This window comes from Streptomyces sp. NPDC054047 (assembly GCF_055585065.1).
Genome location: NZ_JBVJKV010000003.1, coordinates 1,070,505 through 1,122,196 on the forward strand (window position 1 = coordinate 1,070,505; position 51,692 = coordinate 1,122,196).

45 protein-coding genes, 1 tRNA gene and 2 pseudogenes (1 of these 48 only partly in view) are annotated in these 51,692 nt (G+C 69.7%); 25 read left to right on the plus strand and 23 right to left on the minus strand.

From position 1 onward, the window contains the following. Positions 1-223: the 3' end of an XdhC family protein gene (locus tag ACZ6ZP_RS16390; protein ID WP_351155846.1), read on the plus strand. It extends 926 nt beyond the left edge of the window; only the last 223 of its 1,149 coding nucleotides appear in the window; the start codon falls outside the window, past its left edge; the stop codon is at positions 221-223. A 55-nt stretch (positions 224-278) separates the two neighbouring features. Here ACZ6ZP_RS16390 and ACZ6ZP_RS16395 read toward each other — a convergent pair whose 3' ends face one another. Further along, a complete protein-coding gene (locus tag ACZ6ZP_RS16395; RefSeq protein WP_469407198.1) occupies positions 279-3,248 on the minus strand; it encodes an FAD-binding and (Fe-S)-binding domain-containing protein in 2,970 nt (989 codons plus the stop codon). A gap of 49 nt (positions 3,249-3,297) precedes the next feature. Further along, the gene (locus tag ACZ6ZP_RS16400; protein ID WP_383824354.1) at positions 3,298-4,464 is read right to left on the minus strand and encodes a pyridoxal-phosphate-dependent aminotransferase family protein; all 1,167 of its coding nucleotides are present in this window, start codon (positions 4,462-4,464) and stop codon (positions 3,298-3,300) included. A 96-nt stretch (positions 4,465-4,560) separates the two neighbouring features. On the opposite strand from ACZ6ZP_RS16400, the gene ACZ6ZP_RS16405 reads away from it, so the two are divergent. Together ACZ6ZP_RS16405 and ACZ6ZP_RS16410 are read left to right on the plus strand one after the other, a co-directional pair. Further along, entirely contained in the window at positions 4,561-5,340 is a 780-nt protein-coding gene (locus tag ACZ6ZP_RS16405; RefSeq protein WP_351155838.1) for an IclR family transcriptional regulator, read from the plus strand. A gap of 269 nt (positions 5,341-5,609) precedes the next feature. Continuing rightward, positions 5,610-7,007 (plus strand): SLC13 family permease, encoded by a 1,398-nt coding sequence (locus ACZ6ZP_RS16410; RefSeq protein WP_469407200.1) that lies wholly within the window; start codon positions 5,610-5,612, stop codon positions 7,005-7,007. 53 nt (positions 7,008-7,060) lie between these two features. Here ACZ6ZP_RS16410 and ACZ6ZP_RS16415 read toward each other — a convergent pair whose 3' ends face one another. Further along, positions 7,061-7,825: a YqjF family protein gene (locus ACZ6ZP_RS16415; RefSeq protein ID WP_469407202.1), complete on the minus strand. Its 765-nt coding sequence runs from the start codon at positions 7,823-7,825 to the stop codon at positions 7,061-7,063. A 151-nt stretch (positions 7,826-7,976) separates the two neighbouring features. Further along, on the minus strand, positions 7,977-8,381 hold the full coding sequence (locus ACZ6ZP_RS16420) for a DUF5997 family protein (protein WP_351155831.1): 405 nt from the start codon (positions 8,379-8,381) through the stop codon (positions 7,977-7,979). Between the two features lie 58 nt (positions 8,382-8,439). Here ACZ6ZP_RS16420 and ACZ6ZP_RS16425 point away from each other — a divergent pair, with 58 nt between their 5' ends. Beyond that, positions 8,440-9,240 carry a LysR family substrate-binding domain-containing protein gene (locus ACZ6ZP_RS16425; protein WP_469407204.1) on the plus strand — a complete coding sequence of 267 codons (801 nt, stop codon included), beginning with the start codon at positions 8,440-8,442 and terminating at the stop codon, positions 9,238-9,240. 119 nt (positions 9,241-9,359) lie between these two features. Here ACZ6ZP_RS16425 and ACZ6ZP_RS16430 read toward each other — a convergent pair whose 3' ends face one another. Next, entirely contained in the window at positions 9,360-10,376 is a 1,017-nt protein-coding gene (locus tag ACZ6ZP_RS16430) for a YdcF family protein (RefSeq protein WP_469407205.1), read from the minus strand. A 125-nt stretch (positions 10,377-10,501) separates the two neighbouring features. Between ACZ6ZP_RS16430 and ACZ6ZP_RS16435 the strand changes: the two genes are divergently transcribed. The 7 genes from ACZ6ZP_RS16435 to ACZ6ZP_RS16465 all read left to right on the plus strand — a co-directional run bounded on the left by ACZ6ZP_RS16435 (position 10,502) and on the right by ACZ6ZP_RS16465 (position 18,738). Beyond that, on the plus strand, positions 10,502-10,732 hold the full coding sequence (locus ACZ6ZP_RS16435; protein ID WP_383824366.1) for a hypothetical protein: 231 nt from the start codon (positions 10,502-10,504) through the stop codon (positions 10,730-10,732). Positions 10,733-10,760: 28 nt separating this feature from the next. Beyond that, complete coding sequence (locus ACZ6ZP_RS16440; RefSeq protein ID WP_361472994.1) at positions 10,761-11,069, plus strand: hypothetical protein; 309 nt, start codon at positions 10,761-10,763, stop codon at positions 11,067-11,069. 782 nt (positions 11,070-11,851) lie between these two features. Further along, on the plus strand, positions 11,852-12,940 hold the full coding sequence (locus ACZ6ZP_RS16445) for a DUF1996 domain-containing protein (protein WP_469407208.1): 1,089 nt from the start codon (positions 11,852-11,854) through the stop codon (positions 12,938-12,940). Positions 12,941-13,043: 103 nt separating this feature from the next. Continuing rightward, a complete protein-coding gene (locus tag ACZ6ZP_RS16450) occupies positions 13,044-14,798 on the plus strand; it encodes a discoidin domain-containing protein (protein ID WP_469407209.1) in 1,755 nt (584 codons plus the stop codon). A gap of 55 nt (positions 14,799-14,853) precedes the next feature. Next, a complete protein-coding gene (locus ACZ6ZP_RS16455; RefSeq protein ID WP_469407211.1) occupies positions 14,854-17,295 on the plus strand; it encodes a glycoside hydrolase family 3 C-terminal domain-containing protein in 2,442 nt (813 codons plus the stop codon). A gap of 63 nt (positions 17,296-17,358) precedes the next feature. Then, positions 17,359-18,399 (plus strand): LacI family DNA-binding transcriptional regulator, encoded by a 1,041-nt coding sequence (locus ACZ6ZP_RS16460; RefSeq protein ID WP_351155811.1) that lies wholly within the window; start codon positions 17,359-17,361, stop codon positions 18,397-18,399. 150 nt (positions 18,400-18,549) lie between these two features. Then, entirely contained in the window at positions 18,550-18,738 is a 189-nt protein-coding gene (locus tag ACZ6ZP_RS16465; protein ID WP_351155809.1) for an antitoxin, read from the plus strand. 118 nt (positions 18,739-18,856) lie between these two features. Here the strand turns inward: ACZ6ZP_RS16465 and ACZ6ZP_RS16470 are convergent, their stop codons facing one another. Continuing rightward, on the minus strand, positions 18,857-19,600 hold the full coding sequence (locus ACZ6ZP_RS16470; protein ID WP_469407214.1) for a metallophosphoesterase: 744 nt from the start codon (positions 19,598-19,600) through the stop codon (positions 18,857-18,859). A gap of 152 nt (positions 19,601-19,752) precedes the next feature. On the opposite strand from ACZ6ZP_RS16470, the gene ACZ6ZP_RS16475 reads away from it, so the two are divergent. Next, a complete protein-coding gene (locus ACZ6ZP_RS16475) occupies positions 19,753-20,355 on the plus strand; it encodes a CGNR zinc finger domain-containing protein (protein WP_469407215.1) in 603 nt (200 codons plus the stop codon). Here ACZ6ZP_RS16475 and thpR read toward each other — a convergent pair. The 5 genes from thpR to ACZ6ZP_RS16500 form a co-directional block, all read right to left on the minus strand. After that, entirely contained in the window at positions 20,334-20,930 is a 597-nt protein-coding gene (gene thpR / locus ACZ6ZP_RS16480) for an RNA 2',3'-cyclic phosphodiesterase (RefSeq protein ID WP_469407216.1), read from the minus strand. The genes ACZ6ZP_RS16475 and thpR overlap by 22 nt on opposite strands. Positions 20,931-21,043: 113 nt before the next feature. Next, complete coding sequence (locus tag ACZ6ZP_RS16485; protein ID WP_399972698.1) at positions 21,044-23,236, minus strand: hypothetical protein; 2,193 nt, start codon at positions 23,234-23,236, stop codon at positions 21,044-21,046. Between the two features lie 88 nt (positions 23,237-23,324). Next, positions 23,325-24,170, minus strand: a complete 846-nt coding sequence (locus ACZ6ZP_RS16490; RefSeq protein WP_469407219.1) for a hypothetical protein — start codon at positions 24,168-24,170, stop codon at positions 23,325-23,327. 394 nt (positions 24,171-24,564) lie between these two features. Then, complete coding sequence (locus ACZ6ZP_RS16495; protein WP_399972704.1) at positions 24,565-25,029, minus strand: SRPBCC family protein; 465 nt, start codon at positions 25,027-25,029, stop codon at positions 24,565-24,567. Continuing rightward, entirely contained in the window at positions 25,017-25,916 is a 900-nt protein-coding gene (locus ACZ6ZP_RS16500; protein WP_366463945.1) for an RNA polymerase sigma-70 factor, read from the minus strand. The genes ACZ6ZP_RS16495 and ACZ6ZP_RS16500 overlap by 13 nt, the downstream gene beginning before the upstream one ends. Positions 25,917-26,316: 400 nt before the next feature. Between ACZ6ZP_RS16500 and ACZ6ZP_RS16505 the strand changes: the two genes are divergently transcribed. After that, on the plus strand, positions 26,317-27,807 hold the full coding sequence (locus ACZ6ZP_RS16505) for a hypothetical protein (RefSeq protein WP_383824398.1): 1,491 nt from the start codon (positions 26,317-26,319) through the stop codon (positions 27,805-27,807). Position 27,808: 1 nt separating this feature from the next. On the opposite strand, the gene ACZ6ZP_RS16510 is transcribed toward ACZ6ZP_RS16505, so the two are convergent. After that, positions 27,809-28,642: a helix-turn-helix transcriptional regulator gene (locus ACZ6ZP_RS16510; protein WP_383824401.1), complete on the minus strand. Its 834-nt coding sequence runs from the start codon at positions 28,640-28,642 to the stop codon at positions 27,809-27,811. A 131-nt stretch (positions 28,643-28,773) separates the two neighbouring features. On the opposite strand from ACZ6ZP_RS16510, the gene ACZ6ZP_RS16515 reads away from it, so the two are divergent. Next, on the plus strand, positions 28,774-29,847 hold the full coding sequence (locus tag ACZ6ZP_RS16515; RefSeq protein ID WP_469407221.1) for an aldo/keto reductase: 1,074 nt from the start codon (positions 28,774-28,776) through the stop codon (positions 29,845-29,847). Positions 29,848-29,879: 32 nt separating this feature from the next. Here the strand turns inward: ACZ6ZP_RS16515 and ACZ6ZP_RS16520 are convergent, their stop codons facing one another. Continuing rightward, on the minus strand, positions 29,880-30,767 hold the full coding sequence (locus tag ACZ6ZP_RS16520; protein ID WP_351155782.1) for an MBL fold metallo-hydrolase: 888 nt from the start codon (positions 30,765-30,767) through the stop codon (positions 29,880-29,882). Between the two features lie 437 nt (positions 30,768-31,204). Between ACZ6ZP_RS16520 and ACZ6ZP_RS16525 the strand changes: the two genes are divergently transcribed. Further along, positions 31,205-32,377 (plus strand): serine hydrolase domain-containing protein, encoded by a 1,173-nt coding sequence (locus ACZ6ZP_RS16525; protein ID WP_351155779.1) that lies wholly within the window; start codon positions 31,205-31,207, stop codon positions 32,375-32,377. A gap of 65 nt (positions 32,378-32,442) precedes the next feature. Here ACZ6ZP_RS16525 and ACZ6ZP_RS16530 read toward each other — a convergent pair whose 3' ends face one another. Continuing rightward, a complete protein-coding gene (locus tag ACZ6ZP_RS16530; RefSeq protein ID WP_383824412.1) occupies positions 32,443-32,982 on the minus strand; it encodes a CGNR zinc finger domain-containing protein in 540 nt (179 codons plus the stop codon). A gap of 135 nt (positions 32,983-33,117) precedes the next feature. Between ACZ6ZP_RS16530 and ACZ6ZP_RS16535 the strand changes: the two genes are divergently transcribed. The 3 genes from ACZ6ZP_RS16535 to ACZ6ZP_RS16545 all read left to right on the plus strand — a co-directional run bounded on the left by ACZ6ZP_RS16535 (position 33,118) and on the right by ACZ6ZP_RS16545 (position 34,447). Next, on the plus strand, positions 33,118-33,819 hold the full coding sequence (locus tag ACZ6ZP_RS16535) for a haloacid dehalogenase type II (protein ID WP_469407223.1): 702 nt from the start codon (positions 33,118-33,120) through the stop codon (positions 33,817-33,819). A 208-nt stretch (positions 33,820-34,027) separates the two neighbouring features. Next, positions 34,028-34,279: a DUF3253 domain-containing protein gene (locus ACZ6ZP_RS16540; protein WP_383824469.1), complete on the plus strand. Its 252-nt coding sequence runs from the start codon at positions 34,028-34,030 to the stop codon at positions 34,277-34,279. Between the two features lie 94 nt (positions 34,280-34,373). After that, positions 34,374-34,447, plus strand: a tRNA-Met gene (locus tag ACZ6ZP_RS16545). A gap of 238 nt (positions 34,448-34,685) precedes the next feature. Here ACZ6ZP_RS16545 and ACZ6ZP_RS16550 read toward each other — a convergent pair. After that, entirely contained in the window at positions 34,686-35,744 is a 1,059-nt protein-coding gene (locus ACZ6ZP_RS16550; protein WP_469407225.1) for a vWA domain-containing protein, read from the minus strand. A gap of 351 nt (positions 35,745-36,095) precedes the next feature. Here ACZ6ZP_RS16550 and ACZ6ZP_RS16555 point away from each other — a divergent pair. Then, positions 36,096-36,389 (plus strand): annotated as a pseudogene (locus ACZ6ZP_RS16555) (sigma-70 family RNA polymerase sigma factor); the annotation flags it as partial. 246 nt (positions 36,390-36,635) lie between these two features. On the opposite strand, the gene ACZ6ZP_RS16560 reads toward ACZ6ZP_RS16555, so the two are convergent. Continuing rightward, on the minus strand, positions 36,636-37,181 hold the full coding sequence (locus ACZ6ZP_RS16560) for a GNAT family N-acetyltransferase (protein ID WP_383824419.1): 546 nt from the start codon (positions 37,179-37,181) through the stop codon (positions 36,636-36,638). A gap of 346 nt (positions 37,182-37,527) precedes the next feature. On the opposite strand from ACZ6ZP_RS16560, the gene ACZ6ZP_RS16565 reads away from it, so the two are divergent. After that, a complete protein-coding gene (locus ACZ6ZP_RS16565) occupies positions 37,528-38,199 on the plus strand; it encodes an HNH endonuclease family protein (RefSeq protein WP_399972844.1) in 672 nt (223 codons plus the stop codon). A gap of 157 nt (positions 38,200-38,356) precedes the next feature. Beyond that, positions 38,357-38,980 carry a hypothetical protein gene (locus tag ACZ6ZP_RS16570; protein ID WP_351155763.1) on the plus strand — a complete coding sequence of 208 codons (624 nt, stop codon included), beginning with the start codon at positions 38,357-38,359 and terminating at the stop codon, positions 38,978-38,980. A gap of 164 nt (positions 38,981-39,144) precedes the next feature. Here the strand turns inward: ACZ6ZP_RS16570 and ACZ6ZP_RS16575 are convergent, their stop codons facing one another. Beyond that, positions 39,145-40,236: a hypothetical protein gene (locus ACZ6ZP_RS16575; RefSeq protein WP_399972719.1), complete on the minus strand. Its 1,092-nt coding sequence runs from the start codon at positions 40,234-40,236 to the stop codon at positions 39,145-39,147. Between the two features lie 333 nt (positions 40,237-40,569). Further along, positions 40,570-41,346 (minus strand): type I methionyl aminopeptidase, encoded by a 777-nt coding sequence (gene map, locus ACZ6ZP_RS16580; protein ID WP_351155757.1) that lies wholly within the window; start codon positions 41,344-41,346, stop codon positions 40,570-40,572. A 64-nt stretch (positions 41,347-41,410) separates the two neighbouring features. On the opposite strand from map, the gene ACZ6ZP_RS16585 reads away from it, so the two are divergent. After that, on the plus strand, positions 41,411-41,716 hold the full coding sequence (locus ACZ6ZP_RS16585; protein ID WP_361472929.1) for a helix-turn-helix domain-containing protein: 306 nt from the start codon (positions 41,411-41,413) through the stop codon (positions 41,714-41,716). A 50-nt stretch (positions 41,717-41,766) separates the two neighbouring features. Here ACZ6ZP_RS16585 and ACZ6ZP_RS16590 read toward each other — a convergent pair whose 3' ends face one another. Further along, the gene (locus tag ACZ6ZP_RS16590) at positions 41,767-42,792 is read right to left on the minus strand and encodes a GlxA family transcriptional regulator (protein WP_469407228.1); all 1,026 of its coding nucleotides are present in this window, start codon (positions 42,790-42,792) and stop codon (positions 41,767-41,769) included. Between the two features lie 18 nt (positions 42,793-42,810). Here ACZ6ZP_RS16590 and ACZ6ZP_RS16595 point away from each other — a divergent pair, with 18 nt between their 5' ends. Continuing rightward, entirely contained in the window at positions 42,811-43,716 is a 906-nt protein-coding gene (locus tag ACZ6ZP_RS16595) for a dienelactone hydrolase family protein (RefSeq protein WP_351155752.1), read from the plus strand. 329 nt (positions 43,717-44,045) lie between these two features. On the opposite strand, the gene ACZ6ZP_RS16600 is transcribed toward ACZ6ZP_RS16595, so the two are convergent. The 4 genes from ACZ6ZP_RS16600 to ACZ6ZP_RS16615 form a co-directional block, all read right to left on the minus strand. Then, complete coding sequence (locus tag ACZ6ZP_RS16600; protein ID WP_469407229.1) at positions 44,046-46,076, minus strand: hypothetical protein; 2,031 nt, start codon at positions 46,074-46,076, stop codon at positions 44,046-44,048. Between the two features lie 40 nt (positions 46,077-46,116). Beyond that, complete coding sequence (locus ACZ6ZP_RS16605) at positions 46,117-47,358, minus strand: ATP-grasp domain-containing protein (protein WP_366463960.1); 1,242 nt, start codon at positions 47,356-47,358, stop codon at positions 46,117-46,119. A 276-nt stretch (positions 47,359-47,634) separates the two neighbouring features. Next, on the minus strand, positions 47,635-48,429 hold the full coding sequence (locus ACZ6ZP_RS16610) for a phosphotransferase family protein (RefSeq protein ID WP_469407231.1): 795 nt from the start codon (positions 48,427-48,429) through the stop codon (positions 47,635-47,637). 356 nt (positions 48,430-48,785) lie between these two features. After that, entirely contained in the window at positions 48,786-49,430 is a 645-nt protein-coding gene (locus ACZ6ZP_RS16615; protein WP_469407232.1) for a TetR/AcrR family transcriptional regulator, read from the minus strand. Between the two features lie 165 nt (positions 49,431-49,595). On the opposite strand from ACZ6ZP_RS16615, the pseudogene ACZ6ZP_RS16620 reads away from it, so the two are divergent. Next, positions 49,596-49,887 (plus strand): annotated as a pseudogene (locus tag ACZ6ZP_RS16620) (ATP-binding cassette domain-containing protein); the annotation flags it as partial. Positions 49,888-50,473: 586 nt separating this feature from the next. After that, positions 50,474-51,124, plus strand: coding sequence for a CatB-related O-acetyltransferase (locus ACZ6ZP_RS16625; protein WP_383824476.1), 651 nt, complete (start codon positions 50,474-50,476; stop codon positions 51,122-51,124). Positions 51,125-51,692: the final 568 nt, after the last annotated feature.

Genomic DNA, 51,692 nt, shown 5'->3' on the forward strand with positions numbered 1-51,692 from the left:
GCGGCTGCTCGACGTCGGCGTCAGCGACGAGGAGCTGGCGCGGCTGCACTCCCCGATAGGGCTCGACCTCGGGGCCCGTACGCCGGAGGAGACCGCCCTGTCCATCGCGGCGGAGATCGTCGCGGCGCGGCGGGGCGGGTCGGGCGTTCCGCTGACCGACTCCGGGATGCCGATCCATCACGAGGCGGGCGGTGCGGCGGGCGGTACCCACGTGGCCGCCTGACCCGACCGGGCGAGGGGCGTCCGCGGTGCTCGGTCACCGCGGCCGCCCCTCGCGCTCACGCCGCTTCCACCGCCTCCCGCAGCAGCTGCACCGGATGCCAGGCGTTGCGCTCGGTGCCGTGGAAGATCTGCTGGCGGCAGGAGACACCCGTGGCCACCACGACCGTGTCGGCGTCCTCCGCCTCGATCGCGGGGAACAGCCGGTCCTCGCCGACCGTCATCGACACTTCGTAGTGCTCGGACTCGAAGCCGAAGGACCCCGCCATCCCGCAGCATCCGGCGTCGAGTTCGGACACCGTCGCCCCCGGGACGCGGTTCAGGAGCGCGACGGTCGCGGCCGTGCCCACCTCCGCCTTCTGGTGGCAGTGACCGTGGTAGAGCAGTTTGCGTCCGGCGAGCCAGGAATCGGCGCGCAGCCGCAGCCGCCCCTCGTCGATGGCCTCCACCAGCAGCTCCTCGACCTGACGCACCCGCCCGGCGATGTCCCTGACGGCGGTGTCGTCCGGCAGCAGGGCCCGGTGCTCGTCGCGCAGGGTCATCAGGCACGAGGGCTCGCACCCCACGATCGGTGAACCGTCCTCGGTCGACTCCCGCAAACGGTGGGCGAGTCGGCGTGCCTTGTTCTTCGCGTCGTCGACCAGGCCCTTGGAGAGACTGGACCTGCCGCAACAGCCCCCGCTCTCCAACCGCACCCGCCATCCCGCCCGTTCGAGCAGTTCGATGGCCGCACGGCCGATGCCCGGCTCGGTGAACGTGGTGAAGGAGTCCGCGAGATAGGTGACCGTGCCCTGGGTGACCGGACGCGCGGCAGGCGTGCGCCGCCGGAACCAGCGCAGCAGATTCCGGCGCACGAACACCGGCAGCGGCCGCTCAGGAGCGATGCCGACCAGGCGGTCCAGCAGCCGGCGCACCGGGGCGATGCGCCCCGGCAGGTTGGACAGCGGGGCCGTCGCCGACCCCAGACGGTTCAGGAGCCGGATCGCGCCGAACAGACGGGTGCGCGCGGGCACCCCGTGAGTGTCGTGGTAGTGCGAGAGGGTCTCGCTCTTGAGGGTGGCCATGTCGACGCCCAGGGGGCATTCGCTCTTGCACGCCTTGCACATCAGGCACAGATCGAGGATCTCGTGCAGCCGCTCGTCCCCCAGCGCGGCCTTCGGGTCCGGCTCGGACAGCGCCTTGACCAGGGCTCCTGCCCGGCCGCGGGTGGAGTCCTCCTCCTTGCGGGTGGCCATGTACGAGGGGCACATGGCGCCGCTGCCGGACTTGCGGCACAGGCCGATGTTCATGCACCGGTCGGCCGCCGCCCGCATGCCGCCACCGCCCACGACCTCGAAGGACAGCCGGGTGCGCAGCGGCTCGGCGGGCGCGAGCGCCGCGTCGCGCAGGTTGTCCGTCATCGGCGCCGCGTCCACGATCTTTCCGGGGTTCAGGATGCCGTCGGGGTCGAAGAGCCGCTTGACCTGGCGCATCGCCTCGTACAGCTTCTCGCCGAATATCTCCCGGTTGAACTCGCTGCGTGCCAGACCGTCGCCGTGCTCGCTGGAGTTCACCCCGCCGTACTCGGCGACCAGGTCCTTGACCTCCTCCGCGACGGCACGCATCCGGCCGACGTCCGCCGGGTCCGCGAGGTCGAGATAGGGCCGGATGTGCAGACAGCCCACCGAGCAGTGGCCGTAGAACCCGGCGGTCATGCCGTGCCGGTCCAGGACGTCCTTGAACCTGCGGGTGTAGTCGGCGAGATGGACGGGGTCGACCGCGGTGTCCTCGACGAAGGCGAGCGGTCGCCGGGTGCCCTCGCTGGCGGCCATCAGCAGGCCGAGGCCCGCCTTGCGGACCTTCAGGAGGGACGACTGCTGGGCCGGGGTGATCGCCTGGAGGGTGTGGTAGCCGTGCCCGTGGCGGGACCACAGCCGCGTGAGCTGCCGCATCCGGTCCAGGAGCTCGCCCTCCTCGTCGCCGGTGAAGGAGACGAAGAGCAGGGCTTCGGGTCGTCCTTCTAGGATCTCGCCGAGCGCCGCGTACTCGATCTTGCGCCGGGACAGATCGAGGATCGTACGGTCCATCAGCTCCACGGCGGCCGGATCGCAGGCCAGCGCGTCCTCCGTGCCCGCGATGGCTCCCGCCACCGAGGTGAAGTGCCCGACGGCGATCACCGTGCGGCGCGGCTTGGGCACCAGGTCGACGAGCGCCGTCGTCGCGACGGCGAGCGTCCCCTCCGAGCCGACGACGAACTTGGCGAGGTCGAAGGGGGCGTTCTCGCGGGCGAGACGGTCCAGGCGGTAGCCGCAGGCGCGGCGCCAGTGCTCGGGGAACCCCTCGGAGATGGCCGCCGCATTGGCCCGTACGATCTCGGGCAGCTCCCGGTAGAGGGCGCCTTCGAGCGTCGGCTGCGCGGCGCGGTGGGCGCGTTCGGCCTCGTCGACCCGGCCCAGGGGCACCCGGCTCGCGTCCGAGAGCACCACGTCCAGTTCGCGGACGTGGTCGATGGTCATGCCGTAGCGCACCGACCCGCTGCCGGCCGAGTTGTTGCCGATCATGCCGCCGATGGTGGCGCGGTTGCTGGTCGAGGTGTCCGGGCCGAACATCAGCGCCCACGGGCTCGCGGCGCGATTGAGCTGGTCCTGTACGACACCGGCCTCGACCAGAGCCGTGCCGCTGCTGGGATCGAGCTCCACGATGCGGTTCATGTGCCGGGACAGGTCCAGGACCAGACCGGGCCCGACGGTCTGGCCCGCCAGGCTGGTCCCGGCCCCGCGCGGCACGACGGGCACCCGGTGGGCCGCGGCGGCCGCGACCGCCGCGGCGACGTCGTCGGCGTGCCGGGGGAAGACCACACCCATCGGCGTGATGGCGTACATGCTCGCGTCCCGGGCGAACAAGTGCCGGGTGTAGTCGTCGAACTGGACCTCTCCGTCGAGATCCCTGACCAGGTCCCTTTGGAGACCACGGGCCCGGTCCCGGCTCTCGGCGCTCTCGATGCTCTCGGCGCTGTCGTGCGTGGGGCTCTCGCCCCCGGTGACGGTCATGCTCGGCAACCTCCTCGGCGGGACGGTGAGTTGGGCGGGGCGGTTGCCGTCACTGGGCGCGCAGGACGTCCAGGGCGTCGGTGAGCCCGCGGGGATCGACGCGCACACCGGCCAGCTGAAGGCCCATCTGCACCCCGGCGAGGGTGCCCGCGAGCGTCAGATCGTTGAAGTGGCCGAGATGACCGATGCGGAAGATCCGCCCGGCGAGCTTGCCCAGGCCCGCCCCCAAGGACATGTCGAACCGCTCAAGGACGATCTTCCGCACCTTGTCGGCGTCCTGGTCCTCGGGCATGAGCACCGCGGTGAGCGAGGACGAGTACTCGCGTTCGTCGGCGCACAGCACCTCAAGACCCCATCCGCGCACGGCGGTTCGGGTCGCCTCCGCGTGGCGGTCGTGCCGGGCGAAGACCGCGGGCAGCCCTTCGGCCTGGAGCATCCGCAGCGCCTCGGCGAGGCCGTAGAGGAGGTTGGTGGCGGGCGTGTACGGGAAGAACCCGCGCCGGTTCGCCTCGATGATCGGCTGCCAGTCCCAGTAGGACCTGCGCAGCCGCGCCGTGCGGGATGCGGCGAGGGCCTTCTCGCTCACCGCGTTGAAGCCGAGTCCCGGCGGGAGCATCAGCCCCTTCTGGGACCCGGCGACGGTGACGTCGACGCCCCACTCGTCGTGCCGGTAGTCGATCGAGCCCAGCGAGGAGATGGTGTCGACGAGCAGCAGCGCGGGGTGTCCCGTCGTGTCCATCGCCTGCCGGATCGCGGACACCCTGCTGGTCACGCCGGTCGACGTCTCGTTGTGCACCACGCAGACGGCCTTGATCGTACGAGCGCTGTCGGCCGTGAGGCGTTCGGCGACGGCCTCCGGTGAGGCGCCGTGGCGCCAGTCGCCGGGCACGAAGTCGACGTAGAGGCCGAGCCCGGCGGCCATCTGCTGCCAGAGCGTGGCGAAGTGGCCGGTCTCCACGTGCAGCACCCGGTCCCCGGTGCTGAGCGTGTTGACGAGGGCCGCCTCCCAGGCTCCGGTGCCGGAGCCGGGGAAGACCACGACGTCTCCCGCGGTGCCGAAGACCGGCTTCAGCGAGGCGAGCAACTCCGTGGTCAGCGCGGCGAAGTCGGGTCCCCGGTGGTCGATCGTCGGCGCAGACATGGCGCGGAGCACCTGGTCGGGGACGTTGGTGGGCCCCGGTATCTGCAGGAAGTGCCGCCCGGATCGAGAGGTCAATGTGGCCAACTCCCTTGAGAAGCGTGCCGCATTGTGGCACGGTGTGTCGTAAGGTGGCACGGGGAGCGTAGGGCCGACCCGGTGGGGAGTCAACGGATGCAGAGCGTTCTCAACGCACTTCGCGTACTGGAAGAGGTCGCCGCACGGCAGCCGATCGGCGTCGCGGACCTGGCCCGCGGCCTCGATCTGCCCAAGAGCTCGGCGCAGCGCGCCCTGCTCACGCTGCACACGGCGGGCTGGATCCGACCGGCCGGCGGCGAGGTCACCCGCTGGGTCGTGACCACCAAGGCGCTCCAGGTCGGGCGGCGCGCCACGGGGGAGTTGAGCCTGCGCGACGTCGCCCTGCCGCTCATGGAGGAGCTGCGGCGGCGCATCGACGAGACGGTCCATCTGACCGTCCCGGACGGCGACAAGGTGGTGCTGATCGAGCGCCTGGAGACCTCCAAGCCGGTCCGGATCATCCTGGCCCTCGGAACCCAGCTGCCCATCCACGCCTCCGCGAACGGCAAGGCGGTCCTCGCGGCGAGCCCCCAGGACGTGATCAACCGTCAACTGGCGTCCGGACTAGAAGAGTTCACGGGATCGACCATCACGGACGGGGAAGACCTGCTCGCCGAGCTCGCACGCATCAGGGAGCGGGGGTACGCCACCAACGGCGGGGAGTGGCGCGACGACGTGTCCGCGGTCGCGGCCGCCGTCCGGGACGAGTCGGGGACGCCGGTCGCGAGCATCAGCGTCAACATGCCGACGAGCCGGATGACACAGGAGGCCAGCGCCGCGTACGGCGCGCTGGTGAGCGAGACCGCGCGGCAGGTCAGCGCTGCCCTCGGGCATCCATGGCAGGGCGTCGCGGGCGGCTCCGAGGCCGGGCGCTAGCGGGCGGCGCCCCGCGCAACGCATTCGGGCGTTCCCCTTGACGCCCCGGGAAGCGCGCTCCAATACTCCCCATTGCGAAAGCTCAATTCCGTCAGGCGGAATTAGTCATCCCCTCTGGGCTCCTTCGGTCCCGGGGTGGACGTCCGTGCGCGCCCCCATCGACCGCGCACTCCTCGGTGCCGCGCGCACTTCTTGACGCCGTGCGCACCCCTCGCCACGCGCCCCGGCGCACCGCGACATGACCATCGGCCGACGGCAAGGGAGCCCTCGTGTCAGATCAAGTCATCTCCATCATCGCCCTGGTCCTTGTCTTCGCCATCGCGACCTTCTCCGCCGTCCACCTCGGCGCGCTCGCCCTCGTGGCCGCGTTCATCGTCGGCTCCACCGTGGCGGACGAGTCGACGGACGACCTCTTCTCCGGCTTCCCCGGCGACCTGTTCGTCGTGCTCGTCGGCGTCACGCTTCTGTTCGCCATAGCGAAGAACAACGGCACAGTGGACTGGCTCGTCGACGCGGCCGTGAAGGCGGTGCGGGGCCGGATCGCCCTCATCCCCTGGGTCATGTTCCTCGTCACCGCCGTCCTCACGGCGGTCGGCGCGGTCACCCCGGCCGCCGTCGGCATCGTCGCGCCCATCGGCCTCGGCTTCGCCGCCGCCTACGGCATCAACCCCGTACTTATGGGGCTGCTCATCGCCAACGGAGCCAGCGCGGGAGGCTTCTCGCCGATCGGCGTGTTCGGCAGCATCACCAACAACGTGGTCGAGCGCAACGACCTGCCGGGCAACCCCGCCCTGCTGTTCACCGCCTCGTTCCTGTTCAACGTGGCGCTGTGCGTCATCGTCTTCTTCGCCTTCGGTGGACGACGATTGCTCGGGCAACGAGCACAGACGTACAAAGGCGGTGGCGACGGCAACGGAGGCAGCGAGCGGCACGACGACGCAGCGCCACCGGGCGGACCGGGCGGACCCGACGGACCGGGCGGTCAATTGGTCGAGGCGGGCGGGACACCCCGACGCACCCTCGCCGTCGCCACCACCACCGCCCCCACGCCACCGGACGAGCCCCTCAGGCTCGACGGCCCGCGCACGCTCACCCTCATCGGGCTGCTCAGCCTCGTCGCCGGCGCGCTCTTCTTCGACCTCGACGTCGGCCTGATGGCGCTCACCATCACCGTCGTCCTCTCGCTGGTCTCCCCGAAGTCGGTCAAGGGCGCCGTGGACCGGTGCGCGTGGTCGACCGTGCTCCTGGTCTGCGGAATCGTCACCTACGTCAGCCAGATGGAGCGCATGGGCACCATCGACTACCTCGGCAAGCAGGTCGCCTCCATCCAGGCCCCTCTCGTGGGCGCCCTGCTGATCTGCCTCATCGGCGCCCTGGTCTCCGCCTTCGCCTCGACCACCGGCATGCTCGGCGCGCTGATCCCGCTGGCCGTGCCCTTCCTGCTCGCCGGCGAGGTGGGAGCCGTCGGACTCATCACGGCCCTGGCCATCTCCGCGTCCGTGGTGGACGCCTCGCCGTTCTCCACCAGCGGAGCCCTGATAACCGCCAACACCCCCGCGGACCAACGCGACTTCGTCTTCCGCCGCCTCATGGCCTGGGGGCTCGGCATCAGCGTCGTCGGCCCCCTCGTCACCTGGGGCCTGTTCGTCGTCCCAAGCTCGCTGTGAGGGCGTACGAAGTGGTGTCGTACGCAGGGACGTCGTACGCCGTCGGGGCGCCCTCAGGGGGTCGGGATGCCGCCGGGCCGGGCAGGCCGCCCGAACCGGACCGGAACGCCCGGCGAGTACAGCACGCTCACCGGGTCCCCGACCGGCCGCGGCAGCCCTGCCGCCGCGACCAGGTCCTCGTCGCACTCGATCAGCTCGGCCCGGTGCAGCGGCCAGCGCGGATGCACGTTCGGCAGGAACATCTGCCGACCGAAGAACGTGTTGTGCATGCCCCACCGGGCGGTCAGGAAGTGCTCGAAAGCGGTGGGATCCTCGACCCGCTCGCCCACCCGCACGGAGATACGGCTGCGCGCCCCGCGCGGGCCCGGCCAGCGCCTGGCACTCGTGTACGTGACGGTGTCGCCGCGGTGCCGGATGCTCATCCGCGACCACTGGTACGGCAGCCGGAACGCGGCGCGCGCGACCGCCACCGGGATCAGGCGCGAGGCGTCAAGGGACCGGAAGACGACACCCCGGCGGCCCTGGGCGTCCACCGAGTACAGGCGGACGTTGGTCTCGGGAAACGTGCCCAGATAGGGGATGCCCGGCAGCCGGAACCAGCCGACCCGGTGCATGCGGAACGCGACCAGGCCCACATAGGTGACCCCGTCGTGCAGATCGGGGACCGTCCCGGCCGGAAGGAGCGGCGCCACGTCAGCGGGTTCCACGGCCCAGTGCACGAAAGCCAGATCCAGCCACGACTGCGTGAGCAGCGGATTCTCGGCGGAGGCGGGCGGATCGGCGGTAATCGGTTCCGGGGAATCGGGGGAGAGGACCACACCACCAGCATCGCAGGACCCGGGCCCCCCGTCGCAGGAGCCGATCTCCGGGCGGGCGCGGGGCCGCGGTGCCGCCGCCCCAGGGCGTCCGGGCATGACTGAGCCCCCGGCTGACCGTGTCAGTGTCCGGGGGCCCCGTGTCCGAGCGAGGTCAGGAACGCGACTGGCGGTCCTGCTCGGCCCGCTCCGCGTTCTTCTCCTTGATGCGTACCGCTTCCTTGCGGACCTCGGCCTGGGTGGCGCGCTCCTTCTGGAGCCACTCCGGGTTGTCGGTCTTCAGCGCGTCGATCTGCTCCGTGGTGAGGGCCTCCGTGACCCCGCCACGGGCGAGACCGGCGATGGACACGCCGAGCTTCGACGCGACGACCGGCCGCGGATGCGGGCCGTTGCGGCGCAGCTCCTGGAGCCACTCGGGCGGCTCGGTCTGCAGGGCGTTGAGCTCGGTGCGCGAGACGACACCCTCCTGGAATTCGGCGGGGGTGGCCTCGAGGTACACACCCAGCTTCTTCGCCGCGGTCGCGGGCTTCATGGTCTGGGTGGTCTGGTGCGACGTCATGGTCCCCAGGGTATCGAGCATGTGAGCTACCGCCGACCACGACCGGTAACCTGGCGGGGTGACAGACTCGCAAGTGACCCCTTCGTTCAGGCTCGCGTACGTCCCGGGGGTGACACCCACCAAATGGGTGCGGATCTGGAACGAGCGGCGGCCCGACATGCCGCTGACCCTCGTCGCGGTCTCCCCGGGCGATGCGTTCGAGCTTCTGCGCGGCGGCGGCGCCGACGCGGGATTCGTCCGGCTGCCGGTCGACCGCACGGACCTGAGCGCGATCCCCCTCTACACCGAGACGACCGTCGTGGTGATCCCCAAGGACCACGTCGTGTCGGCGGTCGAGGAAGTGTCCCTGGAGGACCTGGCCGACGAGATCGTGCTGCACCCCCTGGACGACACCCTCCACTGGGAGAACCTGCCGGGAAAGGCAGCGAACGAGCGCCCCGCCACCACGGCGGACGCCATCGAACTGGTCGCGGCGGGCGTGGGCGTCCTCGCCGTTCCCCAGTCGCTCGCCCGCCTGCACCACCGCAAGGACCTCACCTACCGGCCCCTCTCGGAAGCCCCCGAGTCGCGGGTCGCACTCTCGTGGCCGGAGGACGCGACCACGGACCTGGTGGAGGACTTCATCGGGATCGTCCGTGGGCGCACCGTCAACAGCTCACGCGGCCGCACCCAGACTCCCGCCGCCGCGTCGTCACCGGCGGGGGCGAAGGGCAAGAGCCCCGACAAGGGCGGCGCCCGGCGCAAGCCGACGGCCGGAAAACCGACCGGAAAGACCGGCAAGCCGACCGGCAAGAACGCACGGAGCGGTTCAGCCGCCTCCAAGGGCGGCAAGCGGGGCAAGCCCCGCGGTCGTTCTTAGCCCGCTTCACCGTCCCCGGGGCGGCAGGAGCAGGCGCCGGGCAGCAGGCAGCAGGCAGCAGGCGGCAGGCAGCAGGCGGCAGGCAGCAGGCGGCAGGCCGGGGCGGCAGCAGCCTCACCTCACCCGGAGACGCTCCGCTGCCACCAGGCGAGCACCCCGCCGAGGACGAGCAGCAGGCAGATGGCGGCATTGGTCCGCTTGTAGGCCACGAGGACCGCGGTGAACTCGCGGATCGTCGCGGTGGGCCAGAAGTACGCGGCGGTGGGCGAGCCCACCACCTGGCCCCTGATCCCGGTCCGCCGAGCCGTGAGGGCGGCACGGAAGGCGTGGTAGTTATTCGTGACGATCACGCACCGGTAGTCCGGCTTCGTCCTCTCCATGATCGCCTTGCTGAACCGCAGATTCTCGTCGGTCGTCGTCGAGCGGTCCTCCCGCTCGATCAGATCGGCGGGAAAGCCACGGGCGATCAGATGGTCGGCCATCGCGTGGGACTCCGGCAGGTCCTCGTCAGGCCCCTGGCCCCCCGAGGTGATGAGCACGGGAGAACTGCCCCGCTTGGCCAGGCGCGTGTGCACCGCCTGCGCCCGCTTGAGGCGACTGGCCAACAGCGGCGGCACGGTGGAGCCACCGACGAGCCCCGAGCCCAGTACGACCACGTAGTCGGCCTTGCGGCGCACCCGCAGCCGCCCGTAGAGGAACGCGTAGAAGACGAAGCACAGGAACAGGAACGAGAGATAGGCGGCAAGCCCACCCGCCGCGGCGCCCACCCCGACCCACACCGGCGTCCGCACGACCACGGCCGTGACCAGCAGCGCGACGACGGCCAGGATGCACAACGCGGCCAGCAGCGAGAGCAGGTTGGTGGGGCTCCTGCCCTCCTTGCGCACCATCTGGAGGCCGTTGAAAAAGAGCAGACACGTCAGTACGAGGATGCCCAGCGCCCCCAAGACCACCAGCGCCCACGCGACGGCCTGCCCCGACGCCGAACCGGACCTGACCAGTTGGAACACCCAGGCCGCGAGAGCGCAGAGCACGGCGAGCCCCAGGATCACGGCATTGCTGAACTTCCTGCGTTCGCGCGCCACGCGTACGCAGAAGACGAGGAACAGGAGCGCTGCCGGGGCGTAGACCAACATCCGCACAGCGTAGGCGCCGTGGGGCCATGCCTCGGACCGGCCTCGGACCGGAACGAAAGCCTCCGCTGTAGTGATCTCCGCGGTCAGGCCGTGCCCTTTCCGGACGGCAGGGAGTTGACCCCGGTATGAAGAAGCGAAGCGTACTCGCCGTTGCCTCCCTCGCCGCCGGGGCTGTCATCGCCGCGATCAGCCCGCCGCAGGGAGCGGACACCGCCGACACGAGGGAGCCCGCCCACGCCGCGGGGGTGCTGGACGAGATCGGCGACACCGAACCGTGGGCCGACAGCGCCCCGCAGACGCCCGGCGCCGGTGTCGGCGTGGTCGCCCCCGACATCTCCAGCACCCACAGGCTCTGAGGAGACCGGCCCACCCGCGGAGGCCCCCATGTCCCGTACCCGACAGGTGCGCGAGAGCGCGGCGCGACTCACCGCCGTACTGGCGCTGAGCCTGCTGGCTCTCCCGATGCTCGGCGGCACCGCCGCGGCGGGCGGCACGTGCTACGCCACCCACGCCGACGCGCCGATCTACGCCGGGGACAACCCGTGGACCGAGATCGTCGGTCATCTCGACCCGGGCATCCCGGTCAACGGCACCCGCCAGGGCGTGGACGCCCTGTGGCAGGTCTCGCGCACCGACAACGGCCAGAAGCTCGGCTACATGCGGCCCGCCGACCTCAGGTGCGACGGCGGCTGACAAAAGCTCATGGCGGGCCCGGTGCTCCCTCGGCCGGGCCCGCACGACTGCACCGGCACGACTGCACCGGCACGACCGCACCGGCACGACCGCACCCGCGGTCCGCACACTGACAGCCCCCAACTAACGGCGTGGCCCGCGCACTTGCCGTGCCGCTATCGTCCACCTCCTGACCAGCCGCTTCGGCGGCTTCCGACGCGGAGGTGGATTTTCCATGACCGGCCGGCCCGCGACGACGACCCTGTGGCGCCCGACCGGCCCCAAGGAGCTCGACGACTTCAACGCCCACATCGTCGGCGACATCCAGCTGGTGCACAGCTTCGAGTGAGCGCGCGGGCCGCTCGACGGCCCTGTGGATCCCGGGAGAGCGCTGAAGGAGAGCGCTCTCCCGCACTGCCTTCCCCGGGTGTCCGGCCGAGGCGAGTCCGTGGAGCAGTCGTTCCCCAACATCCTTTGGTCTGCGGCCAGTTGCGGACCGGGACTCTCGGACCTGGGGGAGTGGCCAGTCTCGTACGCCATGGGTGCGCCGCCGAGCCACGGGCTGCGCCGCCCAGTTGTTCACCGTCTCTTGACACGCTCGTGTCACGGTGGGAACACTCCGGGAGAGCGCTCTCCCGGCTCTCTCGGCTCTGCTGCCGTCCGGGCGCTCCGCAACAGGTGACCGTCGGCGGCCAGTTGGCGCGCCCTCAGCCACTCATGTCCCCACCCGGTGCTCGGGAGCGCACGGCCACGGCTCCCGGAAGGCCGGCCCCCCATCCCCTTCCACGTGGCAGGAGGTCTCCATGGCACGGAGATCGAGAACGATCTCAGGAGCGCTGATCGCGGGCGCCCTGATAGTGAGCTCACTCGGCATCGGCGGCATCGCGGTGAGCGCCGACAACGCGTCGCAGTCCCGTACGCCGAAGGCCATGGCAGCGCACGCGGGACACACCATGGCCGCATCCACTCGCGCATCGGCGGACGACGCCGACGCGGACGGGTACATCCCCGCGAAGTCGCCCGTCGCCGGAGTCAAGCCGGCCGCCGAGGCGCCGCCGCACCGCTACTTCCATGAATTCCAGGCGCACTGTTCGGTGTCCCACACCGCTCCCGACGACCCCGTGGTCTATCCCGGACAGCCCGGCAAGTCGCACGACCACACGTTCATGGGCAACACCACGACCAACGCGCACAGCACCACGGGCTCGTTGGACGCCGGTGCCACCAAGTGCCTCGCCCCCGGTGACCGGTCGGCGTACTGGATGCCCACGCTGTACAACGGTGACAAGGAGATACGCCCCGTAGGGAACCAGACGATCTACTACAAGGCCGGGGTCACCGACTACACGAGCGTGCGGCCCTTCCCCAAGGGGCTCAGGTTCGTCGTCGGCAGTCCGATGCAGACCGCGCAGGAGTTCCGCGACCACCCCGGCTTCGTCGAAGGGTGGGAGTGCGGGACCAGCTACTTCAACGTCGCATTCCCCAAGGACTGCCCCACCACGCCCGACACCCAGCTCAACATCCGCTTCCAGGCGCCCAGTTGCTGGGACGGCAAGTCGCTGGACGCCCCCGACCACCAGAGCCACATGGCCTACCCGGTCGTCAAGAACGGCACCAACGACAACATCTGCCCGACCAGCCACCCCGTCGCCCTGCCGATGATCGAGTTCAAGATGGCGTTCCCCGTCAACGGGGACCTGTCGAAGGCCCGATTGGCGAGCGGCGCGAGCCACTCCTTCCACTACGACTTCTTCAGCGCGTGGGACGACGCGACGCAGAAGGCGCTGGTGGATCACTGCATCGTCGGCGGCCTGCAATGCGACCCGCGCGGCTATGACCAGACGCACCCAGAAGCGGGCGCGGCGCTCGACGAGAACTACGAACTGCCGTGACCTCGGCCTGCGAAGGGCGGGGCTCCCTTCCGCCCTTCGCAGGTGTGCCCCCGCGCCCCCTTCCTTCTCCTCTTCCCCATCCCCCCTCGCCCAGGAGACCTCCATGCGCAGACCTGGTACCGCTCTCTCCCTACGCACCCTCGTGGCCTCCGCGACCGCGGGCCTGCTCGCGGCAGGCGCACTCGTGCTCCCCGCCCAGCAGGCGCACGCGGTCGGCAGTGTCGTGAAGGTGACCGGTTCGCAAGGCAACTGGCAGCTCACCGTCGACGGCTCGCCCTACCAGGTCAAGGGCCTGACCTGGGGCCCATCGGTCGCGGACGCCGGCAAGTACATGCCCGACCTGCGGTCCATGGGCGTCAACACCATCCGGACCTGGGGCACCGACGCCTCCAGCAAACCGCTGTTCGACTCCGCAGCCGCCCACGGCATCAAGGTCGTCGCGGGCTTCTGGCTCCAGCCCGGCGGCGGCCCGGGAAGCGGCGGCTGTGTCAACTACCTCACGGACACCGCGTACAAGAACCAGATGCTCGATGAGTTTCCCAAGTGGGTGGACACCTACAAGGACAACCCCGGTGTCCTGATGTGGAACGTGGGCAACGAGTCGGTGCTCGGCCTGCAGAACTGTTACGCCGGGGACGAGCTGGAGAAGCAGCGCAACGCGTACACCACCTTCGTCAACGACGTCGCCAAGAAGATCCACGCGGTGGATCCCGACCACCCCGTGACCTCCACCGACGCCTGGACCGGGGCCTGGCCCTACTACAAGAAGAACGCGCCGGACCTCGATCTCTACGCCGTCAACGCCTACAACGCAGCGTGCGAGATCAAGTCCGACTGGGAGAAGGGCGGTTACACCAAGCCCTACATCGTCACCGAGACCGGGCCCGCGGGGGAGTGGGAGGTCCCCGATGACGCCAACGGGGCTCCCCAGGAGCCCACCGACCAGGCCAAAGCCGCCGGATACACCAAGGCCTGGGACTGCGTCACCGGCCACCGAGGTGTCGCGCTGGGCGCCACCATGTTCCACTACGGCACGGAGTACGACTTCGGAGGTGTCTGGTTCAACCTGCTTCCCGCGGGCCAGAAGCGACTCTCGTACTACGCCGTGAAGAAGGCCTACAAGGGCAGCACCGCCGGTGACAACACCCCGCCGGTCATCTCCGAACTGGCCGTCGACGGCGACGCGGGCAAGGTCCCCGCGGGCGGCCCGCTCACGCTCACGACCAAGGTCAGCGATCCCGACGGCGACACGCTCTCCTACGAAGTGCTCGCCAACAGCATGTACATCGACAAGAACAAGGACCTCACCCCGCTGACCGCCACGGACCTGGGATCGGGCCGTCTGAAGGTCACGGCACCGGACAAGCCCGGCGTCTGGAAGATCTACGTCAAGGTCTCCGACGGCAAGGGCAACGTCGGCATCGAGACACGGTCCGTGCGCGTGGTGGTACCGCCGGTCGACGGCACGAACGTCGCCCTGGGCAAGACCGCGACCGCCTCCTCCTTCCAGCCCGGCAGCGGCGACTGCCCGTGCACCGCCGCCAACGCCGTCGACGGCAAGCAGGGCACCCGCTGGGCCAGCGACTGGAGCGACCCGCAGTGGCTCCAGGTCGACCTGGGCTCCATCACCTCCTTCAAGCACGTCCAGCTCACCTGGGAGACCTCGTACGCGAAGACGTACACGATCCAGACCTCCGACGACGGACGGAACTGGAGGACGGTGCACGAGGTGCGCGGCGGCAACGGCGGCGTCGACGACTTCGACGTGAACGGCTCGGGCCGTTATGTGCGGGTCAACGGCACGGAGCGAGGCACCGGATACGGCTACTCGCTCTACGAATTCGGCGTCTACAACTGATCCACGGAAGCGGAAGCGGAAGCGGACGCGGCTGCGGGGCCAGGAGGGGCGAGGAATGACGCGCGACGAATTGCTCAGTCTTGTGGACACGCTGGACCTGGAGCGGAAGGTGGGGCTCCTGACCGGAGCCACCGTGTGGCGCACCCGGGCCGAACCGGCCGTGGGGCTGCGGGAGATGGTCTTCTCGGACGGTCCCGCCGGAGTGCGCGGGGAGGAGTGGGACGAACGCAGCCCCTCGCTGCTCCTGCCCTCCGCCTCCGCGCTGGGCGCCCTGTGGGACGAGCGGCTGGCCGGTCAGCTCGGCGAACTGCTCGCCTGCGAAGCCCTGCGCAAAGGGGTGCACGCCGTGCTCGCGCCCACCTTGAACCTCCACCGCACTCCGTTGGGCGGGCGCCACTTCGAGTGCCTGGCCGAGGACCCGGAACTGGCCGGGCGCACCGGAGCCGCCCTGATCCGCGGCATCCAGGCGCACGGGGTGGCCGCGACCGCCAAGCACTACGTGGCGAACGACTCGGAGACCGAACGGCTCACCCTGGACGTACGGGTCGACGAGCGGACGCTGCGCGAGGTGTACCTGGCCCCGTTCGAGGCCGCCGTCCGCGCGGGCGTGTGGCTCGTCATGAGCGCGTACAACGCGGTCAACGGCACGACGATGACCGCCAACGCGCTGTTGGCCGAACCGCTGAAAGGAGCGTGGGGATTCGACGGGGCCGTCGTCTCCGACTGGGGAGCCGTGCGCCTGACGGCCGACAGCGCGACGGCGGCCCAGGACCTCGCGATGCCAGGCCCTGATGGCCCGTGGGGCGCGGCTCTGGTGGCGGCGGTCCGCAGGGGTGATGTTCCCGAGGAGACGATCGACGACAAGGTGGTACGCCTGCTCGCCCTGGCCGACCGGGTCGGCGCGCTCGGGAGCGGACGCGGGCTCCCGCCGCGCGCCTGGCCCGGCGGCACCGCACGCCGCCTGCTGCGCCGCGCCGTGGCAGCCGGCACCGTACTGCTGCGCAACGAGAACGTCCTGCCCCTGGACCTCTCCGCACTGCACAGCGTGGCGGTCATCGGACGGCACGCCTGCGCCCCGCGGCTCCAGGGAGAAGGCAGCGCCGGAGTCTTCCCCCGGGACGTCGTCACACCGCTGGACGGCATCCGGGCCCGGCTGCACGGGCGGGCCCAGGTGCTGCACGCCCCCGGCCCGGAGCTGGGCGGGCAGCCGCTGCCGCTGGATGTCGCACGGTGCGCGAACCCCCTCACCGGGGAACCCGGCGTACTGATGCGCGTCCTGACCGCGACCGGGCGGGAAATCTCATCGGAACATCGCCTGTCCGGGCGGCAGTTGGAGCCTCCCGTCGCACCGGAAGCGCACACCGTCGAGATCAGCGCGCTGGTACGCCCGGTCGACGACGGCAAGTGGACGTTCGGGATCGGCGGCTACGGCCGGATGAGTCTCGCGGTGGACGAACAGCTGCTGGTGGAAGGAGAGTTCACGCGCGACACCGAGGATCCGGCGGTCATTCATCTCGACCCGCCACGCAGGCACGCCTCGGTCTGGCTGCCGGGCGGTCACGCCGCGCACGTCGTGGCACGCAGGGAGCTGGCTCCCGGCACCGGCCGCGCCGTCGTCGTGACGGCGGCGGCGCCCGAGCCGGACCCTGATCAGGCGCTGGCCGACGCGGTCGAGGCCGCGCGGAAGGCGGACGTGGCCGTGGTCGTGGTCGGCACCACCGAGGGCAGCGAGTCCGAGGGACACGATCGAACCTCGCTCACCCTCCCCGGCCGTCAGGACGAACTGGTCGCGGCGGTCGCCGCCGCCAACCCGCGCACCGTGGTCGTCGTCAACTCCGGTGGCCCCGTGGAGCTGCCCTGGCGGGACCAGGCGGCGGCGGTGCTCCTGTCGTGGTTCCCCGGACAGGAAGCGGGAACCGGGCTCGCCGACGTCCTCTTGGGGCAGAGCGAACCCGGTGGACGACTGCCCACCACCTGGGGAGCGGCGCTGGCGGACGCGCCGGTCACGGACACCCGCCCGCGGGACGGCGCGCTCGCGTACGCCGAGGGCCTGCACATCGGCTACCGGGCCTGGCTGCGGGCGGGCCGTGAACCGGCCTACTGGTTCGGTCATGGCCTGGGTTATACGACGTGGAGTTACGAGCGCATTCGGGTAGCGGGGGCGGCGCGGGACGGAGGAGAAGTCCTGGTTGTGGAGGTCCAGTTGCGCAACACGGGCGCCCGCCCAGGACGTGAGGTGGTGCAGGTCTACCTCGCGCGGCCCGACTCGGCGGTGGAGCGCCCGGTCCGCTGGCTCGCGGGCTTCACGGCGGTCCGGGCGGAGCCGGGGGAGACGGTGACGGCATCGGTGGAGGTACCGGCCAGGATGCTGCGCCACTGGGACGTGCGAGCGGGCCGCTGGCGAACCGAGGCCGGCGTCTGGCGGATCCACGCCGGGCGCAGCGCCGGAGACCTGCCCCTGACGGCGACGGTACGCAGGCCAGGCAACTGCCCCTAGCGGGGCGAGCGGCTACGGGAGAGCGCTCTATGACGCCCAGGGGCGGGGCGTTAGGGTTCCCGGATGGACAGACAGATGCCGACGCTGGAGGACGTGGCGCGCGAAGCGGGGGTCTCGCGCGCCACCGTCTCCCGGGTGGTCAACGGCGTACGCAATGTCGCCCCCGCCATCCAGGACGTGGTCCGAGCGGCCATCGAGCGTACGGGCTACGCGCCCAACCGGGCGGCGCGCTCCCTGGTGACCCAGCGCGCGGGCACCATCGCCCTCGTCGTCTCGGGCGCCGGGGACAACTCCGACACCGCACAGAACGCGTTTGCCGCCCGGGTGTTCGCGGACCCCTTCTTCGGCCGGGCCGTCAGCGGAGTGGTGGGATTCCTGCGCCCGCGCGCGATGCATCCGGTGCTGATGTTCGCGGAGACCGAGGACGCCAGGCAGCAGGTGCTGACCTACCTGGGCCAGGGCAACGCGGACGGCGCCCTGGTCGTCTCGACCCACGCCCAGGACCCGCTGCCGGCCCTGCTCGCCGAAGCGGGACTGCCCGCGGTGTTCTTCGCGCGTCCCGCCCTGCGGGCCCACGTCACGTTCGTCGACTTCGCACACCGGGACGGGGCGAGGCTGGCGGCCGAGCATCTGCTGGCCCGCGGCTGCGGGCGGGTGGCGACGATCTCGGGTCCCTTGGACATCCCCGCGGGCCGAGAGCGCCTCGCCGGATTCCAGGACGGCATGGAGCGGGGCGGGCAGCCCTACATCCCCGTCGCCGAGGGCGGGTTCACCCTGGAGAGCGGGGCCAGGGCGATGCGCGGACTGCTGGCCGAGCATCCCGACATCGACGGGGTGTTCGCGGCCAATGACCTGATGGCACAAGGCGCGTGCCAGGCACTGAGGGAAGTGGGCAAGCAGGCGCCCCAGGACGTGGCAGTCGTCGGGTTCGACGACTCGAGCGTGGCGGTCACCTGCATGCCGCCGCTGACGACGGTGCGGCAGCCGGTCGAGGAGATGGGGGCGGAGATGGCCCGGCTGCTGCAGGAACAGATAGAAGGCGTACGGACCGACCCCACCTCGGTGATCTTCGAGCCGGAGCTGGTGGTGCGTGAGTCCGCCTAGCGCGACGGTGGCAGTGTCCGGTGGGGTCGGGCAGCGTCAGTGTCAGTGCCGATGCCTCGTCTGCGACGCCGGCCGGAGGGGCTACCGGATGCGGATCACGCCTCGCGATGTGAGCCTGTATGTGGGGGCGACACAGAGAGGCGGTTGCCCATGTCAGTCATGGACAAGCTGAAGCAGATGCTCAAGGGTCACGAGGACAAGGCCGGGCAGGGAATCGACAAGGCGGGCGACTTCGTCGACGGGAAGACCCAGAACAAGTACTCCGGCCAGGTCGACACCGCCCAGGACAAGCTCAAGGACCAGTTCGGCCGGGACCAGGACAAGCCTCCGCAGCCGTAGGCCACCCGCGGTTGTCAGTGCTCGCCGATAGGCTGAGCTCTTCCATCCGCGCTGTGGCTGCAGCGCTGCCGCCCCGCCCCCGTGATGCAGGGGCGGGGCACTCGGCGTTCCGGCCGTATCACGGCAGGACGCGGTAATGGGTGGTCAGACGGCGGTCGTCGTCGAGGACGTGGAAGGCGAGCCCCGGGGGCTGGTCGCGGTCCGCGGGCTGGTCGCCCTCCCAGGGCAGGCGCAGGGTCCAGGTGATCGCGGGGCCGACGATCAGGGGGCGCGCGGCGAAGGTGGTGGCGGCCGCGGTGTGGGCGTGGCCGGTGAGGACGGCGGCGACGTGCGGGTGTGCATCGAGCAGCGCGGCGAGTCGCTCGGGGTGCTGGAGGCGGTGGGTGTCCGGCAGCGGGTGGTGGAGTGCTGCGGGCGGCTGGTGGAAGGCGATCAGCGCGGGGGTGTCGCGGGGCAGCGCGGCCAGCGTGGAGTCGATCCACGCGAGTGTCGCCGCGTCGAGATGCCCCTCGTCGCGGCCGGGAATGGTGGAGTCGCACATCAGGATGGCGGTCCCGGCGATGTGGTGGACCTGGTTGATGGGGCCGTCGTCAGGTGCCTGGCCGAGCAGGGCCTTGCGGTAGGCGGCGCGCACGTCGTGGTTGCCGGGGCAGGCGAGGACCGGGAAGGGCGCGGTCAGGATCTGGGCTGCCTCCTCGTACTCGGCCTCCTCGCCGTGGTCGGCGATGTCCCCGGTGACCAGGAGGGCGTCGACCGGGTGGGGCAGGGCCCGCAGATGGTCCATTACGTGCGTGGCGCGTCGGGTCGCCCTGTCGCTGCCGTCCAGGTGCAGGTCGCTGATGTGAGCAAGCAACGCTGTCATCGCTCTGTATCTCCTCCGGGTGGCGGGGTCCCCGCCTCGCGTGACTAACGGTATTTCTCAGTTTTCCGTTAGGGACAGTAGAGTGTGCCGGGGGTGTGATCAAGTGGTCGACGGCGGGGCCCGGGACGGGCGGAGGAAGAAGGAGACGACCTGTGGAGCGCTGGCTGGCACTGGAACTGGCGAGCACGATCCGCCATGACGGGGACGGCGGCGTCGCCGACGACCTGACCACGATCGAGGACGCGACCCGTTGGATCCACGAGCAGGACGGCCTGCTGCCCGCCCACATTCAGCCCGGGAAACTCACGGCGGACGAGGACCTCAGACAGGACATCGTCGAACTGCGGGGAGCCGTAAGGGCGTTGTTCGCCCGGGCGGTGAGCCCCGCGCCGCCAAGCCCGGCGGACGCCCGCCACCTGATGCCCGCCGAGAAGGCCCTGGCCCACCTCAACACGATGGCCGCCCGTGAACCGGTCGCCCCGCAGCTGGAATGGCCCCACGAAGGAACTCCCGCCGCACGGCTCCTGACGGCGCAGGACGATCCGCACATCAGCCTCACGGCGACGCTGGCCCGCGCCACGATCGACTTCCTCGGCGGCCCGCAGCGCGAGCAACTGCGCGCCTGCACCGCGCCCCGGTGCGTGCGCTACTTCGTCAAGAGCCACGGCCGGCAGGAGTGGTGCAAGGCCTCATGCGGCAACCGAGCCCGCGCGGCCCGCCACTACCGACGCCATCACACGGCGGCCGAGGGCTGACCGCCGAAGTCCCAGGCGCCGACGTCGCGGTAGTGGATGGGCCCCGGGCCGCGCCCGATGTTGCTGGCGACCAGGTGCAGACGCTCGGCCCGCCACGGGCGGCCGTTGAACCCGGCGAGTCCGGCAGCGGCCTCCACCGCGCACGACGGGGTGTCCCGGCGGGCGCGCGCCAACGTCAGGTGCGGGCGGAACGGCCGGTTCACACGAGTGACACCGCAGTCGTCGACCACGGCACGCACCGCCGCGGCGAGCAGACGCAACTCTTCGAGATCACCGTCGATCCCGCTCCACAGCACACGCTCGTCGAAGTGCCCGCCGCCGCGCAGCGCCAGCGTGAGGGGGTCGCGGCCGGCGGCGAGACGCGCGAGGGGCGTACGCAGGAGCGCAACCGCCCCGACGGGAACCTCGCCCAGGAAGGCCAGGGTGATGTGCCAGTCCTCGATGCGGTTCCACCGCATCCGTGGATGCGCGTCGTACGCGGGGTCGAGCGCCCGCGCCAGTTCCTGCTTCGCGTCGTCCGGCGGGGCGAGCGCGATGAACACACGCACGGTCGCGGGCTGAATCTGTTCGTTCACAGAACACTTCGTACCGCATCCATGGAGTGCGAGCAGTACCGGTCGTGGCGGCAGACCCGGCGGCGGCGAAGCGGCCGGTGGGCTGAGCCGCCGCCAGGTCTGAGGACTGCCGGTCAGGCTCCGGGCTCGGCCCCGGCGTTGACGCTCCTCCTGGTCTCGTCCACCTGGCGCCGTACGGTGTCGACGACGTGCGGCCTGAACTTCGACTCGGCGTACTGCACGAGGTTGTCGAGCACGCCGTTCGCCTGCTCCGTGTTGCCCTCCTTGGCGTGGGCCCGGGCCAGGCGGCGCATCACCATGTTCAGCGTGATGTTGTCGACTCCGTTGCCGTGCAGCGACGCCTCGACGACGGGTGACAGCAGACCGACCGCCTGTTCGGGGGCGGCGGGGCGCACCAGCAGCGCACTCTTGTCCGGCGTCAGGTACTTGAAGTCCCGTTCCGCGTTGAGCCCTTCGACCATGCGGGCGTAGAGGGCGAGCGGGTGCTTCTCGTAGTGCTGCACGACCTCCCGCAGTGCGTCGTTGCCGGTCTGGAGCGAGGGCGAGTCGGATCCGCGCAGAGCGAGGAGCGTGCCCTGCTCCTCGCCCAGCATCAGCTCGCCGACGTTTTCGTCGGTCTCGTTGTAGGGGCTGCGGACGGTCGTGCGCAGCACCGGCGAGACGATGCGGGAACCGTCGGATGCGATGTAGGCGGCGCGCAGCAGGTAGGTGCCCGGCTGCTCGAAGTAGTGCCCGTCCTGGCCGTAGCCCACGTAGGCGCTCGCGTAGAGCGGAGGCCCGTCCACGGCCAGGCGGACGGTGGCGTCCGCCTCGACGCACCGGCGCAGCAGGGGCCGGTAGACCAGCGTGCGGCCCGACGGCTGCCGGATCGCGATGTTGACCAAGTCGTAGTCCGGGTGCAGGAATTCGTGTGTCTCCCGGCCCCGCAGGTCGGTCGTGTCCAGCTTGAGTTCCACGACGACCGGTTCACCGAACGCGAAGTGCTTCTTGCCGCGCAGGTCGAGACGGAGCCCCGACTCATCCGCCACGGGCTGGTCGAACAGGTCCGGGTCGATGTCGGCCGCGCCCCTGCCGAAGGCGTTGGCGCCCATGATCACGTCACGGTAGAAGCCATGTCGCAGATGCGTGATCTCGTTCGCGGTGAACCGGAAGGGAAATGCCCTCCAGTACGCGTCCGTTCCGGTCGGAGCGCCGCCGCCGGGGTTGTAGTTCTGGGGGTAGTTCATCCACGACAGGTCCCCGAAGCCGTTGTTGGGACCCAGCGGTGCCGGGGGTGTGGCCAGGCCCTTCTGCCAGGAGTGCAGCAGGTTGAAGGCGTGGCCGAGCTCGTGGACGTACGTACGGAGCTGGGCGCGCACCGTCTCGGGGTCGGTGCCCTGGATGATGTCGTGGAAGACGGCGCAGCCCTGCCGCTGGAAGGCGTCGGCGGCGTCGAACATGATGCCGCGGACACCCGCGTTGCCCTCGTAGCGGCTGGCGACCAGCAGCCACACACGCCACTGCGGTATGTTCCGCCACAGGCTGAAGTTGGTCTGCATCGCGGCGTGCAGCTCGGCGTTGTTCCAGCCGGCCGGACTGTCGCCGAGGATGTTGGCCGCGCTGGACACCAGTACGTCGATGCCCGCCTCGGCGTAGGCGCGCGGCACGGTCAGTTTCCCCGCCGGGCTGCCGGGCGGCCGGGGCAGGGACCCGGTGTCGTACGACACGAAGGGCACCTTGCCGGCGACGGAGTCCTGCTCCCACTGCACGGTGCGGAAGTACGGCGACCTGAACTGGCAGCTGTACGAGGCGCCCACCTGACCGGACGTCCTCATGAACTGCACGGTGGCCGCGGCCTGTTGTTGGCCGACCCGTCGGCGCGCGATGCTCACCCGCACGATCGGGAAGCTGGTCGTTCCGGTGAACCGGCCCTGACCGGTGATCACCACTTGGGTGGGGGACCAGGTGACGGCCGGTGCGTGCACGACGAAGGAGCCCGCGTAGCTCGTGGTGCCGCCGCCGGAGGTGAAGAAGTCCCCGCTGACCTTCCGCAGCGTGCGGGGGCCGTCGACGTCGACCCGCAGCTCCAGGACCCGGGTGCCGACACTGCGGTAACTGCCCCGCACGAGGAGGTACGCGGGCGTGGCGGCCGCGGCAGTGGATTCCTCGCCGATGCCCGCCGACGGTTCACCGACCGGCGTATCGGAGAGGTCGGAAAGATCGGAGAGATCGGTGAAGTCGGCGGGATCGGAAAGGTGTCCGTCCGGCAGTTCTGACATCGCGGATTCCGTGGTTTCGGCTGTGGGATCGCCAAAGGGTGTGGACATGGTGCTGACTCCTCCGACCTCTCGGGTGAGCTCTCGGTTTATGGTGAAGCGGTGAATCGGTGAACGGATGAAGGAGAGACGGGCGGTCTCAGCGAATGACGAGGGAGTGGTGCGTCTGGAACAGACCGCACCACTCGTTGTAGGGGCGTCGATCGCACGTGTACGGATTCGTGATGCGGATTCCGGAGTTGTCCACGTCGCGGACCGGAGTACCACCCGGCTTGTGGGCCCAGATGCCGCCCGGGTGCAGGCGGTACCAGTGGTAGTCACGGAAGTTCCCGGGAAAGGTGCCGGTGACGAGCGCCACCACGTAACGCAGCGATCCCGTCGGCTGGCAGTTGCCCCAGATCCGCAGACCGTCGCGCTGCGCCCCGGTGGAGACCTCGCCGCAGCGGACGGTGCGGGGGATGGTGTAACCGTGTGCGCGGCCGGGCTGGGCGAAGGTGTTGGTGCGCCGGTTGACCGCGAAGTTGTAGCAGTTGTTGTGGGGCTGGGTGTCGGGGCGGTTCCAGAAGGCCGGGTTGTAGGGCGTCACGTCGTACGCGCAGGCCAGCGCGGCCCGGTGCACGAGGGTCTGTAACTGCTTCTCGACCTCCGCGGCGTCCGCCTCGGAGATGCCGCCCGACTCGGCGGGCTCGATGGTGGTGGCTCCGCCTGCGCCCTCACGTGCCGTGCGCCGGATCTCTTCGCGGACCGACTCGCGAAAGTCCTCGGGATAGCTCCCGTCGAGCGTCGCCGAGTCGGCATCGCCCTCGGCGGGACGCTGCTCGCCGCCTTCGCCGCCTTCGCCGCCCTCCCCGAGCCGGCCGACCGGCATCGTCTCAAGGAGGCGCTCGGCCACCTCGGCACCGGTGAACGGGTCCCGTGACCCGCCTCCTGCGATCTCGAACACCGCGGGCAGTCCCGCGGTATCCAGGTCATCGGTGATTTCCACCTGAATTCCCCGGAACCCAAGTCCGGTGAAACCACTGGACACTTCGGCCACCGCTGCCCGGTTGCGCGCCATGAGCCGAATCAACTCATGCGCCTGGTCCTGGTCCTGGATTTCCCACGTGGGATTGGAACGCCCCGAGAAAATGTCCACAGTGATGCGCAGACCCATGATGTCCCCCCTTCGTTCCGCGCTCGACCGCGCGGAACGTCCAGCTACCCCTGTGAGAGATGTGCCGGGATGGCCGGGCGATGCACGGAATGACAGCCGTCACGAAAAACACGAGAAACACGAGAAAAGGGGTGCTGGGCCATGGATGTCGTAGTGGACTTGTACTGCGACCCTCAAGAGCAGTCAATGGACCCGAGGGGAGGTCGCCCCCCTGGCGGCCGGAACATCAGGCTCGGTCCGGGCTGGGGTGGCGGGCCAGTGCGGTGTCGGCTGCGTCGAGGATGCTGTGGAAGCTACGGGTGATCATCGGTCGTACGAGATGGCGGGTGAGGAAGGCGCCGACGAGCGGGGCCCGCATTTCGGCGCGGGTGGTCCAGGTGACCAGGGTGCCGCCGTCGGTCTCGGCGAACGTCATGCGGCCCAGTTCGTGCCGGGACGGCGGCACGCTGCGGTCGACGACGTACTCGGTGGCGTAGGGCGGGTCGTAGTGGGTGATGCGTTCGCTGAGCCAGCCGATCAGCCAGAGATGGCTGCGGACCGCGCCGACGCCGTAGGGGTCGGAGTCGCCGTGGCGGGTCAGGCGGCAGCGCAGGACCAGCGGCGAGCGCGTGTAGTTGGTGGTCGTGGTGAGCCAGGCGAACACGTCGGCGATCGGGGCGTCGATGGTGCGCTGGGCGGTCATGGTTTCCATGGCTGGTGTTCTCCTCTGTCGAGCGGGCGCACGGTGCGGGCGCGGTGCAGCTTGTCCGGGTTGCGCATGGCGTAGAGGCCGGTGATCTGTCCGTCGTGGATCTCGAAGGCGAGGAGCCAGTCGAGTTCGCCGCCGGTGAGGCAGAGCGCCGCGGGCATGCCGTTGTAGGTGGCGTGCTCGATGCGGGTCGTCGGGGTGAAGCTGGTGCGGGCCACACCGAGGGTGAAACGGGCGACGTCGTCGCGGCCGGTGATCGGGCGACGGGGTGCGGAGATTCTGCCGCCGCCGTCGGAGATCTCCACGACGTCGGGCGCCATCAGGTCCATCAGCGCCTGGATCTCACCGGTCGCCGCCGCCAGGAGGAAGCGTTGGACGATGGCCCGGGTGGCGTCGGAGTCGGGCTCGAAGCGGCGGCGGCGCGCGTGGACGTGCTTGCGCGCACGGTGGGCGATCTGACGGACGGTGACTTCACTCTTGCCGACCGAGGCGGCGATCTCGCCGTGGGTGTAGCCGAACACGTCGTGCAGCACGAACACCGCGCGCTCGGTGGGGTTGAGCGTCTCCAGGACGAGCATCATGGCCATCGACACCGACTCGGCCAGGATCGCGTCGTCGTTCACCTCGGGCGCGGTACGGATCGGCTCGGGCAGCCACGGGCCGACGTAGTCCTCACGTCGCGCCTTGACCGCGCGCAGGTGGTTGAGCGCCTGGCGGGTCACCACACGGACCAGGTAGGCGCGCGGATGCTCGACCGTGGCCGGGTCGACCGCGCTCCAGCGCAGGTAGCTCTCCTGCAGCACGTCCTCGGCGTCGGCGGCGCTGCCCAGCATCTCGTAGGCGATGGTGAACAGGAGCGGACGGTGCTCGCTGAAGGCGTCCTCAGCCATGACCGCCCCCGGCGATCCAATGCGCCGCCCGCACTCCGGCACGGCTCGCCCCCACCACCGACACGCGTCGGTACTTCGTCACCACACCCGGCTCCTTTCGTCGGACGCCCATCGAGACACCCCGCACCGGCGAACCGTGACAGTCCGCCACTGTGATCCACACCACGGCGGCGGTGCCGGTAGCTCGCACCCGAGACGGATCGTCACCGAGTGGGGCACCGGGTTGTGCGTATCTCTCGTCGAGGGTGTGCCGCCCAGAGTCAGCCTCTGCTACGCAGGAAGAGGCCTCGCGCGAGGGCGCAGCCGGCGCGGCGCGGTGTGCCAGGGGGAGATCATGGCCGATTCCGTACGTCGTGAGGGGCCACGGGCGCCCGAAACCGATCCCAAGCTAGGGGTCGATGTGGCCACGAAGTGGGTGGGAAATCCGCAGCACCGTCTGGTCACGGTGGGGGATTCGCTGACGCAGGGTTTCCAGAGCGCGGCCATCTTCAACACCCCTCTGTCGTATCCGGCGATCGTCGCCCACGAACTGGGATGCCTCCCGAGCTTCCGCCACCCCCTCTACGAGGGCCATGGCGGGCTGCCCTTCAACCTCGAACTGTTCCTGCGCGACCTGGAAGCCCGCTACGGGCGGACGGTGGACTGGTGGGAGGCGCCACAGGCCCTCTTCCGGGCTCGCGGCGTGATGGACCGGGTGGAGGACTACTGGGAGCGAGGGCCTGGCCGGGCCGTGCCGTCGACCACGGCGATCATGCACAACCTCGCGGTGTTCGGATGGGACCTGCGCGACGCGCTGTCGAAGTCGGCCGACGAGTGCCGCAAGCGGATCGACGCGCCCCGGGACGACCTGGTGAACCAACTGGTGCAGAACGCCGGCGAGCGCGCGGCGCTACGGGTACTGCCCACCCGCCCCCAGTCGGCGGGCGCCCTGACACAGCTGGGTGCGGCGGCCGAACTGGGCAAGGGCACCGAGGGCACCGACACGAAGCACGGCATCGAGACGCTGGTCATCTTCCTGGGCGCGAACAACGCGCTGCGGGCGGTGACCGAACTGCGCGTGGAATGGAGCAAGGACGCCGGATTCGACAGCTTGGACGACAAACGGCGCTTCACGGTCTGGCAGCCGAAGCACTTCACGTCCGAACTGCGCAAGGTGGCCGCGGAGGTCGCCGCCATCAAGGCGCGCCACGTCATCTGGTGCACGGTTCCCCACGTGACGATCGCGCCGATAGCGCGCGGGGTGGACGACAAGGTCCGGCCCGGTTCGCGGTACTTCCCCTACTACACCCGTCCGTGGATCAGCGACCGGGACTTCGACGCCCACAGGGACCCGAAGATCACCGATGACGAGGCACGGCAGGTGGACGATGCGATCGACGCGTACAACGACGCGATCACCGCTACGGTGCGGGCGGCCCGGAGCAAGGGGAAGGACTGGTACCTGCTGGAGACCTGCGGCTTGATGGACCGCTTGGCGTCGCGCCGCTATGCAGAGGACCCGCTGGCGCGTCCGGACTGGTGGCAGCCGTACCCGCTGCCGTCGGCGCTTCAGGCGCTGTCACCGCCGCCGAACTCCCACTTCCTGGCCGCGAAGAACGGACGGCGCACGGACGGTGGCCTGTTCTCGCTGGACGGCGTACATCCGACGACGGTCGGGTACGGAATCCTGGCCCAGGAACTGATCAACGTGATGCGGCTGGCGGGCGTCCGGTTCTTCCGTCCCGACGGGGAAACCCTCCGCCAGGACCCGGTGCTGGTCGACTTCGACCGCCTGATCCGCCACGACACGCTGGTCAACCGTCCACCGGGGAACCTGGGTTCGGCGCTGGGTGTTCTGGGCTGGGCGGACGAGGCGACGGATCTGTTCCGGCGGGTGTTCTCCGTCTTCTGAATCATCCTGCGCCCAACCGGTCCAAGGCCGACCGGCTCTCGTCGTCCGCGGCGCGGTAGATCACCAATCGCTGGTCGGGATCCTGCAGCGGCACAAGCACTTCGAATTCCACTGTGATCACACCGACGTCAGGATGCCGCATCGCCTTGCTCCCACGGCCGTTGACGTTGATGTCCCGCTCGGCCCACAGCCGCGCGAAGTCCTCGTCACGAGCGGTGAATTCGTTGATGAGGTCGGTCAACGCCCGATCCTGCGGATGCGCGGCCCACGCCGCGCGCAGGTGGGCGATCCCCTCCCGCACGACGCGTTCGCGGTCGACATAGAACTCGCGCATCTCCGGATGCATCAGGCACAGCCACATCGCATTGCGCCGCGCCGGCGGCAGCGTGTCGAAATCCAGCAGCAGCCTGGCCATCTCGCCGTTCCAGGCCAGGATGTCGTAGCGATGGTTCATCAGCATGGCCGGCAGCGGCGACAGGTCGGCGACCAGCCGGGCCAGCGGCGCCGCCGCGGCGACGGCGGGCTTGTCGGCGTTACGGGGCCGCTGCTGGGCCAGGTTGAAGAGATAGGCGCGCTCCTCGGGGGCCAGACGCAGCGCCCGGGCCAGCGCGTCCACCACGTCCGCCGACGGCCGCAGCCCCCGGCCCTGCTCCAGCCGCACGACGTAGTCGACGCTCACCCCGGCCAGTTCGGCGACCTCCTCCCGGCGCAGTCCCGGGGTCCGCCGGGCCTGCCGACGCGACGGCAGGCCGAAATCGTGCGGGTCCAGGCGCTCGCGCCGGGACCGCAGGAACACGGCCAATTCCTGTGTCGTGTCCACGGTGCGGGTCGTCATGCCCGGTCCAACAGCCAGGGTAGGACCGGTGTTCCCAGGAACCTCCTTCCCTTATCCGCGGCCCGCGGCGGTCACAGGCTTGTCCTCGGCAACGCATGACAGGCACAGAAGGACAAGCACAGGAGGACACCATGTCGCTCACCCTCGACACCTACCGGCTGCTGGGCCGCTCAGGGCTGCGGGTCTCACCGCTGGCGCTGGGCGCTGCGACCTTCGGCACCGAGTGGGGCTGGGGCGCCCGGCAGGACGAGGCACGCAAGCTGTTCGACCTCTACGTCGAGCGCGGCGGCAACTTCATCGACACCGCCAGCACCTACACCAACGGCAGCTCCGAGCGCCTGCTGGGCGAATTCACCCGCGACAACCGCGAAAGCCTGGTGCTGGCAACGAAATACACGACGCTGCGCCGGCCCGGCGACCCGAATTCCGGGGGCCCGCACCGCAAGAGTCTGTTCGCATCGGTGGAAGCCAGCCTGCGACAGCTGAACACGGACTACATCGATCTGCTCTACCTGCACCTGTGGGATTTCACGACGCCGGTCGAGGAGATCCTGCGCGGCATGGACGATCTGGTCCGGCAGGGCAAGGTGTTGTACGTGGCCGTCTCCAACACCCCCGCCTGGCAGGTGTCGCGGATGCAGGCGATCGCCGACCTGCGCGGCTGGTCGCCGCTGGTCGCGCTGCAGATCGAGTACAACCTGATCGAGCGCACCGCGGAACGTGACCTGATCCCCATGGCGCACGAGATGGGGTTGGGCGTGATCCCGTGGTCGCCGCTGGCCGGCGGGGTGCTCTCCGGCAAGTACGGCCGCGACACCCTGACCGCGACGCACGCCGCACCCGACGACGGCACCCGCAGGAGTCTCACCATCGCCAACGGCGCGCTCACCGAACGCAACCTGACCATCGTGGACGTCGTCAAGGAGGTCGCCAGGGAGCTGGGCCACACACCCGCCCAGGTCGGTGTCGCCTGGACCCTGCAGAACCCGGGGGTGACGGCGCCGGTCATCGGCGCCCGCACTCCCGCGCAGCTGGAGGAGAACCTGGGCGCCCTGGACGTGGCCTTCACCGCCTCTCAACTGGCCCGGCTCGACGAGGTCGGCGCGATCGGACTCGGATTCCCGCACGAGATGCTCGCCCGCGAGTCGACCCGCATGCTGACGCGCGGCAACCTGAAGGTCGAAACGCGTGGCACAGGGGCGTGATCACCGTTGGCTACCGGCGCGGGCCTTGGCTGCTACCAGCGCATCGCGGTGAAGTCGACGGCACGGGGCCGAAGTTGACGGGTGCGTGCCGTCAGCCGGCCAAGCCGCTGCGCCATGTCGTGGCCGGGGAGGTGCTGACGATCGCCGTGGCCCGGCAGCAGCCACTCGAAGCGCAGCTGGTGGGCGGTCCGGGCCAGAGAGGCGGCCAGCTCCTCGATGGAGTACCAGGTGACGCTGTGGGCCACCTCGATGTCCGCTGTCGTGCGCGACCAGTAGAAGCTGTCGCCGCTGAAGCAGTACCGCTGGTCGGCGAGGTAGAGCACGCTGCCCCGCGTGTGTCCGGGAAGGGGGAAGGCGATGACCCCGTCTGCGATCTCCGCCGGGTCGGTGCCGCGGAGCACACAGTCGGCGTCGGGGGCGGCATCGAGATCACCTTCGTGGATCCACAGCCGGGCGCCGAAACGATCGGCGTAGCGACGGCCGTGCGCGGCGTGGTCGCGGTGAGTGAGCAGGATGTCGGTCACGGGTCCCAGCGCCTCGTAGCGCGCGGCCAGCGAAGTGCTCCAGCGTGGGGTGTCCACCATCATCAGGGTGCCGTCGGCGCGGCGTAACAGGTAGGAGTTGGCTCCTGCGGTGTGCGGGGAGTTGTGTCCGCACAGGTGCACGGTGTCGTCCAGTGCCAGGGGGAAGGGGTCCAGGGAGGCGTCCAGCCGCCCGGTCGGGGGACGGATCGACCGGGTGGGGCAGGCGTGGGCAGCGGTGTGGAACTGCCGGATCTCGCTCTGGCCGCGCGGCTGGCGCAGGACGACCGCGCGGCCGTCGGCCTCACCGATCAAACCCGGGGCGAGTTGTCGGGCGACATCGCAATTCATGCAGCGCTCGTCGACTCGCCAGCCGCCCTCAAAACGTTCATCGCTCATGGTCCACTCCCTTGCGCACTGCGCCCGCTGACCGGCCGCTCGCTCTCAGGGGTATCCCGCGCCGTACGGACAGAGGAAGAGGGTACGGATCTTGTACTTGTGCCACCGTCCTGTTCTGAGGGTTGTTTTAAGGGTGTTTATCCATATTTCCTCCAGTGGTTTTGTGTCCTAGGCGCTGGGGGCGGGCCGCAGGGGGTGGGGCGCGGCCTCGCGAGGGTGACGGCCGTCGGGGTGAGCATCCCTCGGCGGGCTGGGGGGCGCGGTGACGGTGGAGCCGCGGGCGCGGCAGCGGGGGGAGAGGAGCGTGGCGCGGGCCTCGGTGTTGGCCGTGCCACGCTCCGCACCGCTCTCGGCTGGTTGGAGCAGAGCCGCGCGCAGGTTCCTGACCTGCGGGTGAAGCTGGGCCTCCCACCGCGCTCACGCATCAGGAGCCTTCCGTGCCAGTTGCCCGCTTCCCGCAGATCCGCCTGCCCCTCGTCGCCCTGCTGACCGCTGCCTGCGCGGCCGGGCTGGTGCAGGCCCCGGCCCACGCCGCGCAGGCCCCGGCCGACGACGAGCGCGCACTGCGACGACAGTTGCAGGAACTGACCACCGCTCCCGGCGGCCCGCCCGGAGCGATCGCCGTGCTCGAGCGCGGGTCCCGAACCGAGGTGTACCGCGCCGGCGTCGCCAAGACCGGCACCGGCCGCCCGATCAAGGCCACCGACCACATGCGCATCGCCAGCACGGCCAAGGCATACAGCGGCGCGGTCGCCCTCCGGCTCGTCGACCGCGGGGAGCTGCGTCTGAACGACACCATCGGCAAGGTGCTTCCCCGGCTGCCGCGCGCATGGCATCGGGTGACGTTGCGGCAGCTCCTGAACCACACCAGCGGGCTGCCGGACTTCTCCGCGAACCCGGAGTTCCTGGCCCTGGTGACCAAGAACCCGCGCCACCACTTCGACTCCCGCCGACTGCTGGACTTCGTGGCCGATGAGCCGTTGTCGTTCCGTCCGGGCGCCCGGTACGCCTACTCCAACTCCGACAACATCGCCGTGGCGCTGATGGCGGAAGCGGCGACAGACTGCCGCTACGAAGACCTGCTCGCCCAGCTCGTGTACCACCCGTTGCGTCTGCGCGACACCAGCCTGCCGCAGGGCTACCGGATGCCCGAGCCGTACATGCACGGCTACGACGTCACCCCGTCGGACCCGCCCGAGGACGTCAGCGAGGTACTGAGCGCGTCGGGCGTCTGGGCCTCGGGCGGGATCATCTCGACGCCGAAGGACATGACGGCCTTCATCCGCGGCTACGCCGGTGGAAAGCTGATCTCCGACCGGACACGCCGTCAGCAGCGGAAATGGGTGAACGGCGCGTCCGAACCCGCGGGCCCCGGCAAGAACAAGGCCGGTCTGGCCATCTTCCGGTACACCACCCGCTGCGGCGTGGTGTACGGCCACACGGGCAACTTCCCCGGATACACGCAGCTGATCGCGGCCACCCCGGACGGCAAGCGGTCGCTGACCGTCTCCCTCACCACCCAGATCAACAAGACGAACAAGCCCGAACTGCTGGAGCGGCTGCGGACGGTGGAGGAGAACTTCGTCTGCGCACTGTTGCGCAAGAAGTAGCCAGGAGACAGGAGACAGGAGACCGGAGGCGGACGGCTCTGCCGGGGCAGCCGTGCCGACGTCGCTTAGGGAGTGGCGTGTTTGCGGGCCCGGTAGGCGGCGGCCTTGACGCGGTTGCCGCAGGCCTGCATGCCGCACCAGGTGCGGCGGGTGCCGCGGGAGCGGTCGAGGTAGAGGCGGGAGCAGCTGGGGCGGCCGCATTCCTTGAGGCGGGCGTCGGTGTCGGCGAGCAGGGTGATCGCGCTGCGGGCGACCTGGGCCAGCGCGGCGGGCAGATCGCCTGTCAGGTGGAGACCGGTGTCGCTGAGTTGGACGGTGGGCGGGGGTGCGGCGGCGGCGTGGTTGAGGGTGTCCAGGGCGGCGGGTGTGTAGCGGCGGGGGTGCATGCGGTCGAGGGCGAGCTGGTGGATGGCTTCGCGGAGCTCGTGGGCGGCGGCGAGGGCGGCGGCGCCGGCGCTCACCTGCCCGGGGAGTTCGTCGCAGGCGTGGATCCACTGCTCGAGGTCGGCGGGGGTGGCCAGGAGGTCATGGGGCTGGTCGTAGCGGGACTCCACGGTGGCGACGAGGTCCAGGGCGGGGTGCCCGCTCACGAAGGCGAATTTCACGTCACCATCTTGACCGGTGACGCACGGGCGGGCAAGACTCGTCACCGGTTGAACCGGTGACGAGACAAGGCTCGCTCTAGTGACGCGACAGGGTCAGGGTCATCTCGCGCCCGGCCGTCGTGGAGAGGAGAGCGGATGTCTGGGGCAGGCGGTATCGAGGTCGTCGTCTTCGATGTGCTGGGGACGATGGTGGACGAGTCGGGAGGACTGCGTACGGCGATCGGCGAGGCGCTGGCCGCGTGCGGTGGCGACGCCGGTGAGGAGACGGTGGAGCGTCTGCTGGCGGTGTGGCACGGGCATGTCGAGGGCGAACAGCGGCGTATCGGGGAGGGGAGCCGGACGTACGCCAACAGCGAGGTCATCGACCGCGAAGCGGCGGAGCGCGTGGCCGACCGCGCCGGGCTCACCGACCAGGCGGCCATAGGGCGGCTGGCCGGTGCGGGGCAGCGCCTGAGCCCCTGGCCGGACTCGGTGGCCGGCCTCGCCCGCCTGGCGGGACGGTTTCCCGTACTGGGGCTTTCACATGCCAGCCGGACGAGTCTGCTGCGCCTGAACGCGTACGCGGGGCTGCGCTGGCATCAAGCTCTGTCGGCCGAGGACGCGCGGGCCTACAAACCGGCCGCGGAGGTCTACCGGCTCGCTGTCGACGCGGCGGGGTGCCCCGCCGAGCGGGTGCTGATGGTCGCCGCGCACGCCTGGGACCTGCGGGGAGCGCAGGCGGCGGGGATGCGGACGGCTTTTGTCCGGCGACCGGCGGGGGATGCGCCGGGGAGCGCGGACTCCTTTGACTGGCGGGCGGAGAGCCTGGACGAGCTGGATGGTGCGCTGACGGCATAGCGGCGCTGACTGGGGGAGCGGGACGCCTGGTTCCCCGGCGGGGCGATACGTGCTGGACCTGCCTTTGAGCTGCATCGCCGCAGTGGGGCGCTCATGCCCGGCCCTCCCCCTCGATGCGAGGGCCGGGTGGGGCGGGTGCGGCGGCTGATGTCCTGCTTCCCGTCGTCGCCGGTGTGAGACTAGTGCGGTGAGGGATAGCGAGCAGCAGATGGACCGGTGTTTGGAGCGGGCCATTTTGGATCTGCTGGAGCGTCGTGGTCCGGCCTCGACGATCTGCCCTTCCGACGCTGCGCGGGCGGTGCACGAAGGGGACGATGACGGCTGGCGCGCGCTGATGGAACCGGTCCGCCGCGCGGCCCGGCGCCTGGTGGCGGCCGGCGAGGTGGAGATCACCCAGGCGGGCCGCGCGGTCGATCCCGCACAGGCCCGCGGCCCGATCCGTATCCGCCGCGTCCGCTGACACGCTCCGGGCGGGGCGCCGCTTGGCCGAGTGCCAGGCTGCGTCCCGAGTGGTCTTGAGGGTGGGTCGTGGTGGCGTAGGGTGGGTCTTACGGCGCGGGGTGGAGCAGCTCGGTAGCTCGCTGGGCTCATAACCCAGAGGTCGCAGGTTCAAATCCTGTCCCCGCTACTACCCGTCAGGGCCCGGATCCTTCAGAGGATCCGGGCCCTGACGCATTTCAGGTCGTGAGCCGTGATGGTCACTGTGGGTGATGGTCACATCGAGTGGTGCCGCCGTCGAGTCTCACCCTCAACCTCACCCTCTACCTCAACGTCAGGTTGAGCGTGAGCTTGAGATTCGCGTGGTGTCGGTCGTCAACCGCGCCCCGGCCGCTGTGACGTCTCCAGGGGGAGGGGCCGTGGTGGTGTCAGAGCATGATGAGCAGGCGGGTCTTCGGCTTGAGCTTGCGGTTGACCGAGCGGCTCTGCACGTAGACCTCCAGCTGGGGATTGTTGCCCGCTTTCACCGAGACGGTGCCCTGGATTCCCGTACCGAACAGCAGGCTGCGTGCCGCGTCCCCGGTGTAGGCGCGGTCGGTGTCCTTTTCGACCACGATGACTTCCTTGTTCGGCTGGACCTGGGCGCGGGCCCCCAACTGGTAGTAACAGGAGCCGCGTTCGTAGTTGACGCCCGGATGGGAGTCGACGAAGGGGCGGATCTCGGCCTCCTGGTCGACCTTCAGCAGCCGGTACATGGTCGCGGGAATCGGTTCGAGGTTGGCCCGCACCTCGTCGATGGATATGTCCTGGCCGACGGCGAACAGGTTCTTTGTGCCGCGCACGCCCTGTTCGCGGGCGCGCAGGAAGCTGGTGGCGGCCGCGCGTACGGTGCCGATGGCCTCTTCGACGCCCTCTTGGGAGTCTGCGTCCCAGATGGCGATGTTCCCGGCCGGGAAGCCGTAGTTCTGGGCGGTGCGTTTGGCCAGGGAATTGGGCACCAGGATCGCGGAGGTCCAGTGGTCGGGCAGGCCGCCCATCTTCGCGGTGATCCGTTCGAGCCAGGGGCCCAGGATGGTCATGTCGCCGTCGTGGCGTCTGTCGCCGCCGGACGCGTTCTCCTCGTCGTCGGTCACCACGATCTGGAGGAAGCTGTGCTCGCCGTACTGCTCCCAGATGTGTCCCAGGTCTTCCAGGGACTTCAGTGATGCCTCGATGAGGGCGGTGGCACCGTTGTTGACCCGGTACAGGCCGCGCATCGACGGCAGGTGCTTCACGTCCATGTCCCACACCAGGTTTTCCACCCGGTGGTCGAAGGAGTAGAGGCTGATCCGGGTCTCGTGACCCAGGCTGTCCGACTCGGCCTTGAGCCCGGCCACGAACTCGTCCACCACGCGCACGAGCTGTTCCTGATGCGGACGCATGGAGCCCGAACAGTCCACGACCAGCGCGACGTGATTGACCTTGTGTTGGATCCTGTTGGCAGACATGGCTGTGCTCCTTCTCCCCGGCTTACTCCCCGGCCTTCCGCAGTGATTTCACTCTATGTGCAGGCACTGACAACGCCGTTTGACGCTTCCTCACCTGCTCTCACCTGCCCTCACCCGGCACCGCGTTCAGCACTCGGCAGGCGATCGGGAGCCCGTGACCGCCGGAGCGGAAGCCGGCGCTGGCCCACCACAGAGCCGCATACTCAACGTCCGCTTCCGGTACACGCTCCAGAGGAGCCGGGGCCCGAGGGAACTCGCCGCCGGCGAGCTGGCCGGCGACCGGATGGCGGAACCTTCACCACTGCTTTCTCCAGCAGCGGCACCGTTACGACCCCGCGTGGGCCACGGGTACGGCACCGGCGGGCCGAGGTACGCCGTTTCAAAGCCCTGGCCCGCATCCCGGCTCCGGCCGATCACGAGGAGCCGCTGGCCGACCGTGCTTCGGCCCGGGTGGGGGCGCAGGCGCAAGCGGTGGGCCGCGAGCTGGCGGTGGCACTGGCCGCACTGCCCGCGCGGTACCGGGGCGTGCTGCTGCTGGTGGCGTGGGGCGGTCTTGGCTACGAGAAGGTGGCCCAGGCCCTTGGTGTCCCCATCGGCACGGTCAGATCACGGTTGCACCGGGCTCGCGGCAAGCTACGCGAAGCGAGGTGTCCGACGATGACTGACGAACTCGAACTTTTGCGGGACTGGGGCGCGTCACGCGCTGCGTCGGCGAGGGTGACCGTGCCGACCGCTCATAGGGCAGGGCACGGCGACCCTGCGGACTGGCAACGTCAGCGCCGCAACGGTTCGGAACCGGGCAGCAGTGCAGTTGGGTAAGCACGAGGAGACTGTCGCGCCGCGCGACGACCAGTTGATCACCCGTCCCCAGCTGATCTGCACCCGCAAACATCATGGGGAAGGGACCGGATGCACGGCGAGGTCAAGGGTGAAGGCCACCCGGTCGAGCCCAGGACCGTCGTAGTCCGGCTTCACGTTCGATGCCGCGAAGCCGAGTCGAGTGTGGAAGGACTGCGACGCGGTGTTCTGCGGGCTGGTGATGCAGTGCACGTATCGACGGCCGTGTGAACGGGCGAGAGCGAAGAACGCCCGGTACAGGGCTCGTCCGACGCCCTGTCCGTGCAGTCGCGGGTCGACGCCCACGAAGTGCACGTAAGCGGCGTCCGGTTCGGTCTGCGACAGGAAGCCGACCAGGAATGCCGCGATCTGGCCCCCGTCGGTCCGGTCCCCGTCGACCTGCCCCTCATCGCGTTCGACCAGGAAACTTGTGGTGGTGAAGTGCTGGAAGTACAGCCTCGGCAGGAGCAGTGAACGCTCCAACGCCCCTGCGGGCCCTTTCAGCCCGCCCCACCATCCGTCGAGTACCGAGAGGACCTGCGGATGGTCTTCCTCGGCGAGGTGCCGTGCCTTCAGGCCATCAGGAAGAAAGTCGATCATCGGGGCATTCTGTCATCGGCGCCCGGTGCGCCGCCAGGCCCGATTCCGAGCCACGCATCCGCAGGACCATCCAAAAGTCCGACCAGTGGCCGGACTCGGGTAAGGGTGAGGGTGAGAGTGGGGCTGGGAGTGGGTGCGCCTCGAAGCGCAGAGCGGTGATCCAGCTCGCCCGGACAGAAGGCGGGCCCCGGTCGCGGCCTGACGCAGCTGGTATGACGGGAGCCCAGGACAGCGTGCTGGCGGTGGACGCCAATGCAACGTTTCTGCGGTGAACTTCGTCCTCCACACGGAGGAGAGGCCTGCCGAGCACCCGGTGATCGCGTGCGGCGGGAGGTATGCCTGCCGGGTGATCAAGAACTTCACTCGCGGCCTCGCCGCGCTCAGCCTGTCCCTGACCCCGCTTCTCGCTCCGGCCCCGGCGCAGGCCGCCGACCCCACCGAGACCACGACCCTGGCCGACGCCGTGCACCGCATCCCGGTCGCCGACGAACGCCGCGAGGGCTACACCCGCACCGCGTACAAGCACTGGAACGCCGGTGAGGTGCCGTCCGACGGCTGCACCACACGTGCCGAAGTGCTGATCGCCGAGGCCACCGAGGCGCCGTCCGTCGGCGCGAACTGCAAGCTCACCGGCGGTGAATGGCTGTCCTACTACGACGCCCAGGAAGTCGAGGACATGGACAAGCTCGACGTCGACCACATGGTGCCGCTGGCCGAGGCCTGGGACTCCGGCGCCTCCGCCTGGAGCGCCGACCGCCGCGAGGCCTACGCCAACGACCTGGGCGCCCCGGCCTCGCTGGTGGCCGTCACCGCCCGTACGAAGAGCTCCAAGGCCGACCAGGACCCGTCCGAGTGGCTGCCGCCGCTGCCTGACGCGCACTGCCGCTACGTCTCGGAGTGGGCGGCCACCAAGCTGCGTTGGGACCTGGCGGCCGACCCGGCCGAGCTCGACGCCATCGCCGTCTTCGCCTCCGGCCAGTGCAAGGACACCGCCGTCACCTACACCGCGGCTCCGTAACCCGCAGGCTCCGGGGTCGCGCTTGGCCCGACCCGACCCGACCCGACCCGACCCGACCCGGTCCGGGCCGAGTCGCGTTGGAGTGGAGTGGAGATCACGCTGCGGGAGCGCCGGCCTGTTCCTGCCGAGTGGAATGATCGACATAAAGTATCGTCCTATGTCTCATCCACAGAATCGGCACAGCGCCCACTTTGGCCGGCGCCTTGGGCTGATAGCCGTCGGCGCGGCCACGGCCTGCACCCTCACCGCGTGCTACCCCAGCACGGGCGACTCCTCGAAGGACGCCACCCCCAGTGCCACTCAGGCTCCGAAGAAACTGAGGCTCGGTCAGCCGAGCCCGGAGCAGGAGATCTCCAGTTACAAGAAGACGGCCAAGTTCGTGTTCACGCCGACGAAGGTCGTCGAGGGCAAGCCGGAGGATCTTGACGAACTCGATGAGCCCGACAAGTACGCGGGCAAGAAGGTCGTGTGGGTCTACGTCAACGCCAGGCACGTCGGCGGCGATGCGCTCAAAGAGCCGCCCCCGATGATGAGCGATGTCAATGTCGAGACCGCTGCGGGCCCCGGCACGAAGTTCATCCTCATCGGTGCCCTCAGCAGCACGCCAAAGGACTGCAACCTCCTCAACGGTGTCAAGGAACTCGGGACCGAGGACGTGTGGAAGAAGGGCGAGAAGCGCGCTGTCTGCGACCCGTACCTCATCCCCGAAGGGGCCGAGGTGGAGAAGGTGACCTACTCCCAGGGGTACTACAAGGAGCCCCTGAAGTGGTCCGTGAAGTAGCGCCGCCGGCGGGCGCACCGTGGGCGGATCGAGAGGTTGCCCGCGGGGATGACCGCCTGGGGGAGCGATAGACAAGGCCGGCGCCCAACCCGCCGAAGCGGGTGGCAAGGGCGCCGGCCTTCGAAGACGTGCCCCTGAAGCAGAACCGGCCCGGTTCCTGCGCTTCAAGAGCGGGTGGCCGTCGCGCAGTCTTTGCCCGTGGCCGTCGTGCCGTTGTTCGTGTCGAGCGGTTTGCTGCGGTCGTAGGGGTCGAGCCGGCGGGTTTCGTCGGCGGTCTGCTCGTCCGTGGTGTCGAAGGGCGGGACGAAGTAGCCGGTCGGCTCGGAGCAGCCGCCGTTGGTCATGTCGAGGGTGTAGGAGACGAGGGACATCGTGCCCGGTTCGGTGATGACCTTGGCCGGGTTGTCCCAGCTCATCACCACCTCGCGCCGCACGATGGTCCGGACGACCTCGGCTTCTCGTCCATCGTCGTCCGCTGGGGCGACCGGGTAGACGAAGGTGACGTCCGCCGTCACCTCGAGCGCCCCGCGCTTCCCCTCCCGGTAGGTGAGCCGGCCGCGTGTCTTGACCACGTCACCGACCGGCTGGGCCTTTTCTGGCCGGAAGCGGCTGAACAGCAACAGGGGGTCGGTCTTGTCGGTGGGCGTCGCCGTCGACAGGGCCGCACGGAGGTAGTCCTGCACGTCCTGTTGATGCGGGTTGAGCAGCGCGATCGCCTTGGTGGGCCGTTCGCCGCGCAGCACGCGGGAGTCGAGCCCCGCGGCCACCAGGAAGTCGCGGCTCTTGCGCAGCGCCCGCTCAACTTGGGCGGTGTCCATCCAGCCGGTCGCCTTGGCGGGCGGCACCGTGATCCCAGCCGCTCCGTCGGCCCACCGGGCGGCGGGTGAACCCCGGAAGGGTTCGGCGCGGGTAGCGCGTAGCTTCGGCTCTGCGCCGGGCGCCTTGCTCGGGCTCTGCGACTCGGCGGCCAAGGGTGCCTTGTCCTGCCCGGCGTCGTTGTCACCGACCCAGCCGAAGAGTTGCTGCGGGAAGAGCCCCACCATCAGGAGCGCCACGGCTGCCAACAGCCCGGTCACGTACCAGCCTGTCCTGCGCCGGGGCCGCGCCGGTGAGTGCGTACGCCATCCCTCCAGCTGCCCGGAGCGCCCCCGCAGCCGCCGCTCCACCGCACGAGCGCGCGCCGACGGCTCCACAGGGGCCCCGGCCTTGCCCTCCACCGACTCGCGAAGGAACCGGTCCCACTCCTCATCGGACACGGACGATCCGTCCTGCCCCCCAGCCCCGCTCACACCGCACTCCCGTTGCCGCTCGACAGGTTGACCCCCGGCGTCTCGATCGCCTGGTCAATTGACTGCGCACCGGTCGATCGAGAGCCGTCCGCATAATCGCATGGGCAAGTCGCGAGCCTGCAGGAGGCAGTGGTGAAGCATCAGGTTGCCGCGCTCAAGAGCTGTTGAGTTCTGGTGCGAACGTGGGCGGCCCGATTGGCTTTCTATGATCCCCGCACGCGTGAGCCAGGGGCCGCCGTACCGCACGCCCCAACCACCAGTCGGCAGCGGTACGCGGGGGCGGCCCCAAGCCCTTGACGGCTACGCCCGCGGAGGCAGGGTGAGGATTTCGGCTCCGTCGTCAGTGATGGCGATGGTGTGCTCGCTGTGTGCCGTCCGGCAGCCCGTTGCGCTGCGAAGCGTCCAGCCGTCGGCGTCGGTGACGAGCGTGGCGGTGTCGGCCATGACCCAGGGCTCCAGGGCCAGGAGCAGCCCAGGGCGCAGCTTGTAGCCCCGGCCGGGCCGTCCGTTGTTGGCGACATGCGGGTCCTGGTGCATCGTCGAGCCGATGCCGTGACCGCCGAACTCAAGGTTGATCGGGTACCCGGCTTCGCCGAGGACCGTACCGATGGCGTGGGAGAGATCGCCGATGCGGGCCCCCGGCTTGGCGGCGGCGATGCCCGCGGCCAGCGCGCGTTCGGTCGTCTCGATCATCGCGACGCTCTCCGCCGGCCGGGCCTCGCCCACGAGGAAACTGATCGCGGCATCCGCGGCCACTCCGCGCGTGGAGACAGCCAGGTCGAGGGTCAGCAGGTCGCCGTCGGCCAGCGTGTAGTTGTGGGGACGGCCGTGGAGCACGGCGTCATTGACGGCCGTGCAGATGTAGTGGCCGAACGGACCGCGACCGAAGGACGGCGCATAGTCGACGTAACAGGACTGCGCCCCGGCCTCGGCGATCATTTCCTTGGCCCACTGGTCGATGTCCAGAAGGTTCGTGCCGGCCGTGCTGCGCTGCTTCAGCGTGTGCAGGATGTAGCCGACCAGCGCTCCGGTCTCCTTCGCCCGCTCGAGCCGGGTGGAGTTCAGGATCTCAATCATGGGGGCCCCTCACGTGTTTCCAATAACTATACCGGTCTAACTGTACCGGTATTAGAATGGGGTCATGGTCAGGTTGCCGCTCACTCCCGCCGAGGTCGAACGCGGACAGCGCCTCGGCGCCCTGCTCCGCCGTGCCCGGGGCTGCCGCTCGATGCTCGACGTCGCGCTCGCCGCGGGCATCTCGCCGGAGACGCTCCGAAAGATCGAATCCGGCCGCGTGGCCACCCCCGCCTTCCCGACCATCGCCGCGATCGCCGACACCCTCGGGTTGTCCCTCGACGCGGTCTGGGCGGAAATCAGCGCACCGGAGGGTGCCGGAGAGGACCGGTCGGTCCTGCCCGTCGCCCGGCACGCGCTGTTCGCCTCGTAGCCCGGCTCGTAGCCGCCGCGTCGCCCCCGCGCGGCGGAGTCTGCTTGGCATTACGGCAGATGCAGGGAGGGTGGCACGCCGGTGATCGCGCTTTTGGGCACGCGGTGACGATGGAATTTCGCGCGGTACTCCCTCGGGCGCTGGCCCGTGTGCCTGGCGAAGATGCCGCTGAACGTTCCAGGGTCGCGGTATCCGACATCGGCGGCGACGTTGGCGACGGTCTTGTCGGTGGTTTCCAGCAGGTGTCTGGCGCGGCGCACCCGGACCGTCTGAAGGTACGCCAGCGGTGACTCGCCGGCTTCGTGGCCGAAGCGGCGGAGCATGGTTCTCGTGCTGACGTGGAACTCCTGGGCCAGGGTGGGCAGGTCGTAGCGAGTGTCGAGGTTCTGGTCGAGCCACCGCTTGACGCTGAGCGAGAACTCCCTGCCCAGAGTTGGTATGAGCTCCGCGTCGACGTACGGAGCTTGGGTGGAGCGCGCGTCATCGAGCAGCGCGATACGCGCGGTGCCACGGGCGACGCGGGGACCGTCGTGCTCGCGGATGAACTGCAGCGCGAAGTCGTACATGGCGCTGAAGGCCGCGGTGGTCGTGACCCCGCGGTCGGTCACGACCAGACTCTTCGGCCGGAGGCGGACGTCGGGGTAGCGGCGGGCGAACCGGTCCGCGAACAGCCAGGACGTGGTCGCTTCGCGTCCGCCGAGCAGTCCGGCTTCAGCAACGAGGAAGGCGCCCACGCAGATCGAGACGACAGCGGTCCCCGCTGCCGCCTGTGAGCGAATCGCCGACACTTCTGGTCCCAGGTCTGCGATGGTCGCCTCGAGACCGGTGGTGGGCGAAGACTCGAAGCCCGGCACGATCAGGACGTCCACGGGGCGCATCGCCGAGACGTCGAGGACCGGGCCTCCGGACGCGATCACTCTCCTCCGGGGCGAGATGACCGACGTCTCGTAGGCCGGTTCGTGCGCTCCGCGTGCCGCGGCGACGTGACTTGCCATCGTCAGGAGGTCGGGCACGCCGAACACCTCCGACGCGAAGCAGCCGGGGTAGGCCAGCACGCCAACTCGTAACGGACTCACGCGATCCCCCTCCGCCCTTTGAAGGGTGGCGATATTACCGGGATACATGGCGATGTCGCCGCTTCTCAGGAAGGTCGGCCACTCGCCATCATCTCGATCATGACAATGGTGCGAGGACAGAACGATCCTCTCGAGGACTTCGTACGGAGAGATGTCAGCGTCGATGACATCGACAAGACCGTGTACGTCGCCGGGGCGGGGCCGGCAGTCATCCTCATGCCGGAGATGCCGGGCATCAGCCCCGACGTCGCCCGGTTCGCACGCTGGGTGCGTGATGCCGGCTTCACGGTGTACCTGCCTTCTCTCTTCGGTGTCGACGGTGCCTATCCACTCGCCGAGGCACGCGAGACCGTCGTTCGACGCGCGTGTGTCAGTGCCGAGTTCCGAGCGTTTGCCGGAGGCGGCACAAGCCCTGTCGTCACCTGGCTGCGTGGCCTCGCCCGTCTGGCGCACGCGGAGCACGGAGGGCCCGGTGTCGGCGCGGTCGGTCTGTGCTTCACCGGCAACTTCGCTCTGACCATGGCGCTCGAACCCGCTGTCATCGCACCCGTCGTCAACCACCCGTCCCTTCCGCTCGACGACCCCGGCGGTCTGGAGATCAGCGAGGAAGACGCCGCTGCGGTGGCCGACCGCGTGGCGCGCGACGGCTTGAAGGTGCTCGCCTACCGCTTCGAGAACGACAGTTGGTGCACCGGCCAGCGGTTCGCCGCCTACCGGGCGCTGCTGGGGGACGCGTTCGACGGCCGCGTACTCAGAGCCGAGACGGCGAACACCAATCCTCCGCCCTTCTTCCGTGACGTCGTCGGCTGCGCCCACAGTGTTGTCACGGCCCACCTCGTCGACCAGGAGGGTCACCCCACCATGCAAGCCCGGAACGAGATCATCGCCTTTCTGGCCGAGCGGCTCGGGAGGCGGCTGGACTGAGCCCAACAGCTGCGGATCAGCTGAAGCGTCACGAAGGCTTGAGCGGGCTGCACTGCCGCACCGGCAGTGCAGCCCGTCACGGGGCGCCGCACGGGACGCGTGGCCGAGAGGTCGGGCGGCGCGATGAGCGCCGTGCCACTCGACGGCTTCGTCGTTGCGGGAGATCCGGAACCGGCCGCCGCCGGTGGTCCGGTACGCAGGACCACCGGCGGCTTGCCCTCACCGGGGTGGCGGTCGCCGGTTCGGCTTCCTTGCGGCCTCTGTCCGATTCCGGTGTCCGGCCGCGCTTCAGACAGGGAAGGTCGCGGCCTGGATCCGGGGCGCCGGGCTTACCGGCTCGTGGGCCTTTCGAGGGCTTGCAGCATCTCCGCCGACAGCCGGTCGTTGCCCCAGCTGCGCTCGATGTAGCCGGTGATCCGCGCGATGTTCTCGGCGGGTACGCGCTCCGGTTCGCCGTGCTCGAGCGGGTCGGCGTGGAAGATGTAGAGCCGCGAGGCGAACTGGTCGAACGGCAGTGATGCCTCGCCGAACCGCTCGCCGTTGCCCGAGGTGGAGACGACGACGCCGTCGCCCCAGTCCTGGCCGCTGTCGTTGTTCGGGTTGAAGAAGTACACCCGCATGACGTCCTGCGGGTCGGGCGCGGTCCGCAGAATGGTGATCGCGTGCCAGCCGATGTAGCGGGCCGCGCTGTCGGTGACGGCGATGCCGGCCGGCTGCGGATGGATCAGCGGCTGCTCGCCGTTGTAGAAGGGGTGGTAGCTGGTGTGGAACTGCCGCAGGAACTCGTCGAGGTCGACCAGGTTTCCGGTCGCGACGTCGACGTTGATGTGGAAACCGCGGGCTGCCCACCAGCCGTGGAACTCGGGGTTGATCCACCGGTGCGGGTCCCCCGGCCGTGCGGCGCAGCGCCGCCCCATCTCGGCGTAGATCCGGTCCAGGTGGGGGACCAGGAGGAGCGACACGGGGTCCAGGTCCATCGGCAGCGTGGTCGCGACGCCGCCCGCGCTGTCCTTCGACGAGATCGGCTGCCCCTCGAAGTGCATGAGGACCTCGTCGTCGCGGGCCGCCCAGACCAGCATCTGCAGCAGGTAGTCCGGATCGTTGTAGGACCACATCGACAGCGCACGGGCCGACTGGCAGGTGGGGTTGTCGCCCTGACCGACGCCGAGTGGCTGGCCCAGCATCGAGAGCACCCCCGCGACCAGCCGCGCCTGCGGCGACGGCGTCTCGCCGAAGACCGTAGTCAACCGCTCGCGCGCGACCGGAGAGAGCTCGAGCGACAGCTGGCGCCACAGTGCGGGCACCACCGGCGGCTGGTAGAGGATGCCGCGGTCGAGCAGCAGCGCCAGCCCGTAGACGCTCTGCGCGGTCTGCGGGTGCACGGCCGTCTCGATCAGCCGGTGCACCAGCTGGCTGTAGCGCAGCAGACAGTTGCGGCCGGTGTCGGAAAGGCCGAGCGCCTCACCGACGAGGTAGTCGCTCTCGCGCAGGAGGAATCGGAGCAGTTCAGCGTGGTACGGCGACACCAGGCCGGTGTCGTGCATCGCTCGCGCGAACCCCGTCGCCTCGTACTGAAGGCCGCCGGAATCCATCGCCTCGAGCCGGGAGCGGAAGACGTCGATGCCCGGGTCGTCCCGGCTCGCCTCGGTGGTCCCGAACAGACTCGTGATGAGCCGGTCGATGCCCTGCCCCGACGTCACACCCAGAGCGACGTCCGGGTCGTTGCGGTAGATCGAGATCCTGGTGATCAGGGCCTGCACCGCCTCGACCTGGATCGGACGCTGACGCAGGATCCGCCATATCTCGTCGACCAAATTGTCCAGGACGCTGTCGTAGCCGATCTCGTCGGCGAGGTGACGGAACAGGTCGCGGATGAGCTGTGCGGTCCGGCCCTGCTGGATTCGCTCCGCCTCACTGGGCGGGGTGAACAGCAGCTCCAGGTTCGTTGCCAGTACCTGGGACAGGAACTGGCGGGCGTCCTGGGCGGACAACGTCGGATGCGGGTAGTCGCCGCGGGCGACAGCGAGCATCCGCAGTTCGCTGGCCGCCTCCATGACGACGGTGTCCGCGTTTCCGCTGTGCAGGCTCGGGCCGACCAGCGCCGGGACGAGGATCTCCGGTGACGCCCAGTCCGTCTCCAGGAACAGTCCGGCTTCCTCAAGGGCCTGTGCCCGGGCCTGGATCGCCGCGGCGCCGCCCGGCTGCCCGAGCACCCGCCGCGCTGCTTCCAGGACCCGCCGCAGCTTGGTGTGCTTGCCGAAGTCGCGGGTTTCGGCCATGGCCTGGATGGCGTCGTCCAGCGAGGCCACGCGCTTGTCCAGCGTCGTGGCCTCACCGTTGACGTCGACGGTCGGTTTCAAAGAATTTCCCTCACGTTGGCCTCCTGCGTCCACAAGGCCGTCAGACGTAGAAGTCGAGCTCTTCCTGCTTCTTCAGCAGGTCACGCATGCGGTAGGGGTCATCACCGAAGAAGTACACCAGGCCCCAGTGGGTGCCGAACGCGGTCCTCTTGGTGACCGTCTCCTCCAGCGGCGTCGAGAGATCGTGCGACTCGTAGTAGTCGTCGTCCTCGGTCTCCTGCGGGATCTCCAGGTCGCTGACGACGCGGCGGCGCGGGTAGACACCGAAGCAGCCGGCGACCCCGGACGCGTCGACGACCTCGCGCGGGAAGAAGGCGTCGATCTCCTCCTCGGTCGTCTTCGGGTCGAAGGCAAGAACCAGCCCATGGTAGGCGTTGAACCCGTACGCCCGCTCCAGCAGCTCGAACACCTTGAAGCCCGGCGGCCGGTAGGCGACCTCACCGAAGTACATCTCTCCGTCACTTGTGACGAAATACTCGGGGTGTACGAAGCCGAACTCGATGTCGAACGTCTTGATGAGCTTCTCGATCTGCGCCGTGATCTGCGGCCGGTACCGCTCCAGTTCCGGGGTCGCCGGCACGAACACCGAATATCCCAGCGTGACGTACTCGGAGATATTGAGGAACTTGATCTTCCCGTTGTGCACCCACGCCTCGACCGCGAACTCCCAGCCGTCGAGGTGGGATTCCATGAGGACCGGGAACTCCTCGTCCGGAATCGTGTCGACCTCGTCCGGGGTACGGATGACGCGGTGCCCGAGGCATCCTGCCTTGTCGAACGCCTTGAGATGGATCGGGTCGTTCGGGTCACCGTCCAGCTTGAGCAGGGTCTGATTGACGCGCTTGAGGAAGCGGGTCACGTCGTCCCGGTCGTGGGCCTCCTCGAAGATCCCGACCCGGATGCCGCCGAGTTGCGCGCGGCGCTTCATCAGCGCCTTGTCACGCAGCAGCATGGCCTGACCGTACAGTCGCGGGTTGCCAAGCAGAACGGAGTTGATAGCCCCCGCCCATTCAACCGTTTCCTCGTACAGCGGGATCGCGACGTCTACCCCCTCGTTCTGAAGGGTCTCGGCGATCTCCATGGAGCGGTCGTTGAGCCGCTCGAAATTCCACGGAACGTAGGGGATGCCGTGGTCGACGCAGTACTCCTCGGCCCACTCCGGCGCCACGACGATATAGCGCCTGTCGAACCGGTCGAGGGCTTCCACCGCATTGAGACTCCAGCCAAGAAGCGCTACATAGCCTTTGTCCGGGTTCTTGGTGGCCGGTTCGCCCTGTGTCATAGACCGTTTCTCCTTCGGCGCGTGCGCTCGTCGATGCCGTGCTGGCACGACAGCGCCCGGTGATCTACCGGGCAAGCCCCTCCTGCCCACGCGCAGGCACCTCACTCCCGCGCAACTTCCGTGCGCGAGACAGGTGGTGGCCGGCCCGAGTCCCTCCGGCTCCGTGACCACGGTGTTGCGCCGGCGGCCCGGGCGGTCGGTGCGACGCCGGCGGCGTTCCACGACGCCGGGAATCTGCTCCCGGGGCTCTGTGTCGGTGGGAGGAGGTGTCCTGGATCAGGGGAGTTGGCTGGTCAGTCTGTCGGCTTGGCGTTCCACGGTGCCGACGGGGTTCTTTGGGTTCTGGCTCTGGTTGTCGAAGTTCAGGAGGAACAGCCAGACCAGGGCGAGGAGTCGGCGGCAGTCCTCGAGCCGTGCGGATTCGGATGGGGTCAGGTCGAAATGCCGTAGGAATGAGGGGATATCGAGGGGGTGCTCGACCCAGCTCCCGACGTGCTCGGTGATTTCCGCGAGTTCGAAAGCGCGGTCGCTGCGGCCCGAGTCCTCGAAGTCGACCACCTGGACGCTGGAGCCGTTCCAGAGGTAGTTGGCAAGGTTGCCGTCTCCCGGGCCGAAGACCGGCGGGACATTTGACGCTGTGTCCGCGTGCAGGCTTGAGCGGGCGAGCCAGTGCAGTCCGCGGTCCATGGCCCGTGTCACCGGGCCGTGCGGGGCCTTGGGGCGGGCTGTGGCTGCCCAGGTGTTGAGGTGGGCGATGAGATCGGCCTGCTGGCCGGGCCTGGCGGGAACCTGACGGAGGGTGTGGACGGGCACCGCGCTGTGCAGCGTGCGTACTGCATGCGCCAGTGCCTTGACCTGCTCGTCTCTCAGCGCGTATCCACGCATGGGTACACCTGCGAGCCGTGACATCACCACGGTCGACCCGGCGGCTGTCAGGTCCGCCTCCCTGGGGTCAGGGGCCAGTCCTGGCGCATGAACGGACAGGAGCCTCAGAGCGCGCCATTCGCGCTCAGCGCGTCCGCCGTCACGGCCGGGGAATCGCTTGACCACCTGGCCGGCGGCCTCCGTCACCGCGTGAGTACTCCATGCACCAGACTCCATGGGAAGCGATCGTGCCAGGCGGTCCGCGCTCCTGAACCGGAGTTGAGGGACCAGCTCTTCAGCTTGATGGGTTGCGTGGTGCGGGTGCCGTCTGGGTCCGGGGCCGTGCACCAAAGCTGGTGATGACCTTCCAGGCGAAGCCGTGGAAGGTCGACACCTCCAGCCGCTGCCGCAGTTCTGTGGTCAGGGTGTTGTCCTGTACGTGCCGCCATGTCCCGGGCATCGTTTTCTTTCTTGGGTGCCGGGTTTTGCCCTGGCGTGTGGCTCCGCCGGGGTGAGGGGCCCTTCCGGGCCCGGGGGGGGGCTCCGTTTCAGTGGTGGGGGTGTCAGGGGTTTGGGTTGGGTGGGGGGTGGTTGAAGGCTCCGGCACTGGCGGCCAGGGTTGCGGTGGTGGCGGCGTGGGTGGGCAGGTGCGGGTCGGGAGGGGTCCGCATGAGTACGAGTTGGTGGTAGAGGGGTGCGGTGGCGGCGATCAGCAGTCGTCGTGCGTCGGTGTGGTGGGGGAGTTCACCGCGTTGGATGGCGCGCTCGACGAGGATTTCGCAGCGTTGGTAGCGGTCTTCCCATAGTTGCTGCTGGGCGTGGGCGGCTCGTGCGGAGCGGAACGAGGCGGCGATCAGGGCTTGGGCGATGGAGGGTTGTGCGAGCAGGGATTGCTGGATCTCGTCGTTGAGGGCGGTCAGATCCTCGTGGAGGGAGCCGGTGTTGGGGGGCTGCCAGTCGTCCTGGCCGGCGGCGTCGAGGAGGTCGGCGAGCAGGCCGCCGGTGTCTTGCCAGCGTCGGTAGACGGTGGCGCGGTGCACGCCGGCGCGGGCCGCGACGCCCTCCATCGTGAGTCCCTCGTAGCCGTGTTCACCGAGTTCGGCGCGTACCGCGTCCAGGACGTGGGCGCGGATGCGGGCGGTGCGGCCGCCGGGCCGGCGCTCGGGCGGTGCGGCGGGGTGGGGCTGGGCGTGGGATGGGTCGGGCATCGGGAATCCGGTTGCTCGGCGGGCTGGAGCATGACAGGCTCTTAAAGTAACAGTTGTCGCAGTAGTGGGGTTGTCGATGCTCTTCCGAAGCGTTCTTCCGGTCTTGCGGCCCCAGGTGGCCGTTTCGTCCCCGGCAGCTTCGGAGTTGCTTGTACGCCTGCACAGATCACTGCACTCGCCGTCAGCAAGTCGTTCAATGGCAGGCCCGTACTCGACTCGGTGACCTGCTCGCTGGCCCGGGGTGAGCGCACCGGCATCGTCGGGGAGAACGGGTCGGGCAAGAGCACGCTGCTGCGGTTGCTCGCCCGGCGGGAGCGCCCCGATCAGGGGGAGGTCATCGTGCAGGCCGACGGCGGTTGTCGGCTACCTCGCCCAGGACGGGGGCCTGCCCGCGCAGGTGACCGCTGGGCAGGTCATCGATGGGGTGCTGGGTGATCTGCGGGGGATCGAGGCGCGGCCCTGGTTCGGGTCACGAGATCCTCCTGTCGGCTTTTGGGTGCGGGCGGCTGGGGGCGCTGGGGAGTATGTCGACCAGTTGCTGGCTCTGGGTGTGTTCGGGCGTGCGCGGCTCGGTGTTGCGGTGGCGCGGTTGTCCACCGGGTGGTGGCGGTGGCTGGTTCTGGTGCGGTTGGTCAGCTGGGCTGCGGATGTTCTGTTGTTCGATGGGCCCGCCATCCGTTTCTCGCCGGTTCTGGCTGAGGGGCTGGGGGGTGGTGCTGGTGGCTTTCGCCGGTGTTGTCGTGGTCGTGAGCCGTGGCCGGCTGCTGTGGCGGCGGTGGCGGGGGAGTTGTCTGGGTGTGTGTGCCGCCCAGGCCGCCTCGTTGCCGGCTTGAGGGTTGCGCGCCGCCTTCGTTCCTGCCCTCTGCCCTCTGCCCCGTGCCCTCTGTCCCGTGCCCCGTGCCCGGTGCTCCGTGTTCTCTGCCCCTCTGCCTGTTCCTGCCCTGCTGTGCGTTCCTGGCTTCCTGTCCCCGCTGTCCTGTTGGTGTTCGGTTGTCTCGTTGTCTCGTTGTTTTGTTTCTGGAAGGAAGTGCACGGTTCGTATGGTGTCTGTTCCTGCTGATCCCACGGTTCTGTATCCGATGCCGGAGCATCCGCGGGTGGTTTTGCTGCGGCCGTTGGTGACGTCTGCGTTGATCGAGGTGGGGGAGTATTCCTATTACGACGATCCGGTGGATCCGACCGCGTTCGAGACGCGCAATGTGCTGTATCACTACGGCCCGGAGAAGCTTCGCATCGGTAAATTCTGTGCGCTGGGTACCGGGACCCGGTTCATCATGAACGGTGCCAATCACCGGATGGACGGTCCCTCGACCTTCCCCTTCCCCGTCATGGGCGGTTCCTGGGCGGAGCACTTCGATCTGATCACGGATCTGCCCGGCCGGGGTGACACCGTCGTCGGTCATGATGTGTGGTTCGGTCATGGTGTGACGGTCATGCCCGGGGTCCGGATCGGTCACGGTGCGGTGGTCGCGTCCGGTGCGGTGGTCACCGGTGATGTGCCCGACTACGGGATCGTGGGGGGCAATCCGGCCCGGCTGATCCGTACCCGTTACGACGCGGAGGATGTCGCCCGGCTGCTGGCCGTGGCGTGGTGGGACTGGCCTGCCGGGCACATCACCGGGCATGTACGCACGATCATGTCGGGCTCGGTCGCGGATCTGGAGGCCGCCGCCCCGCCCGCGCGCCAGCCCTGACCCCGGCGCGGACACCGCGACTATGGCTGGGTCCGGCGCGAGTCCGGCGTCCCCCCCGTCTGGTGTCGGTGTCCTGCGCCCCGCGTCGGGCGCCGGGGTGTGTTCCTGGGGCCGGCACGGGATGCGCGTCCGCCGCTGGGTGTTCGGGGGTGTAGTCAACTCCGCGCTCCGGGGCGGGATCGGCGTCCCCCGGCGGGTACCGCGGCGACGGCGACCGGGGCCGGGACGGGTCCGGCGTCCTTGCGCCCCGCGTCGGGGTGCAGTCCTGGGTCCGGGCGCGGGTTCGGCGTCCCCCGCCGGGTACCGCGGCCGCAGCCGGGTCTGGTGCGGGTCGGGCGTCGCCCTGTCTGGTGTCGGTGTCCTGCGCCCTGCGTCGGGGTGTGTTCCTGGGTCCGGTGCGGGTTCGGAGTGCGGGGCCGGTGTCCCCCCGCCTGGGCTGCGGCGCGGGTCCGGCGTGCGCTGCCGGGGGGGGCGGGGTGTGCTCAACTCCGTGGTTTGGGTGCGGGGTTGGTGTCTTCTGCCGGGTGTGGGGTGGGGGTGGGTGCTGTGGGTGGGTTGTTGTGGTGGC

Bases quoted from the DNA above. Each gene is read 5' to 3' on its own strand.
- ACZ6ZP_RS16395 (WP_469407198.1), bottom strand. From the start codon at position 3,248: ATGACCGTCACCGGGGGCGAGAGCCCCACGCACGACAGCGCCGAGAGC.
- ACZ6ZP_RS16405 (WP_351155838.1), top strand. From the start codon at position 4,561: ATGCAGAGCGTTCTCAACGCACTTCGCGTACTGGAAGAGGTCGCCGCA.
- ACZ6ZP_RS16420 (WP_351155831.1), bottom strand. From the start codon at position 8,381: ATGACGTCGCACCAGACCACCCAGACCATGAAGCCCGCGACCGCGGCG.
- ACZ6ZP_RS16430 (WP_469407205.1), bottom strand. From the start codon at position 10,376: ATGTTGGTCTACGCCCCGGCAGCGCTCCTGTTCCTCGTCTTCTGCGTA.
- ACZ6ZP_RS16435 (WP_383824366.1), top strand. From the start codon at position 10,502: ATGAAGAAGCGAAGCGTACTCGCCGTTGCCTCCCTCGCCGCCGGGGCT.
- ACZ6ZP_RS16440 (WP_361472994.1), top strand. From the start codon at position 10,761: ATGTCCCGTACCCGACAGGTGCGCGAGAGCGCGGCGCGACTCACCGCC.
- ACZ6ZP_RS16445 (WP_469407208.1), top strand. From the start codon at position 11,852: ATGGCACGGAGATCGAGAACGATCTCAGGAGCGCTGATCGCGGGCGCC.
- ACZ6ZP_RS16450 (WP_469407209.1), top strand. From the start codon at position 13,044: ATGCGCAGACCTGGTACCGCTCTCTCCCTACGCACCCTCGTGGCCTCC.
- ACZ6ZP_RS16455 (WP_469407211.1), top strand. From the start codon at position 14,854: ATGACGCGCGACGAATTGCTCAGTCTTGTGGACACGCTGGACCTGGAG.
- ACZ6ZP_RS16460 (WP_351155811.1), top strand. From the start codon at position 17,359: ATGGACAGACAGATGCCGACGCTGGAGGACGTGGCGCGCGAAGCGGGG.
- ACZ6ZP_RS16465 (WP_351155809.1), top strand. From the start codon at position 18,550: ATGTCAGTCATGGACAAGCTGAAGCAGATGCTCAAGGGTCACGAGGAC.
- ACZ6ZP_RS16470 (WP_469407214.1), bottom strand. From the start codon at position 19,600: ATGACAGCGTTGCTTGCTCACATCAGCGACCTGCACCTGGACGGCAGC.
- ACZ6ZP_RS16485 (WP_399972698.1), bottom strand. From the start codon at position 23,236: ATGTCCACACCCTTTGGCGATCCCACAGCCGAAACCACGGAATCCGCG.
- ACZ6ZP_RS16495 (WP_399972704.1), bottom strand. From the start codon at position 25,029: ATGGAAACCATGACCGCCCAGCGCACCATCGACGCCCCGATCGCCGAC.
- ACZ6ZP_RS16500 (WP_366463945.1), bottom strand. From the start codon at position 25,916: ATGGCTGAGGACGCCTTCAGCGAGCACCGTCCGCTCCTGTTCACCATC.
- ACZ6ZP_RS16510 (WP_383824401.1), bottom strand. From the start codon at position 28,642: ATGACGACCCGCACCGTGGACACGACACAGGAATTGGCCGTGTTCCTG.
- ACZ6ZP_RS16515 (WP_469407221.1), top strand. From the start codon at position 28,774: ATGTCGCTCACCCTCGACACCTACCGGCTGCTGGGCCGCTCAGGGCTG.
- ACZ6ZP_RS16520 (WP_351155782.1), bottom strand. From the start codon at position 30,767: ATGAGCGATGAACGTTTTGAGGGCGGCTGGCGAGTCGACGAGCGCTGC.
- ACZ6ZP_RS16535 (WP_469407223.1), top strand. From the start codon at position 33,118: ATGTCTGGGGCAGGCGGTATCGAGGTCGTCGTCTTCGATGTGCTGGGG.
- ACZ6ZP_RS16540 (WP_383824469.1), top strand. From the start codon at position 34,028: ATGGACCGGTGTTTGGAGCGGGCCATTTTGGATCTGCTGGAGCGTCGT.
- ACZ6ZP_RS16550 (WP_469407225.1), bottom strand. From the start codon at position 35,744: ATGTCTGCCAACAGGATCCAACACAAGGTCAATCACGTCGCGCTGGTC.
- ACZ6ZP_RS16560 (WP_383824419.1), bottom strand. From the start codon at position 37,181: ATGATCGACTTTCTTCCTGATGGCCTGAAGGCACGGCACCTCGCCGAG.
- ACZ6ZP_RS16570 (WP_351155763.1), top strand. From the start codon at position 38,357: ATGTCTCATCCACAGAATCGGCACAGCGCCCACTTTGGCCGGCGCCTT.
- map (WP_351155757.1), bottom strand. From the start codon at position 41,346: ATGATTGAGATCCTGAACTCCACCCGGCTCGAGCGGGCGAAGGAGACC.
- ACZ6ZP_RS16585 (WP_361472929.1), top strand. From the start codon at position 41,411: ATGGTCAGGTTGCCGCTCACTCCCGCCGAGGTCGAACGCGGACAGCGC.
- ACZ6ZP_RS16605 (WP_366463960.1), bottom strand. From the start codon at position 47,358: ATGACACAGGGCGAACCGGCCACCAAGAACCCGGACAAAGGCTATGTA.
- ACZ6ZP_RS16615 (WP_469407232.1), bottom strand. From the start codon at position 49,430: ATGCCCGACCCATCCCACGCCCAGCCCCACCCCGCCGCACCGCCCGAG.